Genomic DNA, 57,671 nt, shown 5'->3' on the forward strand with positions numbered 1-57,671 from the left:
GCCACCGCCAGCCGCACTGCCGTGACCGCCTCAGTGGCGGCATCGCCTGTGTCTGCCCAGGCACCGCGGCCCGAGCCAGATGCGGGTATCGCGGCCTTAGCTGCCTCCGCACCCCTGCCCGCCACAGCACCCTCCTCCAGCGCGTCGGCACCAGCAGCCCCCCCCGCACCGACCGAGCCAGCCAGTCAGGCCATCGCAACCAACACGCAGTCGCCCGACACCCCCCGCAGCGCCAAACCAACGGCAGCGAACAACGAGAAAACCAAGGCGCCCCCGCCCGCCAGCAAGGCCAGCGCCCCCGCCAAAGCATATGCCCCTGCGCCCGCCGCGTCCAAAACGGCTTCTGCCACCAAGTCCGCAGAACCTGCACGCCCCAAGCCAACCGCAGCAGCCAAAGCGCCTGCGGAGGACCTTGCGACCGTCGGCTCGGCGCCCGGCTTCTATATCAACGTGGGCTTGTTTGCCGACGAAAGCAATGCGCGCAAGGCGCAGTCTCGGCTGCTGAACGAGGGGCTGCCCGCGTTTCGCCAGACGCTGGATGGCGCCAAGGGCACCCGCGTGCGCGTGCGGGTGGGGCCCTATGCGTCGCGCAGCGAGGCAGAGGCCGGCGCCGCCACAGTCAAAGCGTTGGGGCTGGAAGCCGTGGTGTTCCGCAAGTAGCCCTCACGGGAAAACATCAGTTGACAAAACCTCTTTCGTCAATACCGAACCCCGCTACAAGGTTACTTTATGTAACCAAAAATAGCACCCGGTGTTAAATTGATACAACATAGGCGCGGAGCATTCTCTCCACGCCCGAATCAGCAATTTACAGGCAGCCTGTGGAACTTAAGGCAACGCTGATTAAGGTCCACCGTTGAGGGGGGTCAAACGTTATCCGCAGATGAAGCAGCAGACCCTGGCAATGGCCGCAGATCAAGACAACGGATTCGAGCATTCGCGCAAACCCACCCGACGCGAAGAGTTCTTGCGGACCATGCAGACAATAGTGCCATGGGCCGCTCTGTGTCAGGTGATAGAGCCGCACTACCCCAAGGCAGGCAACGGCCGCCCGCCCATTGGCCTAGAGCGCATGCTGCGCATCCACTTCCTGCAGCACTGGTTCAACCTGGCCGATCTGGCGTGCGAGGAGGCTCTGTATGACAGTGCCAGTCTGCGCCGCTTTGTGGGGATTGACCTGGGCCGCGAACGCGTGCCCGACGCCACCACGCTGCTGAAGTTTCGCAAACTGCTCCATGAGCACAAACTGGGCGAAGCCCTGTTTGCCAAGGTAGGCCAGCAATTGCAGGAGCGCGGCTTCAAGGTCAACACCGGCACCATCGTGGATGCCACCATCATCGCCGCGCCCAGTTCTACCAAGAACGCCGACAAGGCGCGCGACCCCGACATGCACCAGACCCGCAAAGGCCAGCAATGGTATTTCGGCATGAAGCTGCACATTGGGGTGGACAGCCAAAGCGGGCTGGCGCACAGCGCCGTGGTGACGGCGGCCAACGTGCACGACAAACACCCACTGCCCGATCTGCTGCATGGCAATGAGCGACGCGTGTACGGCGACTCGGCCTATGCCAGCCAGAAAACACTGATAGCGAGCAAAGCCCCCAGGGCCAAGGACTTCACCAACCAGCGCACCCGCCGTGCGGGCGAGGTGGACGAAGTTCAGCGGGCCAAGAACCGCAACAAGTCACGGGTGCGCGCTCGGGTCGAGCATGTCTTTGCGGTGGTAAAGCGCCTGTGGGGATTCACCAAGGTGCGCTATCGCGGGCTGCAAAAGAACGCCACGCGTGCGTTCACGGCCTTGGCGCTGGCCAACATCTACCTTGCCCGAGGGCGCCTGCAGGGACAGGTGCGCCCGTAAGGGTGGAAATCGGGCCTCAAGGCCCTGCGAACGGCCCAAATGGGCGGCGCAAGAGGCCACAAAATCCAAAAAATGGCGTCTTCCGCGTTCGCGCGGGAAATTTCGAGGGCTTGTTCAGCGTAGCCTTAATCGCGACTTTCAACGCCGCAAGGATTTTTTGTCGTTAACCCCCGAGGATGAGCGCACGCTGCGCGGATTGCATTCTTTGCTGGGCGATCAAACCCCGGGGTTCGTGGAATCGTTTTACGACCATCTGTTGTCCTTCGGGGAAACACGCGCGCTCATTCCCGACGAGTCCACACTGAACCGCCTCAAAAAGGCCCAATCCACCTACTTCAAGGCCCTGGTGGCAGGCGTGTATGACCGCCCCTACCTTGAAGACCGCCTGCGTGTCGGCCTGGCGCACGCCAAGGTAGGCCTGTCCCCGGGCTGGTACCTGGGGGCCTACAGCCACTACCTCACTGAACTGCTGCCGCGCGTTGCCAAGGGTATGGGGGCAGCACAGACCGAAGAGCTGATGCACACCTTCCAGGCGCTCATCAAGGTGGTGTTTCTCGATGTAGGGCTGGCCATCGACAGCTACATCGCCCACCGCGACGATCTGATTGCCGACCTGCGCGACTATGGCGCGGCGTTTGACAACCTGCCCTACGGCACGATGGTGGCCACGTCCGATCTGAAGGTGGTGTTTGCCAACCGGGCGTTTCAAAACCTGTTTGGCTTCGCCCCCAGCAGCCTGCGCGGCTGCCCTCTGTCGAATGTGATGGATGTGGCCCACATCTCTGCGCTGATTGATGCCGCCATGCGCCAGCAAAGCGCGCGCGAGACGCTGGAGGTGCGCCCCCACCACAACCCGCTGGCCGTCCCCGTGAGCATCACAGCCCACACACTGCCCAAGACCGAAGACGGCGACGAGCAGCGCTTGCTGCTGGTGTTTGAAGACCTGCGCGAACAAACACAGCTCACGCGCGACCTGCTCAACGCCCAGGCGGTGGCCAACATCGGCACCTGGCAGACGCATTTCGACGGCCCCATCACCCTGACCCCCCAGGCGGCACGGCTTTTTGGCTGGCCCATGACCAAGCCGTTCACCTATGCGCAATTTCTGACCTCCATCCACGAGGACGACCGGGTTCGGGTGGATGGCGAATGGAACGCTGGCTTGCGCCTGGGTCGTTTCCGGTTTGAATGCCGGGTGCAATCGAGCCCCGGCGTGCGCTGGGTGGATATGCGCGGCGTGATTGAAAAAGACCGCCAAGATCAGCCCATTCGCGGCTATGGCACGGTGCTGGACATCACCGACCGCAAGGCCACCGAGCACGCCATGGAGCGCCTGGCGTTTTACGACTCGCTCACCGGCCTGCCCAACCGCACCAACGGCATGATGCTGGCGCAGCAAATGCTCGACCAGGCCCGGCAAGAAGGGGTGGCGGCCGCTATGCTGTTTGTGGACCTCAACCGCTTCAAGGAAATCAATGACACCCATGGCCACATCGTGGGTGACAACGTGCTCAGCGAGCTGGCGGCCCGGTTTCGTTCAGCCTGTGCCAAGAACGACGTCTATGCCCGCGTGGGGGGCGATGAATTCATGTGCACCTACAAGCTCGCACCCGGCGAAGACCCACTGGAGCGGGCAAAGCAGTTGCAGCACGCGATCGGCCTTCCGGTGGTGTTCGGCAGCCTGAAGTTTGAGGTAGGCGCCAGCATCGGCGTGGCCCTGTTCCCCGAGCATGGCGACAGCGTGGAAGACCTGCTCAAGCACGCCGACATTGCCATGTATGACATCAAGGGGCGTGGCGGCGGCAGCCTGCTCTACACCGAGGCACTGGGCCTGAAGCTGGAGCGGCGCATCTCGCTGGGCGCCAAGCTGGCCCATGCACTGGCCCATTCGCAACTACAGCTGCACTACCAGCCCAAGGTGCACCTGGCCACCGGCACGCTCTGCGGCGTGGAAGCACTCTCGCGCTGGTGCGACGAAGAGGGGCAATGGATCAGCCCGGCCGAATTCATTCCGGTGGCGGAAGAGCGCGGGCTCATCAATGAGCTGGGCGACTGGACGCTGGCCCAGGCCGCGCGCGACATTCGCTACTGGCAGGAAGCGGGCGCGGCGGTGGTGCCCCGCGTGGCGGTCAACGTGTCCGCAGCGCAGATGATGGACGAAGGCTTTGCGGAGCGCGCACTCCACCTGGTGCGCGCGCAAGGGGTGGAGCCCAGCATGATCGAGCTGGAAATGACCGAATCTGCGCTGATGAACGAGCCCGAAAAGGCGCGCCATGCGGCTTCGCGGCTGGTACAGGCGGGTTTCTGCCTGTCCATCGACGACTTCGGCACCGGCTACTCGTCGCTGGAGCGGCTGCAGAGCTTTCCCGTGTTCAAGCTCAAGATCGACATGTCCTTCGTGCGCGACATGGACACCCATGCAGGCAACCGCGCCATCGTCACGGCCGTGATCGGCATGGCCAAGGCGCTGAAGCTGGAGACGGTGGCCGAAGGCGTGGAGACTGCGGCGCAGGCGGCCTTGCTGGCGCAGCTGCATTGCGATGAAGCGCAGGGCTACCTTTATTCCAAGGCCCTGCCACCGCAGGTGCTGCTGCAGCGCTGGCTGCAGCAACCCTCCACAGAAACAGCCCCCGGCAGCACACCCAAGGCTTGAACGGCCCCTGCGCGACCCCTGTGTTGCGCAGGGCACCACCCACGGAGCAGCGCTGATGGCGGGCAACGCCTTCATGGCCTATGCTAGCGGGCACTGTTCCCAATCAACGCAACGCACATCGCCATCATGAGCCTCCCTGATCAATCCGTCGTATTCGGCACCGAAGACCTGCTGATGAGCCTGTGCAACTCCGTCACGCGCGTACTCTCCGTGGCCACGCAAAGCCAGGTGCACTATTCCGGCATGGTGCAGCGCATTTCCAAAACCTGCCTCAAGCCAGACATTGGCTGCTTTGTGCTGTTCGATGGCGGATTCTCGGGCCTGGTCATCATCAACTTCTCTGCCTCCGCTGCGATGGAGCTGTACCAAAGCTACCTGCTGAGCATGGGCATGTCCAAGGAAGACCTGGTGTCTTCGTACACGTCTGATGAAGTCAGCAACGTGATGGGCGAACTGATGAACCAGGTGGTGGGCGACTTCACCGGCAAGATCCGCCGCGAACTGCAAACCCACATCACCCAGAACCAGCCCAAGATGCTGGTGCTGAACAAGCAGGTGATGCTGAGCGTGGACGCCAACCTCGACAACCCCGAGGCCCGCCGCGTGACCTTCTACACCGGCAACAACAACATCTTCTACCTGGAACTGGCCATCGACCGCACCGAGTTCATCAAGCTCTACGACTTCGAGCCCCAGGAAACCCCCGACCCCGACGCGCTGATGGCCCAGGCCCACCAGCCCGCGCCCGCTGCTGCAGCACCTGCCGCCGCGACGGACAGTGACACCGACGACCTGCTCAAGTCTCTGGGCATGTAAGGACAGCGGCGACAGCACCTGCCGCACACCTGCAGGCTGCCACACGCGGCCCAACGATCATGGCACCGGAAACCCCGGTGCTTTTTTTCTTGCCTTTACTTCCATAATTCGATTATTATTGAATTATGGAAACCAATGATGTTGTCAAAGCCATGGCGGCGCTGGCCCAAGCCTCGCGCCTGGAGATTTTTCGCGCCCTGGTCGTGGCCGGCACCGAGGGCATGACGCCCTCGGCCCTGAGTGATGCCCTGGGTGTGGCGGCCAACACCCTCTCGTTCCACCTGAAGGAACTGACCAACGCCGGCCTGGTGGCACAAGAGCGCGCTGGCCGCCACCTGATCTACCGCGCCCAGTTCGAGCGCATGAACGCGCTGATGGGCTACCTCACCGAAAACTGCTGCCAGGGCCAGGCCTGCCTGCCCGCGCAGACCACCCACTGCGCCTGCTGAGCCCCCCTTTTTCACCCCGGGAGATCCCCATGAAGCGCTTTCACGTTCACCTGCACGTCAATGATCTGGCCGCCAACATTGCCTTCTATTCGCGCCTGTTTGGCGCTGCCCCCACCCGCGTGGAGGCCGACTACGCCAAATGGATGCTCGAAGACCCACGCGTGAACTTCGCCATCTCCACGCGCGGTGCGCAAGCAGGGCTGGACCACCTGGGCTTTCAGGTGGATGACGCGGCCGAACTGGCGGCGCTGAAGGAACGCGCCACGACCGCCGACATGGCTTTGCTGGACGAGGGCGCCACCACCTGTTGCTACGCCCGCAGCGAAAAGCACTGGATCACCGACCCCCAGGGCGTGGCGTGGGAACACTTTCACACGCTCGAAAACATTCCTGTGTTCAATGAAGCGGCAGCGGTTCCGCAAGGCGCCTGCTGCACCCCCAAAGCAACCGCTGCACCCCAGGCCACCACACAGGCCGCGTGCTGCGGCCCATCCAAATCCTCTTCTTCCCATTGCTGCTGACCTGAGGCCCCGAATGACCGAATCCGCCACCCCTCTGAACGTTCTCTTCCTGTGCACCCACAACTCGGCACGCAGCATCCTGGCCGAAGCGCTGCTCAACGCCATGGGCGAAGGGCGCTTCAAGGCCTATTCCGCCGGCAGCAGCCCGCGTGACAACCAGCAGCCCAACCCACTGGGCCTGCAGGTGCTGCAAAAAGCCGGTATCTCCACCGAAGGGCTGCGCAGCAAAAGCTGGGACGAGTTTGCCGCCCCCGGCGCGCCCCACATGGACCTCATCATCACCGTGTGCGACAACGCCGCTGGCGAGGTCTGCCCCTTCTGGCCCGGCCACCCGGCCACCGCCCACTGGGGGTATGCCGACCCCTCCGAAGGCAATGGCAGCGACGAAGAAAAGCTCGAAGCCTTCCGCAAGACCCTGCACGCCATCCAGCGCCGCCTGTCGCTGCTGATCAGCCTGCCCAACGAAAAGCTGCACCACGCCATGCTGCAAAGCACCGCGCGCGATCTGGCCAGCCACTGATACCCACCTTCTCGCCCTGTTACCCATGTCTACCACCACGCCCACTTCCTGCCCCCCCGCCGCGCCCGCCATCCAGGGCATGAGCGTGTTCGAGCGCTATCTCACCGTCTGGGTGTTCCTGTGCATCGTGGTGGGCATTGGGCTGGGGCAGTTGTGGCCCGGCGCGTTCCAGGCCATCGGGCGCATGGAAGTCGCCCAGGTCAACCTGCCCGTGGGTGTGCTGATCTGGGTGATGGTCATCCCCATGCTGATGAAGGTGGACTTTGCCGCGCTGGGAGAAGTGCGCCAGCACATGCGCGGCATTGGCGTCACGCTGGTGGTGAACTGGCTGGTCAAGCCGTTTTCGATGGCGTTTCTGGGCTGGCTGTTCATTCGCCAATGGTTCGCCCCGTGGCTGCCCGCAGACCAGATCGACAGCTACATTGCCGGGCTCATCCTGCTGGCAGCCGCGCCGTGCACAGCCATGGTGTTTGTGTGGAGCCGCCTGACCGGGGGCGACCCGCTGTTCACCCTGTCGCAGGTGGCGCTGAACGACAGCATCATGGTGCTGGCCTTCGCACCGCTGGTGGCGTTTTTGCTGGGGGTGTCGGCCATCACCGTGCCGTGGGACACACTGCTCACCTCGGTGGTGCTGTACATCGTGATCCCCGTGGCCATTGCCCAGGCGCTGCGCCGCGCCCTGCTGGCACGCGGTGCAACGGCGCTCGATGCTGCACTGGCACGCATTGGCCCCTGGTCCATCGGCGCGCTGCTGGCCACACTGGTGCTGCTGTTCGCCTTCCAGGGCCAGGCCATTCTCAACCAGCCGCTGGTCATCGCCTTGCTGGCCGTGCCCATCCTCATCCAGGTGTTCTTCAATGCAGGGCTGGCGTACTGGCTCAATCGCGCAGTGGGTGAAAAGCACAGCGTGGCCTGCCCCTCGGCGCTGATTGGTGCGTCCAACTTCTTTGAACTGGCCGTGGCCGCCGCCATCAGCCTGTTCGGCTTTCACTCTGGCGCCGCGCTGGCCACGGTAGTGGGGGTGCTGATCGAGGTGCCGGTGATGCTGCTGGTGGTGCATATCGTCAACCGCAGCAAGGGCTGGTACGAGCGCACTGCGTAAGGAAGGCACCGCCCAGAACATCAAAAATGATAGCTGCCAGCGCTTACTAAATAAGCGCTGGAGGCACTTTTGGCATCAAACTGCTTCAGCACCCTTCCCACGCATCACACCGCCCCGTGGGCTTCCACATACAGGGCGTACAGCGAGTGTGAGCTGGCCATGTACAGGCGGTTGCGCTTGGGGCCGCCAAAGCACAGGTTGGCGCAACGCTCGGGCAGGCGGATGTGGGCCAGTGGCTTGCCCTGCGGGTTGAACACCATCACGCCATCCAGGTCTTCGGGCTTGCCCTTGAGCGGGTAGACCTTGCGGCCGCCCTGCTCCACCGGCTCGGCCTGCAGGGCGCCGTTGCTGCCCCAGCCGCACCACAGGGCAGCCGACGCAAGGAGTGGCAGGGCCTGCTCAGCGCACCATGCAGGGCAGCTTGTGGTTGAACTTCCAGCCGGGAATGAGGTACTGCATGGCGATGGCGTCGTCACGCGCGCCCAGGCCATGCTGCAGATAGAGCTGGTGGGCCTTCTCGACTTCCACCATGTCCAGCTCGATGCCCAGGCCCGGCTTCTGCGGCACCTGCACATGGCCGCCCACGATCTGCAGGGGGTCTTTGGTCAGGCGCTGGCCGTCCTGCCAGATCCAGTGGGTGTCGATGGCCGTGACGCGGCCCGGTGCGGCGGCGCCCACATGGGTGAACATGGCCAGGGACACATCAAAGTGGTTGTTGGAATGCGAGCCCCAGGTCAGGCCCCAGTCGCGGCAGGTCTGCGCCACGCGCACCGAACCCGCCATGGTCCAGAAGTGCGGGTCGGCCAGCGGAATATCCACGCTTTGCAGCGACAGCGCGTGGGTGAACTGCCGCCAGTCGGTGGCAATCATGTTGGTGGCCGTGGGCAGGCCGGTGGCGCGGCGGAACTCGGCCATCACCTCGCGGCCGCTGAACCCTTCTTCTGCACCGCAGGGGTCTTCGGCATAGGCCACCACGCCGCGCATTTTCTCGCCCAGGCGAATGGCGTCTTTGAGCAGCCAGCCGCCGTTGGGGTCGAGCGTGACGCGGGCCTCGGGGAAGCGCTCGTGCAGCGCCACCACGGCGTCCACTTCCTCATCGCCGCGCAGCACGCCGCCTTTGAGCTTGAAATCGTTGAAGCCATAGCGCTCGCGCGCGGCCTCGGCCAGGCGCACGATGGACTCTGCCGTCATGGCCTTTTCGTGGCGCAGGCGGAACCAGTCGTTGTCAGCGCCCGGGTCGGTGGCGTAAGGCAGGTCGGTCTTTTCGCGGTCGCCAATGTAGAAGAGGTAGCCCAGCATCTCCACGGCATCGCGCTGCTGGCCTTCGCCGAGCAGCGCGGCCACGGGCACGTTCAGGTGCTGGCCCAGCAAGTCGAGCAAGGCAGATTCCACCGCCGTCACGGCATGGATGGCCGTGCGCAGGTCAAAGGTCTGCAGGCCCCGGCCACCGGAATCCCGGTCAGCAAACTGCTGCTGCATGCGCTGCAGCACCCGCTGGTAGGCGCCAATCGGCTGGCCCACCACCAGCTCGCGGGCGTCTTCCAGCGTCTGGCGAATTTTTTCGCCGCCGGGCACCTCGCCCACCCCGGTGTTGCCGGCGCTGTCCTTGAGCACGACCAGATTGCGGGTGAAGAACGGCGCGTGGGCACCGCTCAGGTTCATCAGCATGCTGTCGCGGCCCGCCACGGGAATGGCGCGCAGTTCGGTCACAACGGGGGTGGAAGACGGGGTCATGGTCAGAGAGAGGAGTAGTTAAAAAGAGGGGCTGCTGTCCGTCGCGGCAACCTGCCGCCCACAGGGCCCGTCAGCGGGCCCCGCAGGCAGGCACATCAATCGGCCTTGATGTTGCGGTCGGCGATCAGCTTCTTCCAGCGGGCGAATTCAGCGGCCTGGTAGGCGGCGAACTGCTCGGGCGTGTTGGCCACGATTTCAAAGCCCAGGTCCAGCAGCTTGGGCTTGACCTGTGCATCGTTCAGCCCGGCCACGATGGCGGCGTGCAGCTTGGCTTTCACATCGGCGGGCAGGCCGCGCGGCGCGGCAAAGGCCTGCCACGAGTACACGTTGGCGTCCTTGATGCCGCCCTCTTCCAGCGTCTGCACCTGGGGCAGCAGGGGCGAGCGCTTGGCGCTGGTGATGGCCAGCGCCCGGAGCTTGCCCGCCTGGATTTGCGGCATGGCGGTGTTGATGTTCATGAACGAGGCATCGACCTGGCCGCCCAGCAAATCGGTCATCACCGGGCCACCGCCACGGTAGGGCACGTGCACGCCGCTGGTGTTGGTCTGCTGCCAGAACAGCTCGGCCGTGAGGTGGTCGCTGCTGCCGTTGCCCGACGAGGCAAAGGTCATCTTGCCCGGCTGGGCCTTGTGAAAGGCAATCACATCGGCCAGCGACTTGTGGGGCGATGCGGCGGGCACCACCAGCACATTGGGCGCCTGCACCGCCACCGTGAGGTAGTCAAAGTCCTTCAGCGCGTCGTAGGGCACCTTGGCCAGCAGGTGGGGGGCAATCACCAGCGGGCCCAGCGAGGTCACCAGCAGGGTGTGCCCGTCAGCCGGCGAGCGCGCCACCGCGCCCGCGCCGATGGTGCCCGTGGCACCGGCCTTGTTGTCCACGATGAAGGTGCCACCCACCTTGTCTTGCAGCTTGGGGATGAGCGTGCGAGCAATCAGGTCGGTGGAGCCGCCGGGGGGGAATGGCACGACCATGGTCACCGGCTTGTCGGGCCAGGCCAGGGCCGAGGTCATGGTCAACGCAGCAGCCACCGCGCACAACAGCTTCTTCATGTTTGTCTCCTTGGGTTGAATGAGAGCACCGGCATTCGGGCGACCGGCTGGGTGGGTTCAGGGTTGGTTCGCGGGGCCTCAGCCTCTACCAGCACCACAGGCCTTTCCACTTCAAGAACCCCTGGCGGTGGTCGCATTACTCAAGGTGGTGGCGCCTGGCCTGGGTACCGAAGGGTCTGGCTTGCCGATGACCCGGTAAGTTTTGGTACCGCTACCAAATTCAGACGGGTAAATGGTAGCGGTACCAAAATTGGCCGTCAATGTCGTACAACTCAGGGTATTCCCGAAATTCTGAAAAGTTTTTGAGTGCACTTCTGCCAGCACCACGAGCCCAAGGGCCTGCCACCGCCGGCAAAAAATTCAGGTCGTATCGCGTTCGACGATGGAGAAGTCCACCTGCACCACGGCGGGGTCCACCTCCCGCCCCTCGGCACGGTCCATCAAATACTGGGCTGCCAGCCTGCCGATGTGCGCGCCATTGATTTGCACCGTGCTCAAGGCGGGCAACATGTCGGCCACAAAGGGCACATCGCCAAAACCCATGATCGCCAGCCGCCCGGGCACGGCAATCTGCCGGGCGCGGGCCTCGGTCGCCACCCCCACGGCCAGCAAGTCAGAGCTGCAGAACACGGCATCAGCCTCGGGGCATTCGTGCACCAGGCGGGCCAGGGCATCACGCCCGCTGCGCAGCGAGCGTTGCGCCCCCACGTTGACCACATGCACCGGGGGCAAGCCCGCCTGCTCGGCGGCCTCGGCAAAGGCAGCGGCGCGCCGCGCAGCCCGCTCGTCTTCGGCGGTGACCAGTGCCAGGCGCTTGCGCCCCTTGGCGACGAAGAACTGCGCCACGGCACGGCCAATATCAAGGTGCGAGAAACCCACCAGCATGTCGATGGGCGTGGGGGTCAGGTCCCAGGTTTCCACCACTGGAATGCCCGAGGCCACCAGGCGCGTGCGCCCCTTGCCTGCACCCATGATGCCGGTGAGAAAGATACCGTCGGGCCGACGGCCAATGATGGCCTCCAGCAGCAACTCCTCCCGGTCGGCGGAGTAGCCCGACTGCCCGAGCATCAGCTGGTAGCCCGCATCAAACAGGGTGCTGTTGAGCGCCTCGATGGTTTCCATGAAGACCGACATCACCGTGCTGGGCACCACCGCCGCAATCAGCCGGCTGCGCGCTGACGCCAGCCCGCCCGCCATGCGGTTGGGCACATAGCCGGTGCGCTGCACGGCATCGAGCACACGCTGGCGCACCTCGGGCGAGACCTGATCGGGGGTGTTCATCACCCGCGATGCCGTGATGGGCGCCACACCTGCGAGTTTGGCCACATCACGCAGGGTGATCGCACCACTGCTGCGGCGCGAGCGCCTGGGGTTGTCTTTTTCAGTCATCAGTGGTTTAAAATGGTACCGGTACCATACACATCACACAAGCCGGCGCAACCTGGGGAGGGATGCGCGCGAAGTGCCAGATCATAGGAGACAGCATGTCCGATTGCCCCACCGATGAGCCCCTGAAACCGCTCACCATCCGCATGCGCGACAGCGACAACGTCGCCATCGTGGCCAACGATGGTGGCCTGCCCGCAGGCACTGCCCTGCCCTCGGGCATGGTGCTGCGCGACAAGGTGCCGCAGGGCCACAAGGTGGCGCTGGTCGATCTGCCCGCCGGGGGTGCGGTGCTGCGCTACGGCATTCCGATTGGCTATGCCATCAGCGACATTCCGGCGGGCAGCTGGGTGCACGAGCGGCTGCTGTCCATGCCCGAGGCGCGCGAGCTGGACGCCCTGCCCATGGCCACCACACGCGGCCAGGCCTGGCCCCCGCTGGAGGGCTACACCTTTGAGGGCTACCGCAACGCCGATGGCTCGGTGGGCACCCGTAACATCCTGGCCATTACCCAGACCGTGCAGTGCGTGGCGGGCGTGACCGAATTTGCCGTGCAGCGCATCAAGCAAGAACTGCTGCCCCGCTACCCCAACGTGGACGACGTGGTGGCGCTGGAACACGGCTACGGCTGCGGTGTGGCGATTGACGCGCCCGACGCCATCATTCCCATCCGCACCCTGCGCAACCTGAGCCTGAACCCCAACTTTGGCGGCGAGGTGATGGTGGTGAGCCTGGGCTGCGAAAAGCTGCAGCCCGAGCGTTTGCTGCCCCCCGGCTCCATCCCCGTGGTGGACGAGCGCAGCAGCACGCAGGGGCTGGATGTGGTGTGCCTGCAGGACGAAGCCCATGTGGGCTTCATGTCGATGGTGGAGTCCATCATGCGGCAGGCTCAGACGCACCTGCAGCGCCTGAACGCGCGCTGTCGCGAAACCGTGCCTGCCAGCGAACTGGTGGTGGGCGTGCAGTGCGGGGGCAGCGATGCGTTCTCGGGCGTCACCGCCAACCCGGCCGTGGGCTTTTGCACCGACCTGCTGGTGCGGGCTGGTGCCAGCGTGATGTTCTCGGAAACGACTGAAGTGCGCGACGGCATTGCGCAGCTCACGGCCCGCGCCGCCACCCCCGAGCTGGCCGAAGCCATGGTGCGCGAGATGGCCTGGTACGACGCCTACCTGCAGCGCGGCAGCGTGGACCGCAGTGCCAACACCACGCCCGGCAACAAGAAGGGCGGGCTGTCCAACATCGTCGAAAAGGCCATGGGCTCCATCGTCAAGTCCGGCTCCGCTCCTATCGTGGGTGTGCTCTCGCCGGGCGAAAAGCTACAAACCCGGGGCCTGACCTATGCGGCCACCCCCGCCAGCGACTTCATCTGCGGCACCCTGCAACTGGCTGCGGGCATGAACCTGCATGTGTTCACCACCGGCCGCGGCACGCCTTACGGGCTGGCCGAGTGCCCCGTCATCAAGGTGGCTACCCGCACCGACCTGGCCCGCCGCTGGCACGACCTGATGGACGTGAACGCAGGCACCATTGCCGAAGGCAAGGCCACCATTGAAGAGGTGGGCTGGCAGCTCTTTCACCTGATGCTGGACGTGGCCAGCGGCCGCAAGAAGACCTGGGCCGAACACTGGAAGCTGCACAACGCCCTGGTGCTGTTCAACCCGGCGCCGGTGACCTGAGCCGCAGCAGGCCTCTTTCACGTAGCAGCGTTGGAGGGAGGTGCCTGGCAAAGCCAGCACCGCCCTTTTTTTAACAATTCGGCTTGATATTGATCAGCTGTCACTGCTGGGGGTACTCGTACAGTCAACGCTTCATTGCTTCTGTGCGCCACCATGTCCATCGAACTCTATCGCGACAAGAATCATGCTTGCATCATGTTCACCGACCTCATCGAGGAGGATGGGCAGGCAGTGCAGGCCAACCAGTTCCTGATCGTGGACGATGACACCGGTGCCATCATCGACCCGGGCGGCAACCTGGCGTTCAACGAACTGTTCATGGGGATGACGAAGCATTTCCCGCCCCACAAGCTGTCGTACCTGATCGCCTCCCACGCAGACCCGGACATCATTGCCTCGCTGGACCGGTGGCTCACCAGCACCAAGGCATCGCTGGTCATCTCCCGCGTGTGGGAGCGCTTTGCGCCGCACTTCACCAAAGTGGGCAAGACAGAAAACCGCGTCATCGGCGTGCCCGACAGCGGTGGTCACTTGCCCCTGGGGCGGCATGAACTGGTGCTGTTGCCAGCCCACTTCATGCACTCCGAAGGCAACTTCCATTTCTACGACCCGGTCAGCAAGATCCTGTTCACGGGTGACCTGGGCGTGTCGATGATGTCCGGCGCCGAGGCCAGCCGCCCCGTCACCGATCTGCAGGCCCACATTCCCCGCATGGAAGGCTTCCACCGCCGCTACATGGTGTCCAACAAGGTCCTGCGGTTGTGGGTGAACATGGCCCGGCAACTGGACATTGCCATGATCGTGCCGCAGCACGGCGCCCCCATCATGGGCAAGCCAGCCATCCAGGATTTCTTTGCGTGGATCGAAAACCTCAAATGCGGCATCGACCTGTTTGATGACCGTGCCTACCAGGTGCCCACAGCGCACATCGACCCCGTGACGCGCCAGATGCGTCCCGCCTTGCGGCAGGTGGGTTGACACTCTGAGCAGGGCTGCCGGCGGGCGGGCCCTGCTTTCTGGCAACAAGCCGCACGACAAACGAGTTTTGGAGCCTCCCCTCGAACAAGGGCTCTCACCGCCTCGCTAACGACTTGGCCGACAGACCACCGCCGGTGGTCAGCCGTTGGCAGAGACTCAGCCCTGCTTCTTCAAGCGCATTTCCGCCGCCTGCGCATGGGCCTGCAGGCCCTCGCCGTAGGCCAGCTCGGCAGCGATTTTCCCAAGCACCTGGGCACCCGCTTCGCTCACCTCGATGAGGCTGCTGCGTTTCTGGAAGTCGTACACGCCCAGCGGCGAGGAGAAGCGCGCCGTGCCGCTGGTGGGCAGCACGTGGTTGGGGCCTGCGCAGTAGTCGCCTAGGCTTTCGGAGGTGTACGCCCCCAGGAAGATCGCGCCCGCGTGGCGCAGCAGTGGCTCCCAGCGGTGTGGCTCGTTGCTGCTGACCTCCAAGTGCTCTGGAGCGATGCGATTGCTGATCGCGCAGGCTTCTTCCATGTCCTTCGTCAGGATCAGCGCACCCCGGCCGGAAAGGCTCTTGGCGATGATTTCGGCGCGCGGCATGGTGGGCAGCAGGCGGTCGATTTCGCGCTGCACGGCGTCCAGGTAGGCGGCGTCGGGGCACAGCAGGATGGACTGGGCCAGCTCGTCGTGCTCGGCCTGGCTGAAAAGGTCCATCGCCACCCAGTCGGGCGGCGTGGTGCCGTCGGCCAGTACCAGAATTTCACTGGGGCCCGCAATCATGTCGATGCCCACGGTGCCGAACACGCGCTTCTTGGCGCTGGCCACGTAGGCGTTGCCAGGGCCGGTGATCTTGTCCACCTTGGGCACGGTTTCGGTGCCGTAGGCCAGCGCGGCGACGGCCTGCGCACCGCCGATGGTGAAGGCGCGGGTCACACCGGCCACGTAGGCAGCAGCCAGCACCAGCGCGTTCTTTTCGCCCTTGGGGGTGGGCACGACCATGATGATTTCACCCACACCGGCCACGTGTGCAGGAATGGCGTTCATCAACACGCTGGAGGGGTACGCCGCCTTGCCGCCCGGCACATAGATGCCCACGCGGTCCAGTGGCGTGACCTTTTGGCCCAGCAGGGTGCCGTCTTCGTCGCGGTAGCTCCAGCTCTCGCCCGAGGCTTTTTTCTGCGCTTCGTGGTAGCTGCGCACGCGTTTCGCGGCGGCTTGCAGGGCATCGCGCTGGGCTTGCGGAATGGCATCAAACGCGGCCTTGAGCTCTGCCTGCGTCAACTCCAAAGCAGACAACTGCGAAGCCGTGAGGCCGTCGAAGCGGGCGGTGTACTCCAGCACCGCCGCGTCGCCGCGCTTTTGCACATCGGCCAGGATGTCGGCCACGCGCTGCTCGATGGCCGCGTCGGTGTCGGCAGACCAATGCAGGCGGGCTGCAAAATCAGCCTCAAAAGTGGCTGCAGCGGTTGACAGACGAGCGGGAGCAGCTACCAATTTCATAGTGCGTTGCAGTTCAGGTTTCAGTTTTGCTCTGCCGGAATGGCCGAGGCAAAGGCATTGATGATGCGGCGCAGCGGTTCGCGCTTGAGCTTGAGTGCCGCCTGGTTGACCACCAGGAACGAGCTGATGTCCATGATGCGCTCCACCTCCACCAAATGGTTGGCCTTGAGGGTGTTGCCGGTGGAGACCAGATCGACGATGGCGTCGGCCAGGCCGGTGAGCGGGGCCAGCTCCATGCTGCCGTAGAGCTTGACCATGTCCACGTGCACGCCCTTGGTCGCAAAGAATTCGCGGGCGATGGAGGTGTACTTGGTGGCCACCTTCAGGCGCGAGCCTTGCTTGACAGCGCGCTCATAGTCAAAGTCTTTGCGCACAGCCACGCTCACGCGGCACTTGGCGATGCGCAAGTCCAGCGGCTGATACAGGCCCTGGCTGCCATGCTCGATCAGGGTGTCCTTGCCCGTCACGCCCAAATCCGCGCCGCCGTATTCCACATAGGTGGGCACATCGGACGCTCGCACCAGCACCACGCGCACGTCAGGCTGGTTGGTGGGCAGGATGAGCTTGCGCGACTTTTCGGGGTCTTCCAGCACCTCGATGCCCGCAGCAGCCAGCAGCGGCAGGGTTTCTTCAAAGATGCGGCCCTTGGAAAGCGCCAGGGTGATCATCGTCATGTTTTTAATTACTCCACTGTTTCTTGCCTGCTACTGCACTGCGATTTGTGCGCGCCCTATGCCGGGGACGCCGTGCAAGGGCCGCCCCGCCGCACGGGCGTCGTCCCCCTTCCCACGCGCAGCGTGAGAGAAGGGGGAAGAGGCGAAGCCGCTCAGGGGGATGACAATTCATCTCACTCGCTCGATGTCGGCACCGATGCCGCGCAGTTTGGCTTCCATGCAGTCGTAGCCACGGTCGAGGTGGTAGATGCGGTCCACCATGGTTTCGCCATCAGCCACCAAGCCCGCGATGACCAGGCTGGCCGAGGCGCGCAGGTCGGTCGCCATCACGGTGGCGCCCGACAGGCGTGGCACGCCTTCGATGACCGCCACCTTGCCGTCCACCTGGATTTTGGCGCCCAGGCGAACCAGCTCATTGACGTGCATGAAGCGGTTTTCAAAAATCGTCTCGGTCACCGTGGCCGTGCCCTGGGCAATGCAGTTGAGCGCCATGAACTGCGCCTGCATGTCGGTAGGGAAACCGGGGTATTCGGTGGTGCGAAAGCCCTGGGCCTTGAGCGTGGCGCCGCCAGTGCTTTCCACACGGATGCCGCCTTCCACCGCCTGCACGGTGGCGCCCGCTTCGCGCAGCTTTTCAATCACAGCGTCGAGGTGGTCGGCACGGCCATGGCGCAGCACCACATCGCCACCCGTGGCGGCCACGGCGCACAGGAAGGTACCCGCTTCGATGCGGTCAGCCACCACGCGGTGGGTGCAGCCGTGCAGCTTTTCGACGCCCTGGATGCGGATGCGGCTGGTGCCGTGGCCTTCGATCTTCGCGCCCATGGCGATCAGCATCTCGGCCAGGTCCGAAATTTCGGGCTCTTGCGCGGCGTTTTCCAGCACCGTCTCGCCCTCGGCCAGCGCAGCGGCCATCATGAAATTTTCGGTGCCCGTCACAGTGACCATGTCAGTGGTAATGCGGGCGCCCTTCAGCCGCGTCCAGCCTGCGGGCAGCTTGGCGATCATGTAGCCGTGCTCGACCACGATCTCGGCGCCCATGGCGGCCATGCCCTTGATGTGCTGGTCCACCGGGCGCGAACCAATGGCGCAACCACCGGGCAGCGACACCGTGGCCTCGCCAAAGCGCGCCAGCAGCGGGCCCAGCGCCAGCACCGAGGCGCGCATGGTCTTGACCAGCTCGTAAGGGGCCTCGGGCCAGTTCAAAGCGCTGGCGTCAATGCGCACCGTGCCGTCGTCAGCCCGCTCGGCCGTCACACCCATGTTGCGGATGAGCTTGAGCATGGTGCTCACGTCCTGCAATTGGGGCACGTTGAGCAGGGTCACGGGCTCGGCCGTGAGCAGTGCGGCGCACAACTCCGGCAAGGCGGCATTTTTGGCACCAGACACCAGCACCTCGCCTTGCAAGGTACGGCCGCCGCGGATCAGGAGTTTGTCCATCTCAAAAAACCAGAATATGAATCAAAAGTGCCTCCAGCGCTTTCGTGTCAAGCGCCAGCAGCTATCAATACAGTAGCAAGCCGAATCAGGCCTGCTGGGTGGCCCACTCGGCGGGCGTAAAAGTCTTCATCGACAATGCATGCACTTCGTCGGTCTGCATGCGGTTGCCCAGGGTGGCGTACACGCGGCGCTGGCGCTGCAGGGTGCGCTGGCCCTCGAACTCGGCCGAAACGATGGTGGCGTACCAGTGGCGGCCGTCGCCCTCCAGGGTGATGTGGTCGCAGGCCAGGCCAGCGCTGATGATGTCTTTGAGTTGGTCTGCAGTCATTTCAGTTTCTGATTTTGTAGCCAGTGCGCAGCAGGTGCACGGCCAGTGCGCTTACCGCAAGCCAGGCCAGGCCGACGATGCCCAGGCTGACCCAGGGCGACACATCGCTTTGACCAAAGAAGCCGTAGCGGAAGCCGTCGATCATGTAGAAAAACGGGTTGAGGTGGCTCACGGTCTGCCAGAACGGCGGCAGCGACTGAATGGAGTAGAACACGCCCGACAGGAAGGTCATGGGCACGATGATGAAGTTCTGGAACGCGGCCATCTGGTCGAACTTGTCGGCCCACAGCCCCGCAATCAAGCCCAGCGTGGCCAGCAGCGCGGCGCCCAGCAGGGCAAACAGCAGGATCCACAGCGGCGCCGCAAACTCCGGCCGTGCAAACGCCAGGGTAACGATGAACACACCGAGCCCCACCACCAGGCCGCGCACCACCGACGAGCCCACATAGGCCACGAACCACGCCCAGTGCGACAGCGGCGTGAGCAGCACAAACACCAGGCTGCCCATGATCTTGCTCTGGATGATGCTGGACGAGCTGTTGGCAAACGCGTTTTGCAGCACGCTCATCATCACAAGGCCTGGCACCAGAAACGCGGTGTAGCTGATGCGGTCGTACACCTTCACATGGTCTTCGAGCACATGGCCGAAGATCAGCAGGTACAGCACGGCGGTGAGCACCGGCGCGGCCACGGTCTGGAAGCTGACTTTCCAGAAACGCAGCACTTCTTTATAAAAAAGCGTCTGCCAACCCGTCATAGCGCCACCTCGGACAAAGGAATGTTGGAAGCCGAGGTACCCGACATCACTTGCAAGAACACATCCTCCAGGTCGGGCCGGCGGATCTCCATGTCCTGCACATCCACGCCAGCGACGCGCAGCGTAGCCAGGTGGTTTTCAATTTCCGCCGCGTCCTGCGCAGGCAACTGGACGATGCGCCCCGTGACCCGCGCGATGGATGCCAGCGCAGCAGGCAGAACCGCGTCGGTCTTGAACTGCAGCACGCTGCCAGAAGCGGCCTTGAGCAGCTCGGACGTGCGATTGAGCGCCACCACCTGCCCCGCCTTGAGCATGGCGATGCGGCCGCACAGCGCCTCGGCCTCTTCCAGGTAATGGGTGGTGAGCAGCACCGTGTGCCCTTCCTTGTTCAGGCGGGCGATGAAGTGCCACAGCGTCTGGCGCAGCTCTACGTCCACACCGGCGGTGGGCTCGTCCAGCACGATGATGGGCGGCTTGTGCACCAGCGCCTGGGCGACCAGCACGCGGCGCTTCATGCCGCCCGAGAGCTGGCGCATGTTGGCGTTGGCCTTGTCGGCCAGGCCCAGGTTTTCGAGCAGCTCGTCAATCCAGGCGTCGTTGTTCTTCACACCGAAATAGCCGGACTGAAAGCGCAGCGCCTCGCGCACGTTGAAAAAGGGGTCGAACACCAGCTCCTGCGGCACGATGCCCAGCTTGCGGCGGGCATCGGCATAGTTGGCTTGCACATCGCTGCCCTGCACCAGCACACGGCCACTGGTGGCGCGGCCCAGGCCCGCCAGGATGCTGATGAGGGTGGTTTTGCCGGCGCCATTGGGCCCGAGGAGCCCAAAAAACTCGCCCTGTTCAATGTCCAGGCTGACTTGGTTCAGCGCCTGGAAAGGGCCTTTGGGCGTTGCAAAGGTCTTGGAGATGGCTTGGAATGAGACTGCGGGCATGAAGCCCCCGATTTTACGGGCTGGGGGCGGTCTGTGCTCGTCTGCCCCCATCAGGCCGCATCGTTGAGCAGGCCATCCACCCCATACAGCCCCGCCATGCCCTGCAGCGCCTGTGGCAGGCCCTGCACGGCAAAGCGCAGCCCGGCGGCCAGCGCTTCGCGCCGAAACTCCAGCAGCACGGCCAGGGCCGAGGTGTCAAACACGCGCAGCGGGGCGGCGTCTACCACCAGGGCGCTGCCCGGCGCAGCCCCACCCACCGACTGCAGCAACTGCGCCAAACAGGCGGTGGCCTGGCGGTGGGTCAGCTCGGAGGGCAAACGCAGTGCGGCGGCGGCAGAGGTCGTCATGGCTTGGGGAATGAAGAGAAGTTGCGCGCCAACGGTCAGCCTTTGCCGGCGTTCGACTTGTTGCGGGCTACCAGCGTGTCGATCAGGCCATCAATGCCCTTGGCGTTGATTTCCTGCGCGAACTGGCTGCGGTAGGTTTCTACCAGCCAAACGCCCAGCACATTGAGGTTGTAAATCTTCCAGCCCGCGCCCTCGCCCGGCGTCTTTTCCAGGCGGTAGTCGAGCTGAATGGGGTCCCCCTTGCCCACGATTTCGGTGCGCACCAGCACATCCTTGTCGTCTGCGGCCGCCCGCATGGGTTTGATGCGCACCGTCTGGTCGCTCACCTGCGCCAAGGCGCCTGCGTAAGTGCGCACGAGCAAAACCTTGAACTCGTCCTGCAAGCGCTTTTGCTGTTCTGGCGTGGCCTGGCGCCAGCCGGGGCCCACCGCAGCAGCAGTCATGCGGCGAAAGTTCACGTTGGGCATCACGGTCTTGTCCACCAGCGCGATCACCTTGTCGATATCACCCGCCTGGATGGCCTTGTCAGCGCGCACGGTGTTGAGCACGTCCTCCGAAAGGCGCTTGATCAGCGCATCCGGCGTCTCATCGGCCGCCAGCGCCGCCAGTGGCAGCCCCAGCGCATAAACGGTTCCAGCAGCAAGGGCAGCACGCCCCAATTCACGTCGATTCATCATTCTTTTGGCTCCAGCTGCACCACGGGCAGCCTTGATGGCATTTTGTTCTGGGCTCTCAGCACACAGGCTTCTGCTGTGTACCAAGGTGCAAGCATATGCAACGCCGCGCGCAATCCACGCAGCATCACGGGCTTATCGGGTCTTAGCGGTCGGGCTCGGGCGGCAGCACGCCGTCGTTGGCGCCGCGATCTGCATCGTCCTTGAACAGCGGCTCGCTCGACTGGCCTTTACGCAACTGCATGTAAACGTCGCGGGTGAAGGAATATTTGTCGAGCGCGGCATTGTCGATCACAGACCCGGCGCGCAACAAGTTCGCGCGCGTGTCCACCATGCGCAGGGCGTACAGCGAATTGCGGTCAGACACCGGACGCACCTGCCGCAACAGGTTGCCATTCACATCCAGCGGCAGTGCCACAGCATCGCGCAGCGTGGAGGGCCCCAGCAGGGGCAGCACCACATACGGACCGGTGTCCACGCCCCAGCGCCCCAGCGTGAGGCCGAAGTCCTGGCGGGACCGCTCAATGCCCAACTCGCTGGCCACATCCAGCAAGCCGCCCAGGCCAAAGATGGTGTTCACATTCACCCGCATGAAGCTGTTGGCCGTGCCCTCGGCACGCAACTGCAGCAGGTTGTTCACAAACGACCACACATCGGACAGGTTGCCGAAGAAGTTGCTCACGCCCGTACGCACCGGCGTTGGCGTCACCTCCACATACGCCGTGGCCACGGGTTTCAGAATGGCCGCATCCACATCATCGTTGAAGCGCGTCATGCTGCGGTTGTAGGACTCGAACGGGTCGTCCGGGTTGGAACGCGGGCCACTGGCGCAGCCCACCAGTGCCAGCGCGGCCAATACGGGCAAGCCCCGGCGGGCCCAGGCCGCGAGTCGGGGTTGGGCCGCCTTCACTGCGGGGGCGTCATTGACTGTCGATGTTTTCATTTGTTGGTGTCCGTCCCTGCGGATTTGCCGCCGTCTTCGGCCTTGTTATAGAGGAACTGGCCGATCAGGTTTTCCAGCACTACGGCCGACTGCGTGGCCGTGACCGTATCCCCGGCCACCAGGTTTTTCTCGTCGGCGCCCGCTTCAATGCTGATGTACTGCTCACCCAGCAAACCGCTGGTCAAAATCTTCAGCGAGCTGTCTTTGGGGAAAGCGTAGCGATCATCCATGGACAAGGTCACACGCGCCTGAAAGGTCTTGTCATCAAACGTGATGGATTCCACACGCCCGACCACCACACCCGCGCTGCGCACTGCTGCCTGGGGCTTGAGGCCACCGATGTTGTCAAACCGCGCACTGATGAGGTAACCCTTTTGAAAATTGAAACTGAGCAGGTTGGCCGACTGCAGCGCCAGGAACACCAGCGCCACTGCACCCAGCATCACAAACAACCCGACCCACACATCATTTTTGGAGCGTTGCACGCTGATCCTTCCACCACCGGGCGAGCCGGCATCAAATACTGAACATCAAGGCCGTGAGGACGAAGTCCAACGCCAGCACGGCCAACGAGGCAATGACCACCGTGCGCGTGGTGGCACGGGAAACCCCCTCGGGCGTAGGGCGGGCCTCAAAACCCTGCAAAAGCGCAATGAACGTCACGGTGAAGCCAAACACCAGGCTTTTGAGCACGCCATTGCCCACGTCTTTCCACACATCCACCCCGCCCTGCATCTGGCTCCAGAAGGCGCCGGGGTCGATGCCGATCATCAGCACGCCCACCACCCAGCCGCCAATCACGCCCACGGCGCTGAACACGGCAGCCAGCAAGGGCATGGTGATGACACCGGCCCAAAACCGGGGGGCGAGGATGCGGCGCACCGGATCCACGGCCATCATTTCCATGGCGCTGAGCTGCTCACCCGCACGCATGAGGCCGATCTCGGCCGTCAGCGAAGTACCTGCACGCCCCGCGAACAACAAAGCCGTGACCACCGGGCCCAGCTCGCGCACCAGCGACAGCGCCACCAAAAGGCCCAGCGCTTCCGAAGATCCGTAGCGCTGCAGCGTGTAATACCCCTGCAGGCCCAGCACAAAACCGACAAAGAGCCCCGACACCGCAATGATGGCCAGGGAGTAGTTGCCCAGAAAGTGCACCTGATCGCGCACCAGCCCTGGCCGCGCAAACGCCGCGCCCACCAACTGCATCAGGCGAGCAAACAGCCGGGCGCCACGGCCAATGTCGGCCAGTTTCGACCGCACGGCAAAACCGAGGTTGGCGGGATGGAACCAGTTCATGGCCGTGCCCCTGCGGTAGGGCCAAAGTCCTGGGCGGCATCAGGCCCTGGGTAGTGGAAGGGCACGGGCCCCACCGGCAGCGCATTCACGAACTGGTGCACCAGCGGGTCGGTGCTGGCCATCACCTCCGCAGGGGTGCCCTGCGCCGCCACCACACCCGGCCCCAGAACGATGACGTGGTCCGCCAGATGGAAGGTCGCCGTGAGGTCGTGCGACACCAGCACGCTGGTCAGGCCCATGGCATCGTTGAGCTGGCGGATGAGCTGAGCCGTGGTGCCTAGCGAGATCGGGTCCAGGCCCGCAAAGGGCTCGTCGTACATGATGAGTTCGGGGTCGAGCGCAATGGCCCGGGCCAGGGCCACACGCCGGGCCATGCCGCCGGATATCTGGCTGGGCAGCAAATCCCGCGCCCCGCGCAAGCCCACGGCGTTCAGCTTCATCAGCACCACATCGCGGATCAGGGCTTCAGACAAGTCCGTGTGCTCGCGCAGCGGAAAGGCCACGTTCTCAAACACGCTCAGGTCGGTGAACAACGCTCCGAACTGGAACAGCATGCCCATGCGACGGCGCGCTGCGAACAGGCCAGCCGTATCAAGCTGGCCCACGTCCTGCCCATCAAAAAGAACCTGGCCGTTTTGTGCGCGTTGCTGCCCGCCAATCAACCGCAAGACCGTGGTTTTGCCCCCGCCCGAGGCGCCCATGAGCGCCGTGACCTTGCCGCGTGGCACTTGCAGCGACACGTCGCGCAGGATCACCCGCTCCCCATAGGAGAAGGTGACATTGCGCAAGTCAACGAGGGCGGAAGTGTCTGGCATTCAAAAGTGCAGGGACAAAGCAAACGAAAAGGAACGGGCAAACCCCGATTGTCGCGGCGCAGCATTCACCGCAGAAGGCGCTATGGTAATCCATGCATCTATACATACATTCACGTTTGTTTGTTTCTGAAACGTGAATGCTGTGTTCGCAATGTCGGAGGCTGCGCACTAGTGAGTAACAGCACTCCCATCCGGAGGGTCGGGGCAACCCACGCGCGTCACATCAGAGGCCTGCTACAGCATATGGTTCAAAAAAGCCCGGCTGCGCTCGTGGCCCGGGCTACCAAAAAACTCGGCAGCAGGCCGCGTTTCCAGCAGCTCGCCCTGGTCCATGAAGGCCACGGTGTGCGCCACCTCGCGCGCAAAGCCCATTTCGTGCGTCACCACCAGCATGGTCATGCGCTCCTGGGCCAGGGCGCGCATGGTGCGCAGCACCTCGCCCGTCAGTTCGGGGTCGAGCGCCGAGGTGGGCTCGTCGAACAGCATGATGTCGGGCTCCATGGCCAGTGCCCGGGCGATGGCCACACGCTGTTTTTGCCCACCCGACAGGCGCGCGGGGTAGTTGTCACGCTTGGCACGCAGGCCCACTTTGTCCAGCAGCGCTTCAGCGCGGGCGATGGCTTCGTCACGGGCCATGCCGCGCACCACCATGGGCGCTTCGATGAGGTTCTCCAGCACCGTGAGGTGAGGGAACAGGTTGAAGTGCTGGAACACCATACCGGTCTTGCGGCAGATGCGGCGCACTTCGGCCTCGCTGACATACGTGCAGTTGCCCGCGGCATCCGTCTGCGCCAGGGCCTCGCCTTCGATGGCGATGAAGCCGCGGTCGATGGTTTCCAGGTGGTTCAGGCAGCGCAGGAAGGTGCTCTTGCCCGAGCCCGAAGGCCCGATCAGCGCCACCACTTCGCCCTGCCCCACCGTGAGCGAGACATTGCGCAGCACGGGCACACGCCCAAAGGTTTTGTGGATGCCCCGCGCCTCGATCATGGGCTGGCTGGCGGCAGCGGCGCATGCGCGCTCATTCGTCGTGCTTGGCATAACGTTTCTCCAGACGCTGAAAGCCCCAGGTGAGCACCAGGGTCATCACAAGATAGAAAGCCGCCGCCACGATGAAGGGCGTGGTGGTGAAGTCACGCTGCACGATGCCGCGCGCTGCACGCAGCAAGTCGTTGAGGGCCAACACGTAGATGAGCGAGGTGTCTTTGACCAAGGTGATGGTCTCGTTGCTCATGGGCGGCAGGATGCGGCGCACCATTTGCGGCAACACGATGCGGCGCATGGTCTGGCCATAGCTCATGCCCAGCACCTTGGCGCCTTCGTATTGGCCCCGGTCAATGGACTGGATGCCCGCGCGGAAGATTTCAGCAAAGTACGCCGCGTAGTTCAGCGCGAAGGCGACCACGGCAGCAGGAAAATCTGGCAGCCGCACACCGATCACCGGCACGAATGGCAGCGCAAAGTAGATGAACAACATCTGCAGCATGAGCGGCGTGCCCCGCATGAGCCAGATGTAGCCATTGACGAAGGCCGACAAGGCCTTCCAGCGCGACACGCGCGCCAACGCCAACACCAGCCCCAGCGGCACCGCCAGCAGCAGGGTGATGACAAAAAGCTTCAGGGTGACGGTAGCGCCTTGCGCCAGCGGCCCCAGAAGTGAGAGAACGTAATCCATGCTGTCGCGACAGTTCCGTGTGTTTTTTGCTCTTGGCCGTTACCACTGGCGCGACCTAAGTCAGCGACCGCCGCGCAAGGGCCGCCCCGCCGCGCTGGCGGTGTCCCCCTTCCGCATCGCGTAGCGATGCCAGAGAAGGGGGAAGGCGCGCAGCGCCTCAGGGGGTTGTCCCTTATTTGATGATGTTCTTACCGAACCACTGTTCGGCAATCTTGGCAGCGGCGCCATCGGCCTTCATGTCGGCCAGAGCCTTGTCGAGCTTGCCCTGCAGCTCGGTGTCGTCCTTGCGCACGCCCACGCCGTAGTCTTCCGTGCCGAAGTGGGCTTCCAGAACCACGTAGTCCTGGGGCTTCTTGGCCACGTAGTAACGGCCCACCACTTCGTCCACCACCACGGCATCCAGGCGGCCGGTGGACAGGTCCATCAGCGCGGTCACGTTGTCGCCAAAGGTCTTGAAGTCCTTGAAGCTCTTGAAGACGGCGTCTTCCTTCTTCACGGCGTCCACGGCGCTGCTGCCTTCCTGGGCGCCCACGGTCTTGCCGGCCAAGTCGGCCTTGGTCTTGATGGCGGAGCTGGCTGCCACCACGATGATCTGGTGGTTTTCCATGTAAGGCGCAGTGAAGGCAATGTTCTGCTTGCGCTCTTCGGTGATGGTCAGGCCGTTCCACAGCGCGTCCACGCGCTTGCCCGACAGTTCGGCTTCCTTGGCGCTCCAGTCGATGGGCTTGAAGCTCACTTCCAGGCCCAGGCGCTTGGCGGCTTCCTTGGCCATGTCGATGTCAAAACCCACCAGCTCGTTCTTCTCGTCACGGAAACCCATGGGCGGGAAGTTGTCGTCCAGGCCCACAACGATCTTGGTCACCGCGGCTGGCGCGGGCGTGGCGGCTGCAGGCGCGGGGGTTTCGGTCTTGCTGCACCCAGCAAGCAAGGCGCCCAGCAAAACGAGGGCAGCGGCAGCGGTCTTCTTCATGGCAAATCGACTCTCAAAACACAAAAATAAAACACGGCACGCAATCGCGGCCGTGGCGCAGAACCCATGATTGTCCCTTAGAACCTGTTCTTATGACGTCCAGCCGGGCACCTGCACACCTGAGCGGCGCCCTAGCACTTCATGCCAAAACAGCCTCCAGCGCCCATTCAATAAGCGCAACCAGCTATCAAAACAGGAGCAATGAAAAAGCGCCCCGCAGGGCGCTTGGCACGGTGAGCGGCGCCGCAGCGCCTTCGCTCAGCGTGGCAGGTCGGAGTAACCCATCAGGAACTCGTCCACCGAGCGGGCAGCCTGGCGGCCTTCGCGAATGGCCCACACCACGAGCGACTGGCCGCGGCGGATGTCGCCCGCAGCGAACACCTTGGGCACGTTGGTGGCGTAGCCGCCGTCAAAGTCCGTCGTGGCGCGGGCATTGCCGCGAGCGTCCTTCTCCACGCCAAAGGCGTCGAGCACCGTCGCCACCGGGCTCACAAAGCCCATGGCCAGCAGCACCAGGTCGGCCTTGAAGACCTTTTCGGTGCCAGGCACTTCAACGAACTTGCCGTCCTTGAATTCGACCTGCACGGTCTTGAGGCCGGTGACCTTGCCCTTGTCGCCCATGAACTCCTTGGTGGAGATGGCAAATTCACGCTCGCAACCCTCTTCGTGGCTAGAAGAGGTGCGCAGCTTGTAGGGCCAGTAGGGCCAGACCAAAGGCTTGTTCTCCTGCTCGGGGGGCATGGGCATCAACTCGAACTGGGTCACGCTGGCCGCGCCATGGCGGTTGCTGGTGCCCACGCAGTCAGAGCCGGTGTCACCGCCGCCGATCACAACGACGTGCTTGCCATCGGCTCGCAGCTGGCCCTTGACCTTGTCGCCCGCGTTCACGCGGTTTTGCTGGGGCAGGAACTCCATCGCGAAGTGGATGCCATCGAGGTCGCGGCCGGGCACGGGCAGGTCGCGCGATTGCTCGGCGCCACCGGTCAGCAGCACGGCGTCAAACTCTTTTTGCAGCTCTTCTGGCGTGACGGTTTCCTTGGCCAGATTGGTGACCTTGGAGCCCTTGCCCAGCGGGTCCTTGGCGGCGCCCACCACCACACCGGTGCGGAAGACCACCCCCTCGGCCTTCATCTGCTCCACACGGCGGTCGATGTGCGACTTTTCCATCTTGAAGTCAGGAATGCCGTAGCGCAGCAGGCCGCCCACGCGGTCGTTCTTTTCAAACACCGTCACATCGTGGCCCGCGCGGGCCAGTTGCTGAGCCGCCGCCATGCCCGCAGGGCCTGCACCCACCACGGCCACCTTCTTGCCCGTCTTGTGCTTGGGCGGCCGCGGCTGCACCCAGCCTTCAGCCCAGGCGCGATCGATGATCGCGTGTTCGATGGACTTGATGCCCACCGCGTCGTCGTTCACGTTGAGCACGCATGCTGCCTCGCAGGGTGCAGGGCAGATGCGGCCGGTGAACTCGGGGAAGTTGTTGGTGCTGTGCAGCACCTCGATCGCGCTCTTCCAGTCGGCGTGATACACCAGATCGTTGAAGTCCGGAATGATGTTGTTGACCGGACAGCCGTTGCTGCAGAACGGCGTGCCGCAGTCCATGCAGCGCGCGGCTTGCACCTTGGCCTGGCTCTCATCGAGGCCAATGACGAATTCCTTGTAGTGCTTCAGGCGCTCGGGCACGGGCTTGTAGCCCTCTTCGATGCGCTCGTATTCCATGAAGCCAGTAGTTTTTCCCATGACGGAGTGTCCTTGTCTATGAATGTGGTGCGAAGGTCTGCGGGGTCACCTTATTTGGCGGGTACTGCTTCTTTTTTAGTAGCAGCTACCGCTGGTGTAGCGGACTCCTCCAGCACTTTCCGTTCATAAATCTCAGCCAGCGCGCGCTTGTACTCGGTGGGGAACACCTTGACGAATTTGGCGCGCGAAGCAGCCCAGTTGTCCAGCAACTCGCGGGCGCGCTTGCTGCCCGTCCAGCGGTTGTGGTCTTCCAGCAGCTTCTTGAGCTGGGCTTCATCGGTCTGGCCGTTGTGCCAGATCGAGCGGGGCACGGTGGCTTCTTGCTCAGCAGAGGGCAGGATGCGTTCCAGCGCGACCATCGACATGTTGCAGCGCGACTCGAACAAACCGTCTTCGTCGTACACATACGCCACGCCGCCGCTCATGCCCGCCGCAAAGTTGCGGCCCGTCTTGCCCAGCACCACCACGGTGCCGCCGGTCATGTATTCGCAACCGTGGTCGCCCGTGCCTTCGACCACCGCCGTGGCACCCGACAGACGCACGGCAAAACGCTCGCCCGCCACGCCGCTGAAGAACGCCTCACCCGTGGTGGCACCGTACATCACCGTGTTGCCCACGATGGTGTTGCGCACTGCGTCGCCACGGAAGTCGATGCTGGGGCGCACGATGACGCGGCCGCCCGACAGGCCCTTGCCTGTGTAGTCGTTGGCATCGCCAATCAAATACAGCGTGATGCCGCGTGTGAGGAATGCACCGAACGACTGGCCGCCCGTGCCTTCCAGCTGAATGCGGATGGTGTCGTCCGGCAGGCCTTCAGGGTGCACGCGGGTCACCGCGCCCGAGAGCATCGCGCCGACCGAGCGGTTCACGTTGCGCGCCACTTCGATGAACTGCACGCGCTCGCCCTTTTGAATGGCGGGCTGGCTGCGCTCGATGAGCTTGCGGTCCAGCGTGTGCTCGATGTTGTGGTCTTGCACGTCCACATGGAAGCGCGGCACATCGGCAGGCACGTTGGGCTGGGCGAACAGGCGGCTGAAGTCCAGGCCACGTGCCTTCCAGTGCTCGATACCGTTGCGCATGTCGAGCAGGTCGGTGCGACCGATCATGTCGTCGAACTTGCGGATGCCGAGCTGGGCCATGATCTGGCGCACTTCTTCAGCGATGAAGAAGAAGTAGTTCACCACGTGCTCAGGCTTGCCCGAGAACTTCTTGCGCAGCTCGGGGTCTTGCGTGGCCACGCCCACGGGGCAGGTGTTGAGGTGGCACTTGCGCATCATGATGCAGCCTTCCACCACCAGCGGAGCGGTGGCAAAGCCGAATTCATCCGCGCCCAGCAGCGCGCCGATGACGACGTCACGACCGGTCTTCATCTGGCCGTCGGCCTGCACGCGGATGCGGCCGCGCAGGCGGTTGAGCACCAGGGTCTGCTGGGTTTCGGCCAGGCCGATTTCCCAGGGCGAACCGGCATGCTTGATCGACGACCAGGGCGATGCGCCCGTGCCGCCGTCGTGACCGGCGATCACCACATGGTCGGCCTTGCACTTGGCCACGCCGGCTGCAATGGTGCCCACGCCCACTTCGGACACCAGCTTGACGCTGATGCCGGCGTGCGGTGCCACGTTCTTCAGGTCGTGGATCAGCTGGGCCAAATCTTCGATGGAATAGATGTCGTGGTGCGGCGGGGGCGAGATCAGGCCCACACCGGGCACGCTGTGGCGCAGCTTGCCGATGTAGGTCGAGACCTTGCCGCCGGGCAGCTGACCGCCTTCACCGGGCTTGGCGCCCTGGGCCATCTTGATCTGGATCTGGTCGGCTGACGAGAGGTATTCCGCCGTCACACCAAAGCGGCCCGACGCCACCTGCTTGATGCGGCTGCGCAGCGAATCGCCGTCCAGCAACGGCAGATCGACTTCCACGTTCTCGGCGCCAATCACGCTCTTGAGCGTGTCGCCCTTCTTGATTGGAATGCCCTTGAGCTCGTTTCGATAGCGGCGCTCGTCCTCACCGCCCTCACCCGTGTTGCTCTTGCCGCCGATGCGGTTCATGGCCACGGCCAGAGTGGCGTGGGCTTCGGTCGAGATCGAACCCAGCGACATGGCACCAGTGGCAAAGCGCTTGACGATTTCCTTGGCAGGCTCGACTTCATCAATCGAGATGGCCTTGGACGGATCGATCTTGAACTCGAACAGGCCGCGCAGCGTCATGTGGCGCTTGCTCTGGTCGTTGATGATCTGGGCGTATTCCTTGTACGTGTTCCAGTTGTTGGCACGCGTGCTGTGCTGCAACTTGGCAATCGCGTCCGGCGTCCACATGTGGTCTTCGCCACGGGCGCGCCAGGCGTATTCACCACCCGCGTCCAGCATGGTTTCGAGCACAGGGTCGTCACCAAACGCGGCCTTGTGCATGCGAATGGCTTCTTCGGCGATTTCGAACACGCCAATGCCTTCCACGCGGCTGGCGGTGCCGGTGAAGTACTTGCTGACGGTTTCCGTGTTCAGACCGATGGCCTCGAACAACTGCGCCCCGCAGTAGCTCATGTACGTGCTCACGCCCATCTTGGACATGATCTTGGACAGACCCTTGCCGATGGCCTTGACGTAGTTGTAGATGGCCTTGTCGGCAGACAGGTCGCCGCCCAGGTCCTTGTGCATGTCGGCCAGGGTTTCCATGGCCAGGTAGGGGTGCACGGCCTCGGCGCCGTAGCCTGCCAGCACGGCGAAGTGGTGCACTTCGCGGGCCGTACCGGTCTCAACCACCAGACCGGCAGTGGTGCGCAGGCCTGCAACCACCAGGTGCTGGTGGATGGCCGACAACGCCAGCAGCGCGGGGATGGCCACCTGCGTGGCGCTCACGGCGCGGTCGCTGATGATGAGGATGTTGGCACCGCCCTTGATGGCGTCCACAGCCTGCGCGCACAGCGAGGCCAGCTTGGCTTCCACGCCTTCACGGCCCCAGCTCAGGGGGTAGGTGATGTCGATGGTCACGCTCTTGAACTTGCCGTTGGTGTGGCGTTCAATGTCGCGCAGCTTGGCCATGTCGGCGAAGTTCAGCACAGGCTGGCTGACTTCGAGGCGCATGGGCGGGTTGACCTGGTTGATGTCCAGCAGGTTGGGCTTGGGGCCGATGAAGCTGTTGAGCGACATCACGATCGCTTCGCGGATCGGGTCGATCGGCGGGTTGGTCACCTGCGCAAACAGCTGCTTGAAGTAGTTGTACAGCGGCTTGTTCTTGCCCGAGAGTACGGCCAGCGGGCTGTCGTTGCCCATGGAGCCAATGCCTTCTTCGCCATTTTTGGCCATGGGGGCCATCAGGAACTTGATGTCTTCCTGCGTGTAGCCAAAGGCTTGCTGGCGGTCCAGCAGGGGCAGGTCAGCAGTTTGTGGGGCCACAGCATCAGCACCGGTTTCAATGCTGTCGAGCTTGATGCGCAGGTTCTCGATCCACTGCTTGTAGGGCTTGGTGTTGACGATGTTAGCCTTGAGCTCATCGTCATCGATCATGCGGCCTTGTTCCAGGTCGATCAGGAACATCTTGCCAGGCTGCAGGCGCCACTTGCGCACGATCTTGTTCTCGGGGATGGGCAACACGCCAGACTCCGAGCCCATGATGACCAGATCGTCGTCGGTGATGCAATAGCGCGAGGGGCGCAGGCCGTTGCGGTCCAGCGTGGCGCCGATCTGGCGACCATCGGTGAACACGATGGAGGCAGGGCCGTCCCAAGGCTCGAGCATGGCGGCGTGGTATTCATAGAAGGCGCGACGGCGCTCATCCATGGTGGTGTGCTGCTCCCAGGGCTCGGGGATCATCATCATCACGGCCTGGCTAATGGGGTAGCCCGCCATCGTCAGCAATTCCAGGCAGTTGTCGAACGTGGCGGTGTCGGACTGGTCGGCAAAGCTGATGGGGTAGAGCTTTTGCAGGTCGGCCGCCAGCACGGGCGAGGCCATCACGCCTTCGCGGGCCTTCATCCAGTTGTAGTTGCCCTTGACGGTGTTGATTTCACCGTTGTGCGCCACATAGCGGTAGGGGTGGGCCAATGGCCACTCTGGGAAGGTGTTGGTGGAAAAGCGTTGGTGCACCAGGCCGATGGCCGAAACGCAGCGCTCATCCTGCAGGTCAAGGTAGTACTTGCCCACCTGGTCGGCCAGCAGCAGGCCCTTGTAGACCACGGTGCGGCTGGACATGGACGGAACGTAGTATTCCTTGCTGTGCTTGAGCTTGAGCGCCTGGATGTTGGCGCTGGCCGTCTTGCGGATCACGTACAGCTTGCGCTCCAGCGCGTCCTGCACGATCACGTCGTTGCCACGGCCGATGAAGACCTGGCGCAGGATGGGCTCCTTCTTGCGCACGGTGGGGGACATGGGCATGTCCACATTCACCGGTACATCGCGCCAGCCCAGCAGCACCTGGCCTTCGGCCTTGATGGCGCGCTCCATCTCCTGCTCGCAAGCCAGGCGGGAAGCATGCTCTTTGGGCAGGAAGATCATGCCCACACCGTACTCGCCCGCCGCAGGCAAGGTCACGCCTTGCTTGGCCATTTCTTCGCGGTACAGAGCGTCCGGAATCTGGATCAGGATGCCCGCGCCATCGCCCATCAGCGGGTCGGCACCCACGGCGCCACGGTGGTCAATGTTCTCCAGGATCTTCAGCGCTTGCGTCACGATGTCGTGGCGCTTCACACCCTTGATGTGGGCCACAAAGCCGAGCCCGCAGGCGTCGTGTTCGTTACCCGATGAATACAAACCGTGTTGTTGCAGATGCTGAATCTCGGCGGCCGTGGTCATGGCGCACTCCTCATATTTTTCGCAGGGATGCCGAGATTAGTGCAATGCAACATGAGTTGCAAGAAATTTAATTAGGGTCAGATACTAATTAATAAATCACCAGATTGGTGCTTACATTTATTGGGGACATATTAAATACGCACCAAAAAAAGGCATGCATAGAAAGCCTTCAGTTTTCGACGGGAGTCTTGCGTGGCCTGCCAGGCTTGGACTTGATGATGCGCCGAGGGGTTTGTTGCTGCAAGCCCTGCACAAACTCCGGACTGCCGAGTGCCCAGCCGCTCAGCGCAGCATCCGCCAGCAAGCGCTCCACTTGCTGTGATTGACCCTCTTGGAGCATGGAGGCATAGGCTGCCTCGCGGGCAAACGGGGTGTTGCCCAAAGCCCAGTAGGCTGCGTGCGGGCTCAACATGCGGTCATGCCGCAAGCCCAGCCAATGGGCAGCGCTGGACCACGGGTAATCTGCCGCTTGGGCCACCATGCCCGAACGCACGGGGTTCGAGTCAATGAAAGCCATGCAGGGCAACAAGTACGTCTGCGCTTCCAGCACGGTGGCACGGTAGCGCCCTTCCCACAGCGTGCCGGTGCGTTGATGCCGCTTGTTGAAATATTGGGCGTAGGCCCTGCCGACCGACTGCATCATCTTGGGCAAGCCCTCTTCCGAAGCAGGCGTCACCAAAAGATGAAAATGGTTGGGCATGGCCACGTAGGCATGCACCTGCACCTGGTTTTTGACGGAATGCTCTGCCAGCAGCGCCAAAAACTTTTCAAAGTCTTCAGCATCCGTGAAGACAACCTGGCGGTTGTTTCCACGCTGAATGACGTGGTGGGGATACTGGGGCAGCGTCAGTCGAGGGAGTCGGGCCATGGAGCGGGCAGTGAGGGCAAGAAGAAACAAAGCCCAATACTAACCCGTCCCCATTTTATTGCTCAGGCTGCGCTGCTCCCAGGCCGAACCGCGGGCCCATGGATTGCTCCAGACCGAACTCGCGCAGCAGCGCCACCAAGCGCTCTGCCGCACTGCGCTTTTTCTGACCGGTGTACCGCGCAATGATCAGCTCGTTCTTCATGCTGTGCTCCCACCCCACCAGCTCGGTCACCGTGACTTGGTAACCCTGCGCCTCCAGATAGAGGCAGCGCAACACGTTGGTCACCTGGCTGCCCAACTCCCGGGTGTGCAGTGGGTGGCGCCACAACTCGGCCAGCGGTGTGCGCCCCAGCTGCAAAGCTTTGTCACGCCGCAAGCAGGCCGCCATTTCAGCCTGGCAGCAAGGCACCAGCACCATGGCCCTGGCCTGCTTCTGAAGGCCGAAGGCAATGGCGTCATCGGTCGCGGTATCGCAGGCATGCAAGGCAGTGACCACATCAATCTGGGCGGGCAACTCGGCCGCATCCATCGACTCGGCCACCGATAGATTGAGAAATGACATGCGGCCAAAACCCAGGCGCTCCGTCAATAACCGTGATCGCTCGACCAGTTCGGCGCGCGTTTCAATGCCATAGATATGCCCACGACCCAGCGCCTTGAAGTACAGGTCGTACAGAATGAACCCCAGGTAAGACTTGCCCGCTCCATGGTCCGCCAGCGTAGGGCTGCGCCCCTCCGCCGAGAAGTCTTGCAGCAAAGGCTCAATGAAATTGAACAGGTGGTACACCTGCTTGAGCTTGCGGCGAGAGTCCTGGTTCAGCTTTCCTTCTCTGGTCAGGATGTGCAGTTCCTGCAGCAGCTCAATGGATTGGCCAGGACGCAGTTCCTGCATCACCGCAGCATCAGCGCCGCGCTCCTTCGCCGTCACATGAGCGGTCGGCTTTCCCGTTTTCATCCCCTGACGGTAGGCTTGGCGTGGAGCATTCATGCGTTATCCCCCTGATCGTTCACTGAAGGCTGCGCATGCATAGGGCACCTGGGCCCCACATCCAGGTCCGCCCACCCCTGCGGCCCCAGACCTTCCAGCACTTCAATGTTTCTCTCAAAAATGGCATCAGCCTCGGGAAAAACGGCCACAGCGCGGTCGATGCTTTCTTCACGCAACAAATGCAAGGTGGGATACGGCGTGCGGTTGGTGCAATTGGAAACGTCGTCTGCCTGCGTGCCAGCAAACTGGAACTGGGGGTGAAAGAAAGCCACCTGCAAGATGCCGTCAAGCTCCAGTTCTTCAATCAAATCATCGGCCAACGCGGTGAAGTCATTGAAATCCAGGAAGTCTTGCATGCACGCAGGCGCGATCAGCAACGTCGTATCGCGCTCTTCAGCAGAGATCGCGTTCAGCGCCAAGAGCTCGCGTCGCAAATCGCCCAGCAACGCCTGCGACCCTGCCGCCGGGCTGACCACGTAATGAACCTGCCTTTTGACGTGCACGCCTTTGGCAAACGGGCATAGATTCAGGCCGATGACCGCGCGCTCCAGCCATCGCACGGTGTCTTGCAGCACCACGTCTTCACGGATGCCGTCGGGCATAGGGCTGGTTTCGGTCAAAGAGGAATGTGGGGAAGATGGCATCAGGCACGCAGGGTGAGGGTCGCGACACGCGAAGGCGCAAATTGTAGGCGCCGGGCCGCCTTGGCCGCTCGGCCACGCTCCATCAAGCCATCAAGCGCTCACCCGACAGACGCTCGTGTTCGCGAATGGCAAACCTGTCTGTCATTCCGGCGATGAAGTCAGCCACAGTCACGGCGCGCACCGCGTCGTCGCCCTGTTGCGCCTTCGATGCGAAGGCTGGCTTCATCTCAGCCGGGCTGTGCACGTAAATGGCAAACAAATCTCGCACAATCCGCTTTGCATTTCCAGTCATCTCCATCACCTGGGGGTGACGGTACAGGGAGCGAAACAAAAACCGCTTGAGCTCTAGAGACTGCTCACGCATCAACGGACTGAAACGCACCAGAACCGGCAATGCACGCACCGACTCCACGTCGGTCGGCCGGTATTCATTGATCGCCGCACGCGTCGCGTCCATCACGTCGTAAACCTGCGCGCTGAGCATTCGACGGATGGATTCATGCAAACAGCGGCGCTGCATGCCTTGGCCCAGCAACTGCGGATGTTCTGTGGTCGCTTCGTCACGAAAGCGCGCAAACAGCGGCACATCGTCCAGCTGATCCAACGTCAACAGCCCAGAGCGCACACCATCGTCAATATCGTGCGCGTTGTAGGCAATTTCGTCAGCCAAGTTGCACAGCTGGGCCTCTAGGCTCGGTTGCTGCTTGTGCAAAAACCGCCATCCCACGCCATTCGGCTCTTGAGCTTCTAGGCGCTGCGCATTCTGCAAAGAGCAATGCTTGAGGATGCCCTCCCGGGTTTCAAACGTGAGATTGAGGCCATCGTAGGCGGGGTATCTCTCTTCCAGGCTATCGACCACCCGCAAACTCTGCAGGTTGTGCTCAAACCCACCAAAAGGCTTCATGCATTCGTTGAGCGCATCCTGCCCCGCATGGCCAAACGGGGTATGCCCCAAATCATGCGCCAGCGAAATCGCCTCCACCAAATCCTCATTGATCTGAAGCGCCCGGGCAATGGAACGCCCCAGCTGGGCAACCTCCAGGGAATGCGTCAACCGCGTACGAAAAAGGTCACCTTCATGGTTCAGGAACACCTGCGTCTTGTAGACAAGGCGCCGGAACGCGGTGGAGTGAACGATGCGATCGCGATCCCTCTGGTAGTCCGTGCGGGTCGGAGCAGCCACCTCAGGGTGCAGGCGACCTTTGCTGTTGGCAGGATGACACGCAAACGGGGCAAGATTCATGGCTTCGCATTAAACCGACTTCTAGCGCTCATCAGATAAGCGCCAGAAGCTATCAAATTAATAGCAATCAGGCGCAACAGGCATCAATCACTTCACGCACCAGCGCATCGGGCGCGGCACGCACGCAGGCCCGGCCCGGCCCGTCAATCAGCACAAAACGGATTTCGCCCGCCTCCGCCTTCTTGTCCACGCGCATCAGTTCCAGATAGCGACCAGCATTGTCGGCAGCATCCAGCACCGCGCCACGCAGGGGCAGTCCGGCACGCTGCACCAGCACCTTCAAGCGCGCCACAAACGCATCATCTACCAAGCCCAGCCGGTGCGACAGCTCGGCCGCCATCACCATGCCTGCACCCACACCCTCACCATGTAGCCAGGCGCCATAACCCATGCCGGCCTCTATGGCGTGGCCAAAGGTGTGACCAAAATTCAAAATGGCGCGAAGTCCGGCCTCGCGCTCGTCCTGCCCCACCACCCAGGCCTTGATCTCGCAGCTGCGCCGCACCGCATGCGCCAGCGCCGTGCGGTCGCGCGCCAAAAGCGAATCCATGTGCTCTTCCAGCCAGCCCATGAAGTCCATGTCGGCAATCGGTCCGTATTTGATGATCTCCGCAAGGCCGGCGCTGAGCTCGCGCACCGGCAGGGTATCGAGCGTGGCCAGGTCGCACACCACCAGCTGCGGCTGGTAGAACGCACCAATCATGTTCTTGCCCAGCGGATGGTTGATAGCGGTTTTGCCACCCACCGACGAATCCACCTGCGCCAGCAGCGTAGTGGGCACCTGCACAAACGGCACACCTCGCATGTAGCTGGCAGCAGCAAAGCCCGTCATGTCGCCCACCACACCGCCCCCTAGCGCAAACAGCACGGTCTTGCGGTCGCAGCCGTGCTGCAGCAGGGCATCGAAAATCAGGTTCAGGGTTGGCCAGTTTTTGTGTTCTTCGCCGTCTGGAAGGACAACCAGATGCACCTGTGCGTACTTGGGCGCCAGGGCCGTGCGCAAGGCATCGGCATACAGCGGCGCCACCGTGGTGTTGGTGACGATGAGGGCAGCGGCCGCCTTGGGCAGCGCTGCGTAGGTGGCGGGCGTGGCCAGCAGGCCGGCGCCAATGGCGATGGGGTAGCTGCGCTCGGCCAAGTTGATGATTACGTTTTGCGCATCAAGCCCCGACACAGAGTCGACATGCCGCATGCCGGAAAGTGGAGTGATATGCATCGTTGAAATAAATACAAAGTTTAGGCTAGCAACGAACTGCCTCACCACAAAAAAAACCGCCGGCATAAAGCCGACGGTCCATTGATCAGAACTGCGTCACCGCTAGCCCTGCAAAGCGAGCGAGGCGTTACTGGACGACAACTGTACCCCGTGTAACCAAACCAGCAGGCGATGTGGTGGTAACGTTTACAAAGCTCCCTGCAACACACCCAACCAACGGGATATTAAATTGCGACGGCGCCAGCGTATTAGCGATTTTGGCGCTAAAGGCTTTATCGGCACCGCATTTTCCGGGTGTGGTTGCTCCGTTAGGAGAGGTTGATTCTGCAGTTCCAGCGTCAACAGCAACATCCGTACCCGTAGGCATGCTGTTGCCGTTTCTGTCTGCGATTATCAGGTTCAGCATTGTTGCAGACGCAGTTCCCACAATGGTAGAACTGCCAGTTGCGAAAACGATAGTTGCTTGTTTGCGAACGTCAGCCGCACCCCAGACGCCATCACCGACACAGCCTGAACCGGCCACGCAAGCGGCGGCAGATACGCGTGGAACCTGGAACTCACCTGTGTCGTAAACACCATTGGTGCCGGTCACCGCAGTGCCATTGTCATCACGGAATGCACGACCCAAGTCAGTAAAGCTGTCGCCCGCGTCGTAGATGTTGTTGCCATTCACATCCACAAAATCTTCTTCGCCCTCGACATAAGCCAGCACCGAAACCAGGCCGTTTGCAGTACGTGTGCCTTGGCTGCGAATTTTGACCGTACAAGAAGACGTAGGAATTGCAGGAGACGAAGCAGTTGCAGGTGTTACTGGGGGAACGAAACACACAGCAGGCAGTATCACACCTGATTCAGTCACAAAGTTCACTTGGGTGCCCGGCGGTACAGGATTGCCTTGACGGTCTGCCATTGACAGCGTCACGGTCGCCTCTGTTCCGTCTGTGTTCGCGCCTTCAATGCTCAGCTTATCAAATGCCAAGCTGAGCGAGCGCTGCACTGCCCGGCCAGACGCCACGGTGAGCAAGTTGGAATTGGAGAACACGTTGGTTGGCGCATCGTTGGCATCGAGCAAAGTGGCGCGCACATTCAACGATGTGGGCACAGTGCCGGAATAGACCGCAGCTGAAACGAGACCCTGGCTGTCAGTCGTCAGATCCACAGAACTGATGTTATCTACCTTGTCGAGGCTCACCCCTGTAGAACTGTTGCTGAGCGAAAGGCGCAGCTTCTTGTTTTGCAATGGATTTCCACTCGAATCGACCGCCTTGAACACCACTTGGGCTTGCGTGGTGCCGACCGATTCACGCAAATAGATCAATTGGGGAGATGCGCTGACAAACTGCACATTAGTCGCCACGGACGGCGCCACGGGAACAATGCCAGTCAGAGAGTTTGCGCCAACCGCCGTTGCGCTGATAGTGACGTTGGTGCCCGCGCAATTGGGCAGAGTAGCCGTGTAAGTTGTGCTGGCTGTTCCGGTGCCATCGGTGTTGACGACAGCAGGGCTGACTACACCGCAACTGGCGTTGAAGGTCACCTGAACCGGCACATCCGAAGCCAACGTGCCGTTGACGTTGACCTTTACCGAAATAGGCCGATTACCAAAGGCCGCCAAACTCCCCGTGCCGAGATTGAGTCCAGTCAGCGCAATATTGGCATTACCAACCTGGTAGTCGAGTACAGACTTCACCACCGTGGTCTCAACAAAGCCACTGGCCGTCGTTCCAGCGAGTGTGGAAGAACCGTCAAGGGTACCGGCGCCATTTGCATTCAGAGCTGCGCGAATCACCTTGATGGAAGCTACGCCCTGCGAGTCCGTGAGTTGGGATGAGCCTTCAGGAAAGGACACTCGCGCTGGGTCACCACTGATGTCAATGCGTTTGTTGGGTACCGGGGTTCCATCAATGAACTTGAGCGAAGCACGCACCGTCGTGAAACCAGTTGTCCCAATTGATGTTGTAGGCTGATTAGAAGCGTCACGAAGTTCCATACGGAGGACCGGCGGGTCCGCACGAACATTCAGAAACTCTGAACTCGAAAAGCCGTATTGCACAACGTTTGCACTGCAAGACGGATTACATACCGTTCCTTCGAACTTTGCATAGACAGGTACAGAACCATACCGATCTAGTGCGGAGCGCGAAATTTTTACGGTTGCTTTTCCATCCTTGTCTGTCGTAGCTGTCACTCCACTGGGATAAACCACCAAGTCGTTCAAAATGCTGTTGTAAACGGTAACAATCTGTCCTGCCACCGGCTTGCCAGCCTTGGTCTTAAGAGTTGACTCCAGAACACTGCCGCCGCCTGCCGCAATCGACTCAGCACTGGTGTCATTAGGATTTTTTAGAACCACAGTGAGAATGGTGTCTTGAGAAGTGGTGGCACCGGTGCCACTTCCGCCAGAACCTGTCGTTCCAGCATCTCCCCCACCCCCTCCACAAGCCACCAATACGGCCACCAATGGCACAGTCAATATTCTGAAAAGTTTTCGCATTTTTTTCCAATCATGAATTTATTTATCGCACTGGACCACGGTCAGTAATGACCTTCGGCGTAATAAAAACCAACATTTCACGTTTCGAAGACTCTTTTGTCCGGCTCTTGAACAAATTGCCCACCACCGGCACATCCCCCAAAACAGGAATTTTATTTTCCTGATTTGACTCTTCCATCTCAAAAATACCACCAATAACAACCGTGCCACCATTTTCAATCAAAACCTGAGTTTTAATATGTTTTGTATCAATCGCAACACCTTGGGTTGTCGTTTCACCTCGGCTGTCCTTGTTCACATCCAAGTCTAAGATAATATTACCTTCTGGCGTTATCTGAGGTGTAACTTCGAGCTTCAAAACAGCTTTCTTGAAAGCAATAGTAGTAGCTCCGTTAGGTGCGGTAACCGAATAGGGATACTCAGTCCCCTGCTCGATCAGAGCTTTTGTCTGATCCGCAGTGATCAATCTTGGGCTAGAAACAATTTTACCTTGCCCTTCCGCCTCCATGGCAGAGAGCTCAAGTGTCAAAAATCTGTTAGCTGCCGAATTAAAAATGGAAAGAGCAAAAGATCCAAAATTTTCGACTCCGGACAAAGATGCTGGTAAATTAACGAACGTACCCGAAGTATCGAATGTAGACCCATAGCCAGTGGAAGTTGTAGCATTTTGGTAGCTGGTGCCAAATGCTATGCGATTGTTACCACCAATACCGTACCCCCCATCTCCCCCTCGCTGAGCGCGAAGGTCTCCACCTCCAAGCTTCACACCGAGAGAGCGACCAAATGTGTCACGCGCCTCAACAATACGAGCCTCAATCACAACTTGTCGTACGGCGACATCCAAGGTATTCAAAAGCTGGCGAACCTCTTCCAGCTTTGCCGGCGTATCCGTGACAAAAATTTGGTTAGTTCGGGGTTCAGAAATCGCACTCCCTCTCTCAGAAAGAAACCTGTTTGAACTACTACCAGCAGTGGAGCCGCTAGAAGTGGTGAGTTGATTAACCATATCCGCGGCTTTAGCATAATTCAACTGAAATGCCTGAGTCCGCAAAGGCTCCAATCTCTGAATTGCTTGAGCAGCCTGATAATCCTTCTTCGTACGATCATCTATCTCGTCTTTAGGAGCGATCCACAGCACGCTGCCAGTTTTTCGCATCCCGAGACCCTTGGCATCCATGATGATTTGCAAAGCCTGGTCCCACGGAACGTCCTTTAAACGCAGGGTAAGTGCCCCAGTTACCGTGTCTGACGTGACAATATTGAAATTGGTAAAGTCTGCAATAACTTGCAAAAGTGAGCGAACTTCAATATTCTGGAAATTCAAAGACAATTTCTCTCCGCTATAGCTTGGGCCAGAAGTCAGCTTTGAAAGATCGATTTTTTTCTGACGAACCTCAATAACAAACTGATTATCGCTTTGGTAAGCACTATGCTCCCACTCACCGACTGGCTCAACCAACATCCGAACTTTATCGCCCTGCTGAGTAGTGGTCACCGTTTGAATGGGGGTACCAAAGTCACCCACATCTAACCGGCGACGCAAGCCCTCAGGCAAGCTAGACCGAAGAAACTCAACCGCCAGTCCTTTACCCTGCTGCTGAAGATCAACACCTATCTGATTGTTAGGCAGCTCCACGATCACTCGTCCAGAGCCATCAGCGCCACGACGAAAATCAATATCTTTGATTGCAAGAGTATTGTTGTTATAGCTATCCGAAAACTTTACAGGGGTCTGCACCTGATTCGGAGACGAAGAACTCACCGCATCTAACATGATCAGCAACGAGTTGCCCTGCAACTCTGCCTTGTACGATGTGGGCTGTTTAAGGTTCAGAACGATTCGTGATCGCCCACCTGCCTCCACCACGTTTGCAGACCTAAGATTGCCTTGATTAATTTCCACCACGCTCCGCCCGGAGCCGTTCGTGGCTCCAGGGAAATCCAACGCAATGCGAGCAGGGGACTGGGTAGAGAAGCCGGTTGGCAAGGCAGACAAAGGCTCGGCGAGTTCTACACGGAGCACCTCTGCCCCCCCCTGAACGGAGCCAGTCACTGATCGTATAGCCTGATCTGCAATTGCAAAGAACGGAACGGCGACAGCGCAGAAGGCCAAAGTCCCTCGTTGGATATTCTTGATGAATAAATTATTTTTCAGGATCATTTTTTTGCACCCTCTTGCAAATCGAGTGAAGTCATTTTCTCGGTCCAATCCCCAGTGGAGTCCTGGACAATTTCCCTCAACTGAATTGCAGATTCAGTTATTTTCACTACACGACCGTAATTCTGCCCAAGATAATCACCGACTTGAACTTGGTATAGAAGATTATCAACCTTTAACAAAGCAGTCGGCTTGCCAGCTTTGGTGAGACTTCCCACCATTGCCATGGTATCCAATGGATACGCCTCCAAAGGCTGCTTCCGCCTGATTTGCTCCGGCGCTATGAGCGAAGCATTCGCACCTGTTTGGGAAGAGTCCCGTTTCAACGCCTGAACCAATTTCAAACTGTTAAACGGATCCACTTCAGACGCCACAACGTAGGCCTGAGGTTCGAACTTTTTCGGCTCCGATATAGGAGTCACACGAGGTTTAGTTTGCGCCCTCTCATTTGCCATCCACTGCTGCAAATCATCTTCACTAGAGGAAACACATGCAGAAAGCATCCCTGCAATCAGAGGTATAAGTACTAATTTAGGCGCAATCACTTGGAAGCTCCCGGTTTAGTGGAACCAGCTTTTCGTTGAGCCTGAATTTCTTCCCCATCTAAGTACCTAAAAGTTCGAGCCGTCCCCTCCAAAACTAGCACATTGGTGTCTTTCGGATTTCCAGAAATCGATAGATCATTCAGAGTGACAATGCGAGAAAGATGTGCCACATCAGCAGCAAAAGAGCCAATGTCGTGATACTTGCCAGTTACTTTTAACGCAATAGGCAATTCTGCGTAATAGTCTCTAACCACTAACTGCCCAGGCCTGAAAAGCTCAAACTGCAAACTGCGCCCAAGACCTGCTTGATTGATATCAGAGAGCAAAGCAGCCATTTCCGCCTTGCTGGGCAATTGTTTCTCTAACTGAAGAACATACTGCTGCACCTGCTCACGCTGCTTTTTCAAAGCATCCAAGCTCACAGCTTTTAAGAGTTTTTTCTGATAATCGGCACGAAGTGATACCTCTGTGCTTCGCTCAGTCTCCAGCTCTGCCACATAATCTTGCAAGACCACAAACCACAGAACCACTGCCACGATCATGGAGGTAGCAACATACAACAAAACGCGCGGCAAAACAGGCCAAAGCGACGGATCTTTTGCATCCAACCCACCAAATTGACGCTGCAGATATATCTGCAGATCCTCTAGGTTAAGTCGCGAAGATGATTTCTTATTGGTCATGGTTGCTTTTCCCCTGACACACCAGTTTTTGTGGATGAAGCACCGGAAGCTTTTGCAACTTCACTAGGACGCATCAGGATGAATTGCATCTTAAAGCTAGCCACACGGCGCTGATCTTTAGGGCCCACAGAAACATTCGCTGCAGTAATCTCAAGCAACTCCGGTTTAGAAATCCATGGCGTGTTGTTCGAAAGGTTTCTTAGAAGCTCAGAAACTCTCTCATTCGACTGCGCCACCCCCTGCATCATGACGGTGTTGTTGCTTTGCTTAAAATTAGATACATACACCCCATCAGGCAGCTGACGCACCAGTTCATTCAGCAAATGAACTGGCATATTTCTATCTGCCTGAAGATTTTCGACAGCTTTTTGCCGAGAAATAAGCGCTGATATTTCCTCCTCGATCGTGCCTATTTCCTTTATCTGCCCCTCCAAAACGGCAATTTCCCGGCTCAAAAATTGGTTTCTCCCCTGCTGATCCGCTATCAACATTTGCAGCCACCAGTAAATCACACCCGCGATGATTAGCCCCACCAAAAAAGAGGCAAACAAAGATGCCTGGAATGCTTCCCGGCGGCGCTTTCTGGCAACCTCTCGGTGAGGAAGTAAATTAATCAAAATCACCGCAAAAACCTCCGCATAGCCAGTCCACACGATGTCAGATAAGAGGGCGCCTCACGCACCATCTTCTTCAATCGCACCCCGCTTCCAATCTCCATACCATCAAAAGGATTGAGTGAGCTGCATGGAAAACCAGATTGCTGAGTCACAGCCTCAGTCAATCCCGGCAAAGGGGCAGAGCCTCCGGCCAGCATGATGTGATCCACACGGTTGTGCGGGGTACTGGTGAAAAAGAACTGAAGAGCTCTTACGATCTCTTGAGCCATACTATCGACGAAGGGGCGCAGAACCGCCGACTGGTAGTCCTCCGGCAGATCACCGTTTCGCTTCTTGGTCTCAGCCTCCTCCACGGAGAATCCATATTGGCGGACGATGAGTTGTGTAAGCTGGGCACCACCGAATGCCTGATCTCGGTCGTACAGCACCTCGTCGTTCAAAATCACCTGCATGCTCGTGGTCAAAGCACCCACCTCGAAGAGGGCCACCATGGCATTTGAGCCTTTCCCCGGCAAGGCTTCTATCAGCCGCCCGGCAGCCAAGCGGGATGCATTGGACTCGATGTCAACAACGATAGGCTTGAGGCCTGCCGCCTCCGCCAAGCCCTGTCGATCTTGGACTTTCTCCCGCCGCGAGGCAGCAATAAGCACATCAATGTCACCAGGGGAGTTTTTGCTAGGGCCAATAACGCAAAAATCTAAACTCACCTCATCCAGCGAGAACGGAATGTACTGATTTGCCTCAGACTCCACCTGAACCTCAAGCTCCTGCTCAGTCATCCCCCCGGGCAAAGTTATGCGCTTGGTGATCACGGCTGATGAAGGGAGAGCGAGCGCTACGTTCTTTGTGCGAGTACCACTTTTCTTGACAACGCGGCGCACTGCTTCAGCAACCTCGTCGAATTTTTCGATGTTGCCATCCGTTATCCAGCCACGCTCCAAGGGCTCGATAGCGCAACGTTCAAGAACCAGGCCTCCCGCCTTGTCCTTTCCCAACTCGACCAGCTTGACACTAGACGAACTGATGTCGATACCCAGCAGAGGTGCAGCCTGACGACTGAACAAAGATCCCATTGAGATCAAGATTGGCCCCCTGTAATTTGTATAAATAACGCAACAAAACTTAACACTTCACTTGAATGCTATCAGTAAGATAGTTCTCCGGCAAAGAATTTTGCCTGCTTACGAGCCATCGAACATTGCCAAAACAAGACGGTTTTTTGCGTCTCCTGTGAGTTACATAGCCACTCTGCCGTTTTCAACGGCATTGAGCCCCCATTACTTCAACTCGGCGTAATTTTTGCCAGCATTTTTATAATGCTCTGAACAGTTTTGAGCAGCGATATGCCTTCCCGCCCCTCCGATCAAGCCCCACATGCCACCCCGAAGTCCAGCGCCAGCCGCAAATGGACAAGCACTCTTCTAAAAATTTTGGCCTGGGGCTTAGGCCTAGCGGCCGCATCGGCGGTCGGTTTAGCGCTGACTGTGTTGATCGCGCTCGCGGTCGCTTACCCCAATCTTCCAGACGTATCGGACTTGGCGGACTACCGCCCCAAGCTGCCACTGCGCGTCTTCTCTTCTGAGGGAGCTTTGCTCGGCGAGTTTGGAGAAGAGAGGCGAAATTTGACTCCGATCCAAGACATCCCGCAGGTGATGAAGGATGCTGTTTTGGCGATCGAAGACACCCGCTTCTTTCAACATGGCGGCGTGGACTACAAAGGGATTGTGCGTGCGGGGCTGGCAAACGTTGGCAGGGTTAAAAGCCAAGGCGCTTCTACGATTACCATGCAAGTTGCCAGAAATGTTTACCTCTCCTCAGAAAAAACATTTACCCGCAAAATTTACGAAATATTACTCACATTCAAGCTTGAGCACTTGCTCACGAAAGATCAGATTCTTGAAATATATATGAATCAGATTTTTCTTGGTAACCGTGCATATGGTTTCGCAGCAGCATCTGAAGCATATTTTGGCAAACCTCTCCAATCTATCTCCATCGCCGAGGCGGCTATGCTGGCAGGCCTTCCCAAGGCCCCATCAGCTTACAACCCCATCAACAATCCTAAGCGTGCCCGGTCGCGTCAGTTGTACATCATTGAACGCATGGAGGAGAACGGCTTCATCACAGAACAGGAAGCCATTGAAGCGAAAAAGGAAGAACTGAAAATCCGGTCAGGGTTGAGCAATACGCGAGTGCACGCGGAGTACGTGGCAGAGATGGCCCGGCAACTTATCTTTGCTCAGTATGGCAACGAAGCCTACACACGCGGTCTTAACGTGTACACCACGCTCAACGCTGGGGACCAAGAAGCCGCCTATACCGCTCTGCGGCGTGGGATCATGGATTACGAGCGTCGGCAACATTACAGGGGGCCGGAGAAATTCGTAGCACTCCCATCAGGAGAGGGGCCAGAAGTAGAAGATGCGATTGACGAAGCTCTGGCCAGCCACCCCGATAACGGCGATGTGCTTGCTGCTGTGGTGCTTGAAGCCACGGCAAAAAAAGTTGTGGTCGCACGTGCCAACGGGGATGTCATTGAAGTCACGGGCGATGGACTGAAGCCGGTGCAGTCTGGCTTGAGCGACAAAGCAGCCCCCAATATCAAAATCCGCCGAGGTGCTGTCATACGAATCTCCAAAGGAGCAAAGAACTGGGAGATTACACAGCTGCCAGAAGTCGAGGGGGCGTTTGTCGCTTTGGACCCTCGTTCAGGAGCCATCAAAGCTCTAGTGGGTGGGTTCGACTTCGATAAAAACAAGTTCAATCACGCAGCTCAAGCCTGGAGACAGCCAGGGTCCAGTTTCAAGCCCTTCATCTACTCGGCAGCCTTGGAGAAAGGCTTTACTCCTGCCACGGTGATCAACGATGCCCCGCTGTTTTTTGATGCCGGCACGACAGGAGGCCAACCCTGGGAGCCAAAAAACTACGATGGCAAATATGACGGGCCAATGACCATGCGGACGGGCTTGGCCAAATCTAAAAATATGATTTCCATCCGGATTCTTCAGTCAGTGGGTCCGAAAACGGCCCAGGAATGGGTATCACGTTTTGGATTTGATGCCGAGAAGCACCCAGCCTATCTGACCATGGCACTGGGCGCAGGTTCGGTCACGCCTATGCAGATGGCTGCGGCTTATTCGGTATTTGCTAACGGCGGCTATCGCGTGCACCCATGGCTGATCACTAAAGTCACAGATCACAAAGGCCGAGTTATCTCGGAAACCACACCTCCGACACTCGACGAGACGAATCGGGCTATTGATGCACGAAATGCATTTGTGATGAACAGCCTGCTGCAAGAGGTGACCCGCTCTGGAACTGCCGCTAGAGCACAAGCAACGCTCAAACGCACGGATTTGGCGGGCAAAACAGGCACTACGAATGACTCTGTGGACGCTTGGTTCGCGGGGTACCAACCCACTGTGGCGGCGGTCACCTGGATCGGATACGACACACCGCGAAATCTGGGCAGTCGCGAAACTGGAGGGGGGCTGAGCTTACCCGTGTGGATCAGTTTCATGGACAGAGCACTCAAAGGCGTGCCAATCACGGAACCTAAGGTGCCTGCGGGCGTGGTGAACGTTGGGGGTGATTGGTTCTATGAAGAATATGCACGCAGCGGCGTACCTAGCCTGGGCTTGGAAGACAAAGGATCTTCCACGACACCTCTTGCAGCGCCGCCACAGCAGCCGGCGGCAGAAGAGCGTAACCGTATTTTGGATCTTTTCAAAAACTAGGTCGGGGTATCAGCGCGCAGCCCAGTTCAATTGACATTCGCTGGAGCACGACATGGATTGGGGCAACCCTGCCCTGTCGTCTCATCCCGCGAATGTCAAAGGGATCCCGGCCTGAAGTGAGGCAGCTCGACTCAAGCAAGCGAAAAATTCACCCTCGCCTTTGGTGTCTTGCCAAGAAGACCCGTCATATCGATAGTGGTATCCGCCCGATCTAGCAGCCATCCAGATCTCGTGAAGAGGTTTTTGCAGATTGATCACGATTTGGGTTCGGTTGGGAAACGTCAAAGTGATCATTCCTCCGGACCGCTGGTTATCAATATCGGCATCAGAGGCCTCATTGATGTCATCGCAGCTACGCTCTACCGCAAGCAGGAGCTTCTCCGCAAGATCCATGAATTCAAGATCAGTCATTACAATTTGCATATGTTGAAAGCAGCCCAAATTCTAGTGAGTGCGCTTGTCCTTGCTGGCAGTGCGGCAGCCTTGGTCGGATGCGGGCAGCGCGGGCCCCTTTATTTACCGAGTTCTCCTGAGGCTCAAAAGCGAGCAACGTTGCCCGAGACACTGAACCCCGCCTCATCCGAACCAAGAGAAAAAACAAAGTAACGACATCGTGCGCACTAGGGTCGTACAGCCTCTCCTGAGGTGGAGAGTCGACGAAACTGTTGACGTTGTGCACCCCTGGGGGTTTGAACTTCAACTGAACAGATTCGAACTGAATTGCTATGGCTGCTTGCATCGCAGAAGTTGGTAGCTGATCGGCATGAAGAGTCTTCTGAGACTGGGTAAGCGAACCGATCACAATCAACGCAAGTTACACAGATTGAGCTATAAACCGGCATCTCAACACTTTTAAACCACAGAGCATCTATGAACCGCGCAGAACTCGTTGAAATCCTCGCCTCCAAGAACGACCTGTCCAAGGCAGCCGCCAATGCTGTACTGGAAACGCTGATCGACACCATTCAAACAGCAGTCAAGAAGGGCGATGCTGTCCAACTCGTGGGATTTGGTACTTTCAAATCTGCGAAGCGTGCAGCACGCACAGGTAAGAACCCCTCCACTGGCGCCGCCCTGAAGATTCCGGCGACCACTGTGCCTAAGTTTGTGGCGGGTGCGAAGTTCAAGGCCGTGGTGGACCCGAAAGCAGCCAAGCGCAAAGCAGAGAAGGCAGGCAAATAAATCTCTGCATTGCCAGCTATATGCAACCGCCAATGCCTAACCGCATTGGCGGTTTTTATTGTCCGGCAGCCTGGGCAAGCCTCATGTGAGACAGAGATGCATCACTAGTAAGCGCAGTGCGGGCAGAACCAGAATCCAACTTGAAAGCTGACACCGTGCTCACCAAGTCACGGGCTTGCCCATTCAAGCTCGCCGCGGCAGCAGCCATCTCTTCGACCAGCGCAGCGTTCTGCTGCGTGGCTTGATCCATGTGCGTGACGGCCTCGTTGACCTGATCCACTCCCTGGCTCTGCTCTGAGCTGGCAGCGCTGATTTCACTGACGATATCGGTCACACGACGGATGGAAGTCACTACTTCGCTCATGGTCTGCCCCGCCTGATCGACCAGCGTCGAGCCTGCCTCTACTCTTTCAACACTCGCACTGATCAGGCTCTTGATCTCACGGGCTGCCTCGGCAGAGCGACCTGCGAGACTGCGGACCTCGCTCGCCACCACGGCAAATCCACGCCCCTGCTCTCCAGCGCGGGCGGCTTCAGCAGCCGCATTCAAGGCAAGGATGTTGGTTTGGAATGCGATGCTGTCGATCACACCGATGATGTCGGAAATGCGGTTCGAACTTTCGTTGATTTCCTTCATGGTCCGAACCACGTCGCTCACCACTGCTCCCCCTTGCACGGCAACCGTTGAGGCAGCGTGCGCCATCTGGCTGGCCTGGCGGGCGTTTTCTGCGTTTTGGCGTACTGTGGAGTTCAGTTGCTCCATGGAAGCGGCCGTCTCCTCCAATGAACTGGCTTGGCTTTCAGTGCGTGAAGACAGGTCACTGTTGCCCTGCGCAATCTCTGCCGATGCGTTGGATACCGCTTCAGCGCCTTGGTGCACGTTACTCACCAAGGTGATCAGGGCGTTTTGCATATCACCCAGAGCCTGCAGCAGTTGCGCCGTTTCGCTGCGTCCCTCAGCGCGGATGCTGCGGGTGAGGTCGCCCGCAGCAACAGCACGGGCCAAATCTACGGCCTCCTGCAGGGGTGCCGTGGTGGATTTCGTGATGCGAACGCCAACGACCGCAGCCGTCACCAATGCCAGCAAAGCAAGTGTGATGACCGCAAACCGCAAGGTATCCAGCGCGGACGCGGCAGTTTTCGCCAGCGATTGCTGGAAACCGATGAGCCGATCCACTCCCTGGAAATAGGCGTCTTGTTTGGCACCCACCACACCCTCCTTGAGGACATGCAGGTTGATAACCTTTGGCAGCCGGTCTTCCGTCACTATATGGAACTGCTCATCCGCCCTGTTGGTGAAAAAGCCGTCTCGCCACTCATCACGAGTGGTCAGCAATAAGTGGTAGATCGCCAATTAACGCCATCGCGCTTCATGGGGATTGCCCAGCCCCACTCAGGGCAGACGGTCTGGTTCACCAGGCTTGTGGCGGGGCATTGGTGCATAGCACACCCGAGGCACCAGCCACAGCACGATCAACGCCAGCGCAGTACAAAGCAATGCCGTACTTTCACGCCCAAGCCCCGTGGCCACGCCAATCGCAGCGGTCAACCAGATTCCGGCAGCCGTCGTCAGGCCTCGCACCTGGCTTTCTGCATCGCCTTTGAGGATGGTGCCGGCACCCAAGAAGCCGATCCCGGCGATGATGCCTTGGAGCACGCGGCTGTTGTCCGCCGGTTGCACGCCCGCTTGCTCGGCAGTCAAGACCAGGAGGGCAGCGCCCATGGCCACCAACATGTGGGTGCGAACACCAGCGGCCTTGCCTGCGTGTTCTCGCTCGTAGCCCAGCAGGCCACCCAACAATGCGGCCATACCCAAGCGCACCACAATTCTGGTGGCCTGCGCAGCATCAGGCACATCCGAAAACTCCGCTGCAATAGTTTCGCTTACCTGCACCCAAAGGTCATTCACAGTCACCTCCCACCAAGCAAAAAGTCAGAGTCCACTCCAAAGCCAGGATCCGGGTCGTGGCGGTTCTTTAGCAGGCCGTTGAAAAAGTGGGCATCGAACGCATCAGGGACGCTGTTTTCGAAGAAACGAGTGGCCCAGACGCGTCTGCGCAGCGATTGCACCGGCCAATCTGGCCTGTTTGCAGGCCATCTCGCCCATTTCGGGCGCACGTATCCCCGGGCTCACGCATGATGCGCGTCCCACCAGCCGCCGATGCTGCCCATGCGCACCAGGTTGTAGGTGGCAAAGCACAGCAGCGCCTGACCCGTGAGCTTGGCCTGACCGATGAGCTTGGTCTTGGCCAGACCACCCACGGTCTTGATCCAGCCAAAGGCCTCCTCAATGCGCTTGCGCACCTTCTGACTGGTCTTGTAGCCCTCGTGTCGGGTGATCCGGGCATCCACCGCCGAGTGCTTGTCCTTGGCCGCCACGTGCGGCGTGACCTTGAGCTTTCGGCAGCCCTTGATGAAGGCCTTGCTGTCGTAGCCCTTGTCGGCCCCGACCGTAGCCCGCTTGTTCTTGTTGTCCCGGCGCCCAAGCATCGCGAGCGCCGCCTCGCGCTCGGCGGTGCCGCTGGCATGGGTGATCTCCACGTCCACGATCAGACCGTTGCGGTTTTCCATGAGGATGTGCGCCATGTGGCACAGGCGAGCCTTGTCGCCCGCGCTCTTCTTGAACAGCCGGGCATCGGGGTCCGTGGTACTGGCGTGGGTGTCGTTGCAGCGCTGCTGTCCTTTGAAGTCCACCTCGGGATTGCGCCCCTCAGTCGGGGTTTGGTCGTCGTCCCGGCGCTTGAAACTTTTGTGCGAGGCCCAGGCCTCGATCAGCGTGCCGTCCACGCTGAAGTGTTCGTCGCTGGTCAACTTCGCCCAATCGGCGGTGTGCTTGACCCGCTCGAAGAAGGCGCGGGCCAAGTCTTCGTTGAAGAGCCGCTCGCGGTTGGCGCTGAAGGTGGAGTGGTCCCAGACCTTGTCCTCGATGTTCAGGCCCACGAACCAGCGGTACAGCAGGTTGTAGTTGACCGCTTCGACCAACTGGCGCTCGCTGCGGATGGAGAACAGGATCTGCAGCAGCAGGGCCTTGAGCAGCATCTCCGGCGGCACCGAGGGGCGGCCCCGGCGGGCGTACACCGCGTCGAACTCGCGGTTCATCGTCGCCAGCAGCGCATCGACTGCGGCGCGCAGTTTGCGCAGCGGGTGTGTCTGCGGCACGCGCTCTTCAAGGCTGATGTAGCTGAACATCGCCCCCTGGAAGTCTTGGTTGCCTCTCATCGTCCTCGTCTGGGTTGTTCGCCGATGGCTTCAGATCGTACTGGCCGACGCCAGCGTCGGCGGGGGATTTTTCAACGGCCTGTTAGAACTCTCACGGCCAATCCCTCGGTGCATGGCGCGTTGGGAATCACACGAGTGCAAAGCAGGGCGGAAACCTGAATGAGCTACTTTGACGCAGGCCTCACTAGCCACCCATTCGCGTGCAGGCAGACCTTGTGCAGGACAAAACCCACAGTGCCCCGCACACCTGCACGCCAACCATCAGACGCAGCGAAGGGCAAGGCATGCGAGCGAGTAGCAAGAGGCTCATGCTGCACCTGTCCTTGGCCACAAGCCCTAGTTCCATCGAACGATGGCCGCCCCCACTGACACAAGCCGGTAAGTCCTAGGAGGTATTCACAGCCCCCCGTTCCCATCCCTACCATTGCCGCATCCCCTCTTGAATCCACCGGTGGGCCAATCCACGGCCTGCACCCTCCGAGAAATGCACCATGCAATGGTTTAACCGTTTCAGCATCAAAAGCCGTTTGATCGCTTCGTTCCTCGTGCTATTCGCTCTGCTGGCCACGGTGGTCGGTGTGGCATGGCTCAACAATGCACGCAGCCAGGTGGCGGTCAAGGGCATCGTCGAGCAGGACATGGTGAAGCTGGAACTGGTCGCAGAAATCGACAGCATGACCAAGGCCAACGCTCGCAACACGCTGGAGCTGTTCGTGATTGAACCCTCCGCACGGCCGGCAGTGCGCGCCCGCATGGGCACTTTGCGAAAGCAATTGGACGAGCTGTTCCAGCGCCTGGAGCCTATGCTCCAAAGCAACGAAGGGCGGGCACTGTTTGTTGAAATGCGTACCCGTCGGCTGGCCTATGTGGCGGCCTTCACCGCGGCGGCAGACATGCTGGAATCAGATGCAGCGGCCGCCAACCAACTGCTCACGCAAAAAGTTCTCCCGGCCATTGACGCATTGGCGCAGCCCATCACGCAACTCAAAGCGTTGCAACTGAAGATTGCCAACGCGTCGGGGAGCCGACTGGAAGCACAGATGCAGCGCCAGAACCAGATCAACCTGGCCATTGGTGCAGTGGCAGTGATTCTGGTGGTAGTACTGGCAGGCTCACTGGTCAGGGCCATCATGCAGCCCCTGGAACACGCCATGAAGGTGGCGGCCACGGTCGGGCAAGGGGATCTGACCTTGCCCATCCGTACAGACGGAGACCACGAATTCACCCGGCTCCTGGAGTCGCTCAAGGCCATGCAAAGCCATTTATCCGCAACCCTCATGCGGGTGCAGGAGAACACCACGGAAGTGGCCTCGGCCTCATCCCAGATCGCGGCTGCGAACCTGGACCTGAGCGCACGAACCGAGGCACAAGCCAGCTCACTGGAACAAACAGCAGCCTCCATGGAGCAAATTACTGCGTCCGTCCAAAGTAACCAGCAGATGACCCAGACGGCCAACCAGTTGTCGGCCACAGCCGCCAAGCACGCCAAGGACGTGGGCGAGCGTGTGCAAGAAGTGGTGGGAATGATTCGCGACCTGCACGAATCTTCGCAGCGCATCCGCGACATCACCAGCGTCATCGACGGCATCGCTTTTCAGACCAACATTCTGGCGCTGAACGCGGCCGTGGAGGCCGCACGCGCCGGTGAGCAAGGCAGGGGCTTTGCCGTGGTGGCCGCCGAAGTGCGCTCGCTGGCCAAGCGCTCGGCAGAAGCAGCGCAAGAGATCAAAACCATCATCCAGACGAACACCGAAAAGATGGATGCGGGCACAGAGCTGGCAGAAAAAGCTGGTACCGCAGTCCAGGAGGTGGTCACGTCGATTGAGCGAGTCAACGCCACTGCTGCCGATGTCGCCGTAGCCTCCCGCGAGCAATCCGATGGCATCGATCAAATCAGCCAGGCCGTCATGCAGCTGGACCAAGCCACCCAGCAAAACGCAGCCTTGGTAGAGGAAACCTCTGCCGCCACCAGCAACCTGGACGACCAGGTGCAATCACTCAAGCAGCAGATTTCACGCTTCCGCCTGGCCTGAGGCTCAGCGAACAAGGCTGCTTCGTCTGCGAGCGCTTGAACGAAGCGAGCCTTGGCGTAGAACGCCACCGTATTGCCCCCTCCTCCATCAAAACCACTTTTTGAGTCGCGGCCGGGAAGTCCTCATAATGGCTGCGCAACCGAACTCTTCGCAGTGACCGACCATGCCAAAGCGTACCGATGCTTCCACCCGGGCTCCGCGAGCCTTGTGCCATGACTGAGCATCCCTTCCCCTACGAGGGCCCCGAGGAGTTACGCCAGCCCATCCTGACGGCGCTGCGCCGCGTGGTGGACCCTGAAGTGGCGCTGAACGTGGTCGATGTCGGTCTCATCTACGGCGTCACCGTGGCCGATGGCAAGCTGCATGCCCAGGTCACCATGACCTCTGCGGCGTGTCCGGTGACCGATGTGATCCTAGAGGACATCGAAACACAGCTGGACCGCGACATGCCACCCGAATTGTTGATACAGGTCGAGCTGGTGTGGTCCCCACCCTGGTCCACCGAGCGCATGAGCGAGCGGGCTCGCCGCTTCATGGGATGGTGACCCCGCCTCCTCCCTCGGCACCCATGCGAACACGCGTCGCGCCCGCCAGGCCTCGCACGCTGGCGCCGCTGGTTCTGATCCTGGTAGCGCTGGCACTGGTGAGCGGCATCACCGGGGGCCTCGTTCGCGCTGGGGTGCCCCTGCCCTCCCTCTTCCCGCTTTCGGGTTGGGCGGGGCATGCCGCGGTGGTCCACGCGGGGCTGATGATTTGCGGCTTCATGGGCACAGTGATTGGCGTGGAGCGAGCCGTGGCCGTGAAATTGCGTGCGGCCTGGCTCGCCCCACTGGCATCTGGCGTTGGGGCCCTGTGCCTGCTGGTCAATAAGACCGACGTCGGCGCCGTACTGTGGCTCGCCGCTGCCGTGTTCTTCACCGCCGTCAACGTCGTCGTTGTGCATCGTCAGCGGGCCGCGCACACCCTGCTGCTGCTCGGGGGGGCTTTGGCGTGGTTGATTGGCTGCGTGCTGTTTTTGCGTCGGCCTGGCGACGCTGCCAGCCTGCCCTGGTGGTTCGCCTTTCTGGCCATGACCATTGCTGCAGAACGCCTGGAGATGACGCGGCTGATGCGCAGGCGCCCAGGTGCCAACGCATCGCTTTGGCTGCTGCTGGGGTTGATGGCACTGGGCGCTGCGTTGACGAGCTTTTCGGTGCGCATAGGCGGCGTGTTGTACGGCCTGTCGCTGCTGCTCCTGGCGCTGTGGCTGGGCGTGTTTGACATCGCACGCCGCACGGTGTTTGCCCACGGGCTGGCCCGCTACATGGCCGTGTGTCTGCTCGGGGGCTACGCCTGGCTTGCGGTTGCAGGCTGGGCCTGGACGGGCACCACGCTCGGTTTGCCCCTGCGAGACATGGCCCTGCATGCACTCGGGCTGGGTTTCATTGTGAGCATGATGCTGGGGCACGCCCCGGTCATCCTTCCTGCCATTGCACGCATCAAAATTGAATTCGGCAAGTTCTTCTACCTGCCCTTGGTGGCCTTGCACCTGTCACTGATCGTGCGCCTGGTTTGGGGGCTGGATGACCCGCACTGGCGCGCCACGGGGGCGCTGCTGAACACGGGTGCCATGGCGCTTTTTGCCGCCACCATGCTGGGGGGAGCGGTGTTGTGGCGAGTGCGTCACGCGCGTGCGGGCAACGACGGCGAATAAACACCACCAGCACGACACCACACTCCACTCCCGCTGCAAGCTCCCCCCTTAAAAAGCGCAGTCTTCACGCCCCCACCAGGCTGTTGATCTGCGCTTGTTTGCGTGACATGTCGTCATCAGAGTCGGCAAACCTCGCAGCAATGGCTCGAAACGATTCCTGCAGCTCCACAAACGCGTCGGTGATGTCGGGATCGAAATGAACGCCCCGCCCCTCTTGAATGATTGCCACCGCTTGTTCGTGGGGAACACTGTTTTTGTAGACCCGGCGGCTGATGAGCGCGTCGTACACATCAGCCACCGCCATCAGCCGCGCAGACAGAGGGATCGCCTCCCCCGCCAACCCTTGCGGGTAGCCAGAGCCGTCCCACTTTTCCTGGTGTGACAACGCAATCTCTTTGGCGGTGGACAGAAACTCCACCGGCATTCCCAACTGGATTTCCGCATGCTCTATGGCATCGCGGCCCAGGGTGGTGTGGGTTTTCATGATCTCAAACTCTTCGGGGGTCAGGCGCCCCGGTTTGAGCAGGATGCGGTCAGGAATACCCACTTTGCCGATGTCATGCAGGGGAGCCGACTTGAACAGCATCTGGATGTAGTTGTCCGTCAGCACGCTAGCAAACCGGGGGTGCGTGCGCAGCTTTTCTGCCAGCGCCTTCACGTAGTGCTGTGTGCGGCGAATGTGGTTTCCGGTGTCCAGGTCACGGGTTTCCGCCAGGGTGGCCATGGCCAGGATGGTGACGTCCTGGATGGCG

Annotated in this window: 51 protein-coding genes and 2 pseudogenes (2 of these 53 cut by a window edge); 16 read left to right on the top strand and 37 right to left on the bottom strand. The window is 60.6% G+C overall.

From position 1 onward, the window contains the following. From BDD18_RS05600 to arsB, 8 genes are all read left to right on the top strand, one after another. Positions 1–660: the 3' portion of an SPOR domain-containing protein gene (locus BDD18_RS05600; RefSeq protein ID WP_244938992.1), read on the top strand. The gene continues 657 nt to the left of window position 1, outside the view; the window shows 660 of its 1,317 coding nt (coding positions 658–1,317); its start codon lies beyond the left edge, outside the window; the stop codon is at positions 658–660. Positions 661–883: 223 nt separating this feature from the next. Beyond that, positions 884–1,858, top strand: coding sequence for an IS5 family transposase (locus tag BDD18_RS05605; RefSeq protein ID WP_142081348.1), 975 nt, complete (start codon positions 884–886; stop codon positions 1,856–1,858). Continuing rightward, on the top strand, positions 1,785–4,511 hold the full coding sequence (locus tag BDD18_RS05610; protein ID WP_276490457.1) for an EAL domain-containing protein: 2,727 nt from the start codon (positions 1,785–1,787) through the stop codon (positions 4,509–4,511). The genes BDD18_RS05605 and BDD18_RS05610 overlap by 74 nt, the downstream gene beginning before the upstream one ends. A 126-nt stretch (positions 4,512–4,637) precedes the next feature. Next, positions 4,638–5,327, top strand: a complete 690-nt coding sequence (locus tag BDD18_RS05615; RefSeq protein ID WP_066695091.1) for a DUF3334 family protein — start codon at positions 4,638–4,640, stop codon at positions 5,325–5,327. A gap of 125 nt (positions 5,328–5,452) precedes the next feature. Continuing rightward, positions 5,453–5,776: an ArsR/SmtB family transcription factor gene (locus tag BDD18_RS05620; RefSeq protein ID WP_142081844.1), complete on the top strand. Its 324-nt coding sequence runs from the start codon at positions 5,453–5,455 to the stop codon at positions 5,774–5,776. Positions 5,777–5,805: 29 nt separating this feature from the next. After that, entirely contained in the window at positions 5,806–6,297 is a 492-nt protein-coding gene (locus BDD18_RS05625) for an ArsI/CadI family heavy metal resistance metalloenzyme (RefSeq protein ID WP_142081846.1), read from the top strand. A gap of 13 nt (positions 6,298–6,310) precedes the next feature. Next, positions 6,311–6,817, top strand: a complete 507-nt coding sequence (locus BDD18_RS05630) for an arsenate reductase ArsC (protein ID WP_142081847.1) — start codon at positions 6,311–6,313, stop codon at positions 6,815–6,817. A gap of 25 nt (positions 6,818–6,842) precedes the next feature. Continuing rightward, entirely contained in the window at positions 6,843–7,919 is a 1,077-nt protein-coding gene (gene arsB / locus BDD18_RS05635) for an ACR3 family arsenite efflux transporter (RefSeq protein ID WP_142081849.1), read from the top strand. Between the two features lie 104 nt (positions 7,920–8,023). On the opposite strand, the pseudogene BDD18_RS05640 reads toward arsB, so the two are convergent. From BDD18_RS05640 to BDD18_RS05655, 4 genes and pseudogenes are all read right to left on the bottom strand, one after another. Beyond that, positions 8,024–8,287: pseudogene (locus BDD18_RS05640) on the bottom strand (SMP-30/gluconolactonase/LRE family protein); the annotation flags it as partial. A gap of 31 nt (positions 8,288–8,318) precedes the next feature. Further along, positions 8,319–9,653 carry a glucarate dehydratase gene (gudD, locus tag BDD18_RS05645; protein ID WP_142081851.1) on the bottom strand — a complete coding sequence of 445 codons (1,335 nt, stop codon included), beginning with the start codon at positions 9,651–9,653 and terminating at the stop codon, positions 8,319–8,321. Between the two features lie 95 nt (positions 9,654–9,748). Further along, positions 9,749–10,702 (bottom strand): Bug family tripartite tricarboxylate transporter substrate binding protein, encoded by a 954-nt coding sequence (locus tag BDD18_RS05650; RefSeq protein ID WP_142081853.1) that lies wholly within the window; start codon positions 10,700–10,702, stop codon positions 9,749–9,751. Between the two features lie 360 nt (positions 10,703–11,062). Further along, the gene (locus tag BDD18_RS05655) at positions 11,063–12,091 is read right to left on the bottom strand and encodes a LacI family DNA-binding transcriptional regulator (RefSeq protein WP_066695079.1); all 1,029 of its coding nucleotides are present in this window, start codon (positions 12,089–12,091) and stop codon (positions 11,063–11,065) included. Between the two features lie 95 nt (positions 12,092–12,186). On the opposite strand from BDD18_RS05655, the gene garD reads away from it, so the two are divergent. After that, positions 12,187–13,764 (top strand): galactarate dehydratase, encoded by a 1,578-nt coding sequence (garD, locus tag BDD18_RS05660; RefSeq protein WP_142081854.1) that lies wholly within the window; start codon positions 12,187–12,189, stop codon positions 13,762–13,764. Between the two features lie 153 nt (positions 13,765–13,917). After that, positions 13,918–14,742, top strand: a complete 825-nt coding sequence (locus BDD18_RS05665; RefSeq protein ID WP_142081855.1) for an oxygen-binding di-iron domain-containing protein — start codon at positions 13,918–13,920, stop codon at positions 14,740–14,742. A gap of 156 nt (positions 14,743–14,898) precedes the next feature. Here BDD18_RS05665 and hisD read toward each other — a convergent pair whose 3' ends face one another. The 28 genes from hisD to BDD18_RS05805 all read right to left on the bottom strand — a co-directional run bounded on the left by hisD (position 14,899) and on the right by BDD18_RS05805 (position 46,137). Then, positions 14,899–16,224: a histidinol dehydrogenase gene (gene hisD, locus BDD18_RS05670; RefSeq protein WP_142081856.1), complete on the bottom strand. Its 1,326-nt coding sequence runs from the start codon at positions 16,222–16,224 to the stop codon at positions 14,899–14,901. Positions 16,225–16,244: 20 nt separating this feature from the next. Next, entirely contained in the window at positions 16,245–16,892 is a 648-nt protein-coding gene (gene hisG, locus BDD18_RS05675; protein ID WP_420837308.1) for an ATP phosphoribosyltransferase, read from the bottom strand. A 174-nt stretch (positions 16,893–17,066) separates the two neighbouring features. Then, positions 17,067–18,338, bottom strand: coding sequence for a UDP-N-acetylglucosamine 1-carboxyvinyltransferase (gene murA / locus BDD18_RS05680; protein WP_142081858.1), 1,272 nt, complete (start codon positions 18,336–18,338; stop codon positions 17,067–17,069). Positions 18,339–18,423: 85 nt separating this feature from the next. Continuing rightward, positions 18,424–18,666, bottom strand: a complete 243-nt coding sequence (locus tag BDD18_RS05685; protein WP_044397039.1) for a BolA family protein — start codon at positions 18,664–18,666, stop codon at positions 18,424–18,426. 1 nt (position 18,667) lies between these two features. Continuing rightward, complete coding sequence (locus BDD18_RS05690) at positions 18,668–19,423, bottom strand: ABC transporter permease (RefSeq protein ID WP_066695064.1); 756 nt, start codon at positions 19,421–19,423, stop codon at positions 18,668–18,670. After that, a complete protein-coding gene (locus BDD18_RS05695; RefSeq protein WP_066695096.1) occupies positions 19,420–20,358 on the bottom strand; it encodes an ABC transporter ATP-binding protein in 939 nt (312 codons plus the stop codon). Before BDD18_RS05695 ends, BDD18_RS05690 begins: the two co-directional genes overlap by 4 nt. 50 nt (positions 20,359–20,408) lie before the next feature. Then, entirely contained in the window at positions 20,409–20,705 is a 297-nt protein-coding gene (locus BDD18_RS05700) for an STAS domain-containing protein (RefSeq protein ID WP_044397037.1), read from the bottom strand. A gap of 35 nt (positions 20,706–20,740) precedes the next feature. Then, the gene (locus BDD18_RS05705; protein ID WP_066695062.1) at positions 20,741–21,382 is read right to left on the bottom strand and encodes an MlaC/ttg2D family ABC transporter substrate-binding protein; all 642 of its coding nucleotides are present in this window, start codon (positions 21,380–21,382) and stop codon (positions 20,741–20,743) included. Between the two features lie 142 nt (positions 21,383–21,524). Next, positions 21,525–22,322, bottom strand: a complete 798-nt coding sequence (locus BDD18_RS05710; protein ID WP_082758742.1) for an MlaA family lipoprotein — start codon at positions 22,320–22,322, stop codon at positions 21,525–21,527. Further along, positions 22,319–22,807, bottom strand: a complete 489-nt coding sequence (mlaD, locus tag BDD18_RS05715; RefSeq protein WP_066695061.1) for an outer membrane lipid asymmetry maintenance protein MlaD — start codon at positions 22,805–22,807, stop codon at positions 22,319–22,321. Before mlaD ends, BDD18_RS05710 begins: the two co-directional genes overlap by 4 nt. Positions 22,808–22,838: 31 nt before the next feature. Next, positions 22,839–23,621: a lipid asymmetry maintenance ABC transporter permease subunit MlaE gene (gene mlaE, locus BDD18_RS05720; protein WP_044397034.1), complete on the bottom strand. Its 783-nt coding sequence runs from the start codon at positions 23,619–23,621 to the stop codon at positions 22,839–22,841. Continuing rightward, positions 23,618–24,436: an ABC transporter ATP-binding protein gene (locus BDD18_RS05725; protein WP_066783692.1), complete on the bottom strand. Its 819-nt coding sequence runs from the start codon at positions 24,434–24,436 to the stop codon at positions 23,618–23,620. Before BDD18_RS05725 ends, mlaE begins: the two co-directional genes overlap by 4 nt. A gap of 234 nt (positions 24,437–24,670) precedes the next feature. Further along, complete coding sequence (locus BDD18_RS05730) at positions 24,671–25,474, bottom strand: amino acid ABC transporter ATP-binding protein (protein WP_142081859.1); 804 nt, start codon at positions 25,472–25,474, stop codon at positions 24,671–24,673. After that, positions 25,455–26,108, bottom strand: coding sequence for an amino acid ABC transporter permease (locus tag BDD18_RS05735; RefSeq protein ID WP_044397031.1), 654 nt, complete (start codon positions 26,106–26,108; stop codon positions 25,455–25,457). Before BDD18_RS05735 ends, BDD18_RS05730 begins: the two co-directional genes overlap by 20 nt. A 172-nt stretch (positions 26,109–26,280) precedes the next feature. After that, on the bottom strand, positions 26,281–27,078 hold the full coding sequence (locus tag BDD18_RS05740; RefSeq protein WP_066783704.1) for an amino acid ABC transporter substrate-binding protein: 798 nt from the start codon (positions 27,076–27,078) through the stop codon (positions 26,281–26,283). 258 nt (positions 27,079–27,336) lie between these two features. Then, positions 27,337–28,815, bottom strand: coding sequence for a glutamate synthase subunit beta (locus BDD18_RS05745; RefSeq protein ID WP_066698362.1), 1,479 nt, complete (start codon positions 28,813–28,815; stop codon positions 27,337–27,339). A 50-nt stretch (positions 28,816–28,865) separates the two neighbouring features. Beyond that, a complete protein-coding gene (locus BDD18_RS05750; RefSeq protein ID WP_142081860.1) occupies positions 28,866–33,599 on the bottom strand; it encodes a glutamate synthase-related protein in 4,734 nt (1,577 codons plus the stop codon). A 169-nt stretch (positions 33,600–33,768) separates the two neighbouring features. Continuing rightward, on the bottom strand, positions 33,769–34,467 hold the full coding sequence (locus BDD18_RS05755) for a transposase (RefSeq protein WP_142081861.1): 699 nt from the start codon (positions 34,465–34,467) through the stop codon (positions 33,769–33,771). Positions 34,468–34,522: 55 nt separating this feature from the next. After that, positions 34,523–35,422 (bottom strand): class I SAM-dependent methyltransferase, encoded by a 900-nt coding sequence (locus BDD18_RS05760; RefSeq protein WP_420837309.1) that lies wholly within the window; start codon positions 35,420–35,422, stop codon positions 34,523–34,525. Between the two features lie 29 nt (positions 35,423–35,451). Then, entirely contained in the window at positions 35,452–36,057 is a 606-nt protein-coding gene (locus BDD18_RS05765) for a DUF1415 domain-containing protein (RefSeq protein ID WP_244939034.1), read from the bottom strand. A gap of 124 nt (positions 36,058–36,181) precedes the next feature. Continuing rightward, the gene (locus tag BDD18_RS05770; protein WP_142081865.1) at positions 36,182–37,342 is read right to left on the bottom strand and encodes a deoxyguanosinetriphosphate triphosphohydrolase; all 1,161 of its coding nucleotides are present in this window, start codon (positions 37,340–37,342) and stop codon (positions 36,182–36,184) included. Between the two features lie 67 nt (positions 37,343–37,409). Continuing rightward, positions 37,410–38,534, bottom strand: coding sequence for a 3-dehydroquinate synthase (gene aroB, locus BDD18_RS05775; protein ID WP_142082534.1), 1,125 nt, complete (start codon positions 38,532–38,534; stop codon positions 37,410–37,412). Between the two features lie 151 nt (positions 38,535–38,685). Then, entirely contained in the window at positions 38,686–41,052 is a 2,367-nt protein-coding gene (locus BDD18_RS05780; protein ID WP_142081867.1) for a hypothetical protein, read from the bottom strand. A gap of 22 nt (positions 41,053–41,074) precedes the next feature. Then, complete coding sequence (locus BDD18_RS05785) at positions 41,075–43,213, bottom strand: type IV pilus secretin PilQ (RefSeq protein ID WP_142081869.1); 2,139 nt, start codon at positions 43,211–43,213, stop codon at positions 41,075–41,077. Continuing rightward, positions 43,210–43,713, bottom strand: coding sequence for a pilus assembly protein PilP (locus BDD18_RS05790; protein WP_066698421.1), 504 nt, complete (start codon positions 43,711–43,713; stop codon positions 43,210–43,212). Before BDD18_RS05790 ends, BDD18_RS05785 begins: the two co-directional genes overlap by 4 nt. Before the next feature lie 38 nt (positions 43,714–43,751). Further along, positions 43,752–44,438 (bottom strand): type IV pilus inner membrane component PilO, encoded by a 687-nt coding sequence (locus BDD18_RS05795; protein ID WP_066698424.1) that lies wholly within the window; start codon positions 44,436–44,438, stop codon positions 43,752–43,754. Then, positions 44,435–45,061: a PilN domain-containing protein gene (locus tag BDD18_RS05800; protein WP_142082536.1), complete on the bottom strand. Its 627-nt coding sequence runs from the start codon at positions 45,059–45,061 to the stop codon at positions 44,435–44,437. Before BDD18_RS05800 ends, BDD18_RS05795 begins: the two co-directional genes overlap by 4 nt. Continuing rightward, complete coding sequence (locus BDD18_RS05805) at positions 45,058–46,137, bottom strand: pilus assembly protein PilM (protein ID WP_044397018.1); 1,080 nt, start codon at positions 46,135–46,137, stop codon at positions 45,058–45,060. Before BDD18_RS05805 ends, BDD18_RS05800 begins: the two co-directional genes overlap by 4 nt. 261 nt (positions 46,138–46,398) lie before the next feature. On the opposite strand from BDD18_RS05805, the gene BDD18_RS05810 reads away from it, so the two are divergent. Beyond that, on the top strand, positions 46,399–48,792 hold the full coding sequence (locus BDD18_RS05810) for a penicillin-binding protein 1A (RefSeq protein WP_142081870.1): 2,394 nt from the start codon (positions 46,399–46,401) through the stop codon (positions 48,790–48,792). 81 nt (positions 48,793–48,873) lie between these two features. Here BDD18_RS05810 and cyaY read toward each other — a convergent pair whose 3' ends face one another. Beyond that, complete coding sequence (cyaY, locus tag BDD18_RS05815; protein ID WP_044397066.1) at positions 48,874–49,203, bottom strand: iron donor protein CyaY; 330 nt, start codon at positions 49,201–49,203, stop codon at positions 48,874–48,876. Between the two features lie 12 nt (positions 49,204–49,215). Here cyaY and lptM point away from each other — a divergent pair, with 12 nt between their 5' ends. Both lptM and BDD18_RS05825 read left to right on the top strand, forming a co-directional pair. Then, on the top strand, positions 49,216–49,398 hold the full coding sequence (gene lptM, locus BDD18_RS05820) for an LPS translocon maturation chaperone LptM (RefSeq protein ID WP_082758858.1): 183 nt from the start codon (positions 49,216–49,218) through the stop codon (positions 49,396–49,398). Between the two features lie 264 nt (positions 49,399–49,662). After that, positions 49,663–49,974 (top strand): HU family DNA-binding protein, encoded by a 312-nt coding sequence (locus tag BDD18_RS05825; protein ID WP_066698437.1) that lies wholly within the window; start codon positions 49,663–49,665, stop codon positions 49,972–49,974. A gap of 55 nt (positions 49,975–50,029) precedes the next feature. On the opposite strand, the pseudogene BDD18_RS05830 reads toward BDD18_RS05825, so the two are convergent. The 3 genes and pseudogenes from BDD18_RS05830 to BDD18_RS05845 form a co-directional block, all read right to left on the bottom strand. After that, positions 50,030–51,169: pseudogene (locus BDD18_RS05830) on the bottom strand (methyl-accepting chemotaxis protein); the annotation flags it as partial. A gap of 198 nt (positions 51,170–51,367) precedes the next feature. Then, on the bottom strand, positions 51,368–51,883 hold the full coding sequence (locus tag BDD18_RS05835) for an MgtC/SapB family protein (protein ID WP_170207376.1): 516 nt from the start codon (positions 51,881–51,883) through the stop codon (positions 51,368–51,370). A gap of 221 nt (positions 51,884–52,104) precedes the next feature. Beyond that, positions 52,105–53,193: an IS5 family transposase gene (locus tag BDD18_RS05845; RefSeq protein ID WP_142081327.1), complete on the bottom strand. Its 1,089-nt coding sequence runs from the start codon at positions 53,191–53,193 to the stop codon at positions 52,105–52,107. A gap of 491 nt (positions 53,194–53,684) precedes the next feature. Here BDD18_RS05845 and BDD18_RS05850 point away from each other — a divergent pair, with 491 nt between their 5' ends. The 3 genes from BDD18_RS05850 to BDD18_RS05860 all read left to right on the top strand — a co-directional run bounded on the left by BDD18_RS05850 (position 53,685) and on the right by BDD18_RS05860 (position 56,919). Further along, positions 53,685–55,226 carry a methyl-accepting chemotaxis protein gene (locus tag BDD18_RS05850; RefSeq protein WP_082758890.1) on the top strand — a complete coding sequence of 514 codons (1,542 nt, stop codon included), beginning with the start codon at positions 53,685–53,687 and terminating at the stop codon, positions 55,224–55,226. Between the two features lie 212 nt (positions 55,227–55,438). Further along, entirely contained in the window at positions 55,439–55,771 is a 333-nt protein-coding gene (locus BDD18_RS05855) for a metal-sulfur cluster assembly factor (RefSeq protein ID WP_066698441.1), read from the top strand. A gap of 23 nt (positions 55,772–55,794) precedes the next feature. Beyond that, the gene (locus BDD18_RS05860) at positions 55,795–56,919 is read left to right on the top strand and encodes a hypothetical protein (RefSeq protein ID WP_244938994.1); all 1,125 of its coding nucleotides are present in this window, start codon (positions 55,795–55,797) and stop codon (positions 56,917–56,919) included. 64 nt (positions 56,920–56,983) lie between these two features. Here BDD18_RS05860 and BDD18_RS05865 read toward each other — a convergent pair whose 3' ends face one another. Then, positions 56,984–57,671, bottom strand: partial view of a response regulator gene (locus BDD18_RS05865; protein ID WP_142081876.1) — the 3' portion only. It continues 467 nt past the right edge of the window; only the last 688 of its 1,155 coding nucleotides appear in the window; its start codon lies off the right edge, out of view; its stop codon occupies positions 56,984–56,986.

The sequence above is a fragment of the Acidovorax temperans genome (assembly GCF_006716905.1).
GTDB classification, from domain to species: domain Bacteria; phylum Pseudomonadota; class Gammaproteobacteria; order Burkholderiales; family Burkholderiaceae_C; genus Acidovorax; species Acidovorax temperans.

What these genes read in the sequence shown, in the direction of transcription:
- cyaY (WP_044397066.1), bottom strand. Translation starts at nt 49,203, where the DNA reads ATGACTGATCTTGAATTCATGGATCTTGCGGAGAAGCTCCTGCTTGCG.
- BDD18_RS05735 (WP_044397031.1), bottom strand. Translation starts at nt 26,108, where the DNA reads ATGGATTACGTTCTCTCACTTCTGGGGCCGCTGGCGCAAGGCGCTACC.
- BDD18_RS05790 (WP_066698421.1), bottom strand. Translation starts at nt 43,713, where the DNA reads ATGCTTTCTGCATGTGTTTCCTCTAGTGAAGATGATTTGCAGCAGTGG.
- BDD18_RS05630 (WP_142081847.1), top strand. Translation starts at nt 6,311, where the DNA reads ATGACCGAATCCGCCACCCCTCTGAACGTTCTCTTCCTGTGCACCCAC.
- BDD18_RS05625 (WP_142081846.1), top strand. Translation starts at nt 5,806, where the DNA reads ATGAAGCGCTTTCACGTTCACCTGCACGTCAATGATCTGGCCGCCAAC.
- BDD18_RS05850 (WP_082758890.1), top strand. Translation starts at nt 53,685, where the DNA reads ATGCAATGGTTTAACCGTTTCAGCATCAAAAGCCGTTTGATCGCTTCG.
- BDD18_RS05760 (WP_420837309.1), bottom strand. Translation starts at nt 35,422, where the DNA reads ATGAAAACGGGAAAGCCGACCGCTCATGTGACGGCGAAGGAGCGCGGC.
- BDD18_RS05740 (WP_066783704.1), bottom strand. Translation starts at nt 27,078, where the DNA reads ATGAAGAAGACCGCTGCCGCTGCCCTCGTTTTGCTGGGCGCCTTGCTT.
- BDD18_RS05860 (WP_244938994.1), top strand. Translation starts at nt 55,795, where the DNA reads ATGCGAACACGCGTCGCGCCCGCCAGGCCTCGCACGCTGGCGCCGCTG.
- mlaE (WP_044397034.1), bottom strand. Translation starts at nt 23,621, where the DNA reads ATGAACTGGTTCCATCCCGCCAACCTCGGTTTTGCCGTGCGGTCGAAA.
- aroB (WP_142082534.1), bottom strand. Translation starts at nt 38,534, where the DNA reads ATGCGGCATGTCGACTCTGTGTCGGGGCTTGATGCGCAAAACGTAATC.
- lptM (WP_082758858.1), top strand. Translation starts at nt 49,216, where the DNA reads ATGTTGAAAGCAGCCCAAATTCTAGTGAGTGCGCTTGTCCTTGCTGGC.
- BDD18_RS05700 (WP_044397037.1), bottom strand. Translation starts at nt 20,705, where the DNA reads ATGACGACCTCTGCCGCCGCCGCACTGCGTTTGCCCTCCGAGCTGACC.
- hisD (WP_142081856.1), bottom strand. Translation starts at nt 16,224, where the DNA reads ATGAAATTGGTAGCTGCTCCCGCTCGTCTGTCAACCGCTGCAGCCACT.
- BDD18_RS05725 (WP_066783692.1), bottom strand. Translation starts at nt 24,436, where the DNA reads ATGCCAGACACTTCCGCCCTCGTTGACTTGCGCAATGTCACCTTCTCC.
- BDD18_RS05765 (WP_244939034.1), bottom strand. Translation starts at nt 36,057, where the DNA reads ATGCCCGACGGCATCCGTGAAGACGTGGTGCTGCAAGACACCGTGCGA.
- BDD18_RS05615 (WP_066695091.1), top strand. Translation starts at nt 4,638, where the DNA reads ATGAGCCTCCCTGATCAATCCGTCGTATTCGGCACCGAAGACCTGCTG.
- BDD18_RS05650 (WP_142081853.1), bottom strand. Translation starts at nt 10,702, where the DNA reads ATGAAGAAGCTGTTGTGCGCGGTGGCTGCTGCGTTGACCATGACCTCG.
- BDD18_RS05770 (WP_142081865.1), bottom strand. Translation starts at nt 37,342, where the DNA reads ATGAATCTTGCCCCGTTTGCGTGTCATCCTGCCAACAGCAAAGGTCGC.
- BDD18_RS05745 (WP_066698362.1), bottom strand. Translation starts at nt 28,815, where the DNA reads ATGGGAAAAACTACTGGCTTCATGGAATACGAGCGCATCGAAGAGGGC.
- BDD18_RS05685 (WP_044397039.1), bottom strand. Translation starts at nt 18,666, where the DNA reads ATGACTGCAGACCAACTCAAAGACATCATCAGCGCTGGCCTGGCCTGC.
- BDD18_RS05825 (WP_066698437.1), top strand. Translation starts at nt 49,663, where the DNA reads ATGAACCGCGCAGAACTCGTTGAAATCCTCGCCTCCAAGAACGACCTG.
- BDD18_RS05730 (WP_142081859.1), bottom strand. Translation starts at nt 25,474, where the DNA reads ATGCCAAGCACGACGAATGAGCGCGCATGCGCCGCTGCCGCCAGCCAG.
- BDD18_RS05710 (WP_082758742.1), bottom strand. Translation starts at nt 22,322, where the DNA reads ATGAAAACATCGACAGTCAATGACGCCCCCGCAGTGAAGGCGGCCCAA.
- BDD18_RS05655 (WP_066695079.1), bottom strand. Translation starts at nt 12,091, where the DNA reads ATGACTGAAAAAGACAACCCCAGGCGCTCGCGCCGCAGCAGTGGTGCG.
- garD (WP_142081854.1), top strand. Translation starts at nt 12,187, where the DNA reads ATGTCCGATTGCCCCACCGATGAGCCCCTGAAACCGCTCACCATCCGC.
- BDD18_RS05750 (WP_142081860.1), bottom strand. Translation starts at nt 33,599, where the DNA reads ATGACCACGGCCGCCGAGATTCAGCATCTGCAACAACACGGTTTGTAT.
- murA (WP_142081858.1), bottom strand. Translation starts at nt 18,338, where the DNA reads ATGGACAAACTCCTGATCCGCGGCGGCCGTACCTTGCAAGGCGAGGTG.
- hisG (WP_420837308.1), bottom strand. Translation starts at nt 16,892, where the DNA reads ATGATCACCCTGGCGCTTTCCAAGGGCCGCATCTTTGAAGAAACCCTG.
- BDD18_RS05620 (WP_142081844.1), top strand. Translation starts at nt 5,453, where the DNA reads ATGGAAACCAATGATGTTGTCAAAGCCATGGCGGCGCTGGCCCAAGCC.
- BDD18_RS05755 (WP_142081861.1), bottom strand. Translation starts at nt 34,467, where the DNA reads ATGGCCCGACTCCCTCGACTGACGCTGCCCCAGTATCCCCACCACGTC.
- BDD18_RS05690 (WP_066695064.1), bottom strand. Translation starts at nt 19,423, where the DNA reads ATGACGGGTTGGCAGACGCTTTTTTATAAAGAAGTGCTGCGTTTCTGG.
- BDD18_RS05855 (WP_066698441.1), top strand. Translation starts at nt 55,439, where the DNA reads ATGACTGAGCATCCCTTCCCCTACGAGGGCCCCGAGGAGTTACGCCAG.
- BDD18_RS05665 (WP_142081855.1), top strand. Translation starts at nt 13,918, where the DNA reads ATGTCCATCGAACTCTATCGCGACAAGAATCATGCTTGCATCATGTTC.
- BDD18_RS05810 (WP_142081870.1), top strand. Translation starts at nt 46,399, where the DNA reads ATGCCTTCCCGCCCCTCCGATCAAGCCCCACATGCCACCCCGAAGTCC.
- BDD18_RS05845 (WP_142081327.1), bottom strand. Translation starts at nt 53,193, where the DNA reads ATGAGAGGCAACCAAGACTTCCAGGGGGCGATGTTCAGCTACATCAGC.
- BDD18_RS05605 (WP_142081348.1), top strand. Translation starts at nt 884, where the DNA reads ATGAAGCAGCAGACCCTGGCAATGGCCGCAGATCAAGACAACGGATTC.
- arsB (WP_142081849.1), top strand. Translation starts at nt 6,843, where the DNA reads ATGTCTACCACCACGCCCACTTCCTGCCCCCCCGCCGCGCCCGCCATC.
- BDD18_RS05795 (WP_066698424.1), bottom strand. Translation starts at nt 44,438, where the DNA reads ATGACCAATAAGAAATCATCTTCGCGACTTAACCTAGAGGATCTGCAG.
- BDD18_RS05705 (WP_066695062.1), bottom strand. Translation starts at nt 21,382, where the DNA reads ATGATGAATCGACGTGAATTGGGGCGTGCTGCCCTTGCTGCTGGAACC.
- BDD18_RS05780 (WP_142081867.1), bottom strand. Translation starts at nt 41,052, where the DNA reads ATGCGAAAACTTTTCAGAATATTGACTGTGCCATTGGTGGCCGTATTG.
- BDD18_RS05785 (WP_142081869.1), bottom strand. Translation starts at nt 43,213, where the DNA reads ATGATCCTGAAAAATAATTTATTCATCAAGAATATCCAACGAGGGACT.
- gudD (WP_142081851.1), bottom strand. Translation starts at nt 9,653, where the DNA reads ATGACCCCGTCTTCCACCCCCGTTGTGACCGAACTGCGCGCCATTCCC.
- BDD18_RS05695 (WP_066695096.1), bottom strand. Translation starts at nt 20,358, where the DNA reads ATGCCCGCAGTCTCATTCCAAGCCATCTCCAAGACCTTTGCAACGCCC.